Below are 57671 nucleotides of genomic sequence, written 5' to 3'. Positions count from 1 at the left end.
GGAAAACGTCTTTGCGGTAAGGGCTGCGCATAATCTCCTCAATATCAAAGGGCAAATGACGCGGTACGTCCGAAAGTGAATATTCCGTTTCGCCGCCAGAGGAGAGAATCCCCGCGCCATAGATACGCAATTGGCCGTTTTCGCGGATAAGCCCAAACTCCACCGTAAACCAATACACACGCCCCAGTACTTCAATCGCCAATTCGCTGTCCAAGTGCTTGAGCGCAATGCGGCTCACGGCTTGCAAAAAGTCCGTGTATGCGGTGTTGGTAAGCAAAGGCACGTGTCCGAATACGTCATGGAACATATCGGGTTCTTCCAGATAATCCAATTGGCTCATTTTGCGCAACCAGGTAGTAGCGGGGAACTGCTTGTTTAGCAACAGATTAAAGAAAATGTCATTGGGCACAATGCCAGGCACTACGGCCAACGACCAACCCGTAAAATCCGCTAAACGTTCTTTCACTTCGTCGAAATGCGGGATTCGGTCTGCCGTAAAGCCAATGCGTTTGAGTGATTCTTGGTACTCGGCAGAAGCGGCGGCGGGCAAACGTTTCATTTGTCTCTCAAACAAGATGCGCCAAACTTCAAAATCTTCGGGCGTGTAACCGTCGTACTGTTGTTGTAATAAATTCATGGGATTTTTGAAATAGTTAAATGATTGAATGTCAAAAAGAAAAGAGGCCAAATCCTTGCTCGGAAATGGCCTCTTTGGTAGTATCTTTAGTATCGTCGAATAAAAATCAAAACGCTACACGTACACCGTATCGCACTTTCCGAGCTTTTGGCCGCAAGTGTAATAATAGCAGTAATATGTAGTCTTGTTGTTTCTCATGTAAGCAAGATGATTGATTATTATCACAAAAGCAAATTTTTTATCATACAAAAATTAGTCTTCTTGTACGGATGCTTTGGCATTGTGTTGTAAAATATTGGTTTCCAATACAGATTCTATTGGTTTAAGCAAAAGCGCAATGAGGAGTTTGATCAAAATCACCCAATATACTGCCAACACGTTTTGGGTCATGTTCTCGATTACCCATTCGATGGCCTCCGACACAATGAAAAGCCCCACGGCAATAAATAACACAATGGTAGCAGCCCTGCGGCCTGCACGTGCTTTGGTCAGCGCGTCCACCGTTTCTTGTAGTTCTTTGTTTTTGAAGTTCAAATCTTGATTGATTTGTCGAATTTCTTCGGCTTGCTGTTGCAACGTTTCGTTAGCCTGATTCAGTTTTTTCTGCAACCTGTCCGAAATAGACGTTACTACGTCCAAATCGGCGGCGGCGGTATCATTGGCCACTGTTTCGGCATGATGTACTGTGGCTGGCACGAGCGGCGGCAAATCGTCGCCCATATTGAGTAGCTCTTTGGCCAAATCCCGAATATTTTGCGGAATAGATTCCGATGGCCTTGCCGTATTCGCTGTTACGCCATTTCGGGGAGGTGTCGTAGATTCTATTACATTCACTATGCTACCGTCTGCATCAACCGTAATTACTTCAAACGGAACTTTCAGAATAGCTTTATAATCCAAACCCGCTTCTTCCACATCCGTATCGCCATCTTCCACAAACCAGCTAATCATTACTGCTTTGTCTGTGTTTTGATACAATTTTTCCAGCTTACGCATGATTTCCAGTAAATACTTGGACGTGCTGGTATTAAAGTATTCCAAATGAAATTTTACATTCGTCTCTTCATTGGGAATAACTATGTAATTATCTATCCACACAAGAATAGGGGCAAAAAATTCGGAAGCATTTTCGGGAATAGATTTGCCCATAAATTCAAAGCGTTCGTTTTGAGCATCTAAAACGACGGCGGGTAGATACGTTTCCTTTTCTAATATAATGGCTTCCATTGGCTGTTAAATTTCCACGAAAGTAACCAAAACAACCAAAATATTAAATTGTATTTGTATATAAATTGTAAAAATTCTACAAAAATCAAATTTAATACAGAAATATTGTTTCGTTATATAAGATAAATACTATTAAAATTACATTAAAGCATACGATATGTTGTGTAAGCCAAGTAGATAAAATACAAAGCTAACGCACTACTTACGCTTGCAAAAAGAAAATATTGATTACGTTTACTTGGGGTTTTGATGGCCAAAAGAGCCGACGAAGCCGCCAAAAGCAGCATCAGAACGGAAAAAATAAGCCCAATTAAAAACCATGTAAATGAAGTATTCGCGGTAAGTAATAACATCAACTGCATTGTTTTAATTGGGCTAAATCTATTTGTAATGAATTAAAATCTAATGAGAAACCGTATCCGAATGTGCTTCCAGATTAAACAAATCGTTCAACACATCTATCAAAGTATCGGCTTCGCCGCGTTTGCAGGCCGCTTTAAGCTGAAGCACTGGCAGTTTAATGATTTTCTGCATCATGCCTTTGGTGATTTTGTCCATTAGCTTAACATCATCTTCCGAAAGTTGCTTCATATAACGAGCCATTTCCTCTTGGCGAATTTGCTCCAACGCGTTTTTGAGTTTGTTAATGGTCGGCGACACTTCCATTTCTTTTGTCCAGTCCGAAAACTCGGCCATTGCGTCATTGACAATGCTTTTTACTTTCGGAATCGCCGCCAAACGACGCTCCAAAGCCTCCGTTGCGCGGTTATTGATATGGTCGATGTTATAAACCAAAGCTCCCGCCACTTCTTCCACGTCGGCGGCTACGCTGCGCGGCATCGAAAGGTCAAGGAAATATTTGTAAGACAAGCTGTTAAGAGCTTTTACTTCTTCTTTGCTAATCAACGGTTCGTTGCGTGCCACAGAGCTAATAATCACGTCGGCGGCGGCAATTTCTTCCCACAACTGCTCGAAAGGCGCAACGCGCATTTCGCATTCGGCGGCCAACTCTTCGGCCTTAGATTGCGTGCGGTTGCAAATCGTTACGTTTTTGATGCGTGTATTGGCCAAATTGCGGCAAACGTCCGCACCAATTTCTCCGACACCTACCACCAAAACACGCGGTTGAGCAATATCTGCGGTAAGTTCTTCCACCAATTCCATCGCTGCATACGACACAGAGGCCGCGCCATCGCGGAAATTTGTTTCTTGTACTACTTTTTTGTTGGCAAAGAAAATCGTGTGTAACAAACGGTGCAAGAAAGGCCCAGCCAAGTCAGCATCCGCACACCATTGGTAGGCGTGTTTCACCTGATTGATGATTTGCATATCGCCCACCACTTGCGACTCCAACCCAATGGCCACTTCAAACAAGTGTTGGGCGGCTTGGCGGTGATCGGTGATGGACACGAAACAAGACGCTATTTCGCTGTAGCTCACGCCTTTGTGCGTGGCAAGCATCGTCAAGATTTCGTGTGTGTAGTCCTGTGGTGCGCTATAATATATCTCGGTGCGGTTACAAGTCGAAAGAATAAAAAGGTCTGTAACGTCGATAATATCTCGCAGCTGTTGCAAAAGCATTTTGCAATCATCCTCGTTGAGCGCAACACGCTCACGCAGTTCTACAGAAGCAGTTTTATAAGATAAAATAGTTGCTTTAAAATGGTAGTACATAGAAGAAACCTCCTAAGCGTATAAGTAAAAACAGTTCCTTTGTGTCTTAAAAATGGGGGAATAAAGCAAAAACACACTTCTTCCCGTATTAGTTTTGCAAAAGTATCGTTTAATTGCGTGTGGCTGTATGATAAAAATCAAAACCATAGTAATTTAGAAAGATTACAAATAAAATAGCTAATTACCGCGATTTTTCACTGAATTATCCTATATTTTTCCTTCGTAAAATGAATATTTATCAGAACCGTTCACGTTTTAAAATTGGTATTGTATTGCTGGCCGCCCTGATTGGTTCGGTGTCGGTGCTCTATACCAACCGTTTGGCCAAACAACTCTCTGAGCGTGAAAAAAAACTCATCGACCTGTACGCCAAAGCCTTTGAATCCATTAATAATTCAAACTTAACGGACGACGTAACATTTCTTACCCACGAAATTATCGCCGCCAACAACACCATTCCCGTCATTCTGACTGATGCGGAAGGCAATATTTCGGCTACGGCCAACATCGACATCCCAAAATTCAAAAACGATGCCAAGCGAAAAGAATGGTTTGACAACGAAATTGCCCTGATGAAAGGCCAACACGAACCCATAATCATCACTTACGAAGGCACGGTTACCAATTATATTTATTACGAAAACTCCATGCTGCTCAGGCAGTTGCGTTATTATCCGTACATACAACTCTCGGTCATTGGGATTTTGGGCTTAATCGCGTATTTGGCATTTAGCTATTCGCGCCGCGCCGAACAAAACCGCGTTTGGGTGGGGCTGGCCAAAGAAACAGCGCACCAGTTAGGCACGCCGATTTCGGCACTCATGGCATGGGTAGAATATTTGCGCACCGACCCGCGTTTTGATGGCGAAAACGACGAGATTCTCAACGAACTGGACAAAGACATTAAGCGACTGGAAACCGTAACGGCGCGTTTCTCTAATATTGGTTCGGTGCCAGCCTTTCAGGAAGCAGTGGTGTATGACCTTATTAATCAAAATGTTGAGTATCTGCGCAAACGCGTTTCCAGCAAAGTAAGCATCAATTTGGTAGCCGAAGGGCGCGTACAAGAATCTACTTCGATGATAAGCCCGCCGCTACTGGATTGGGTGGTGGAGAATATTTGTAAAAACGCCGTTGATGCCATGAACGGCACAGGCCGCATTGATATAGTGCTTACGCGCATTCCCGACGACAAAATCGCCATAGACATCAGCGACACGGGTAAAGGCTTACCCAAAAATATGCTTAAAAAGGTGTTTGAACCAGGTGTAACCAGCAAAAAACGCGGTTGGGGCTTGGGGCTTACACTGGCCAAACGCATTATAGAGGAGTATCACAAAGGCAAAATTTTCATCAAACATTCCGAAATAGGCAAAGGCACTACGTTTCGTATCATTCTAAAAGAATAGTGAATTGTAAAGATGTACATTTTTGGTGTATCTTGCGCCCCGTTTAGCTATTTAGCCCATATTTTGACTTTTTGGGCATTCCTTCATCAATCAAAAAAATGAAAACATATTTTCGTATTCTTTCTTTCGCTCAACCGATTGGTCGTTACGCATTGCCGTATTCCATTACATCGGTGTTGAGTATTTTTTTCGGTTTAGTTAATTTCTCGCTCCTTATTCCTGTGTTAGATGTGCTTTTCGGGAAAGTTTCGCCCGAAATGTTGGCCATCAAAAAACCAGAATTTGCGCTTACAATAGATTATGCCCAAAATTGGTTTAACTACAATTTGGCACAAAAAGTATTAGAGGGCGGCAGCGGCGTAGAAGGCAAAATGGCGGCGTTGCAGTTCGTTTGCATCATTCTGATTATATCGGTTTTACTTTCCAATGTGTTCAAATATTTGTCTATTCTCGTAATAGAGTCCCTTAGAACCAATACGTTACGCAATTTAAAACAAGTACTTTTCGATAAAGTTTCGGGCATGCACTTGGGCTTTTTCTCGAACGAACGCAAAGGCGACATCATGGCGCGTATGACTTCGGACGTGTCGGAAGTAGAATACTCGGTGGCTAACTCGCTGACTGTGATTTTCCGCGAACCGCTGACCATTATCGGCTATTTTGTGGTTTTGCTCAAAATTTCGGTAGAGCTAACACTGTTTACACTCATTGTTATTCCTATTTCGGGGTTAATTATTGGCTCTATTTCCAAACGCATGAAATCCGCCGCCAACGCAGGCCAAGAATCTTGGAGTAGAACCCTGACCATTCTGGACGAAACACTTGGCGGAATGCGTGTAATTAAAGCCTTTAACGGCCAACAATACATTCGCGACAAGTTTGCCAAAGAAAACCAAAACTTTGCGGAGTTGTCTTTCAAAACTGCCAAACGCCGCGAACAGGCTTCGCCGTTTTCAGAATTTAGCAGTATTTTAGTGATTTCGGGCATTTTATTGTATGGCGGCGGCTTGGTGATTTCGGGCGATGCCGACGCGCTCAAAGCCAGTGAATTTATGACGTATTTGGCGATTTTCTCGCAAGTGTTGCGCCCAGCCAAAGCACTATCAACGTCGTTGAGCAATATCCAAAAAGGTATCGTTTCGGGAGATAGAATTTTTAAACTCCTTGACACGCCCGTTGAGCTTCAGGACAAACCAAATGCACAAAAATTGCCTTCGTTTGAAAAAGCCATTGATTTTAAGGAGGTTAGCTTCGGTTATGGGGATAAAATCGTATTGTCGGATTTGAGTTTCACCCTCCAAAAAGGAAAAACCATTGCACTTGTCGGACCTTCGGGCGGCGGCAAGTCCACCATTGCCGATTTACTACCGCGTTTCTATGACCCTTTGTCGGGAAGTATTAGCATAGACGGCCACGACCTACGCGACTGCGACATTGAGTCCGTGCGTGCGCAAATGGGTATCGTAACGCAAGAATCTATTCTTTTTAACGATACCATTTTTAATAACATTGCTTTTTGTAAAACCGATGCCACGCCAGAAGAAGTAATTCAGGCCGCCAAAATCGCCAATGCGCATGATTTCATTATGCAAACCGAAAACGGCTATCAAACCGCCATCGGCGACAGAGGCATGAAACTTTCGGGTGGCCAACGCCAACGCCTTAACATTGCACGCGCCGTCCTGAAAAATCCGTCTATCTTGATTCTGGACGAGGCTACCAGTGCTTTGGATACCGAATCCGAAAAACTCGTACAAGAAGCCTTGTTCAATCTGATGAAAAACCGTACCTCATTGGTCATTGCGCACCGACTCAGTACGATTCAGCACGCCGACGAAATTTTGGTAATCCAACAAGGCCGCATCGTGGAACGTGGCACACACACCCAATTACTTGAAAATGAAGCGGGTTTGTACCGAAAACTCAATATGATGCAAAGCCTGTAATACTGGATTATTTTAGCCAAATACAAAAAAATAGGAACAATATTGCGTTTTGCACTGTTTTCGCAACAATGGATTGTTATTTTTGCAGAAACGTATCCGTGAAAACGGTATATTTTAAGCTAACTTTTTTGTTTTATCAAGATAATAACCAACAGCACGACAAACAATGGCTATTATAATAACAGACGAATGTATTAACTGCGGAGCTTGCGAACCCGAGTGCCCAAACACTGCTATCTATGAAGGTGGCGTAGAATGGACTTGGGGCGGCGGTACCAGCCTTACGAAAGTAGAAATTGAAGAAGGCGTTTTTGTGGATGGAAAAGAGAAACAAACGCCAGTTTCTGACGAGTTTTATTACATCGTACCCAATAAATGTACTGAATGTAAAGGCTTCCACGAAGAACCGCAATGCGCTGCGGTTTGCCCTGTGGATTGCTGCGTAGATGATCCAGACTACCGCGAAACAGACGAAGAACTGCTCGAAAAGAAAGCATGGTTGCACAACGAATAGTATGGACACCAACTAAAAAAAGCCTTGATAATCAAGGCTTTTTTTAGTTTATTCTGTGGCTTTCTTGGCGGCTTTTTTCTTGTACAAAGGCACGTTGCTGCACGCTTCCCCAAACATGAGGCTGGCCACATACGGCTTTAGTTGATAGGCCAGTTCCGTATAAGCAAACACGGGCACATCATATTTGTTGCAGCCTTTCACGATTACTTTGGCATCGGTCAGGGCGGTTTTGTCTATTCGGGCGATGGCCTCTTGGTACAAAGCCTGCTCCAGCGTTTGCAAGTCCCCGAATACCACGCGGTGCGCGTATGGCTCAAACTGCGTGGCCAACAACATATACGCCCACGTCGGGACGATGGCATCGGCACTGCACGTAATAGCAATGTTTTTACCTTCGTATTGTGCCCAGTCGTGTTGTTTGATAAAGTCTCTGAAATCTTTTTCGCGCAACAAAAGCCCCTGAAACAAATGCGGCGCAATGTCCCATAACACTCTTTCTCCAGCATGATAATAATCTTCCAAATTGATCGTAATTAGTCCGCTATTGGCAACGCGATTAACAATGTTATTTTCTTCTGTCATAAAAATTAAAGCAAAAAAGGATTAGACAAGCTCCTGTTAGGAAACAAATTATTACCTAAAATTGGTTCTATAAGTAAACCCGCCGCCTCGCCGCCAAAGTAGCATAATCCATCGAATTATCATACCTTTGCAGCCTGTTCGGAACAAAAACGATTATTTTTTAATCTCTAACAACTACATAATCAGTTTGATTTACCCTAAGAATTTTGAACAAAAAATCGGATTCGACCAAATCCGCCTCTTACTCAAAGCCGAATGTGCAGGCACGCTCGGCCATGCTTTTGTAGATAAAATCCGTTTTTCGGATAAATTTGATAACCTCCAAAAACTGCTGGCACAAACCAACGAGTTTAAAGACATCGTGTTGTACGAGGACAGTTTTCCCAACCAACATTTCAACGATGTAAGCACGCATTTGCGCAAAGCCGAAATAGAAGGCACTTGCCTCGACGAACAAGAATTTACCGACCTGAAACTCTCGTTAGGGACGATAATGGCTTGTTTGCGTTTTTTCAAGCAAAAAGAAGAAGACCGCTACACGCAATTGCGGGAGCTGACGCAACTGGTGGAGTTGGATAAAAAATTGCAAGAACGCATTGAATTTGTAATAGACGAACGCGGTAAAGTACGCGATACAGCATCTTCGGAGCTGCAACGAATCCGCCGCGCCATTATCTCAGAGCAAAGCACCTTGCGCCGCCGCCTCGATAACATTCTGAAAAGTGCTAAAAATCAAGGATTTATAGACGATGACGTAAACTTGACCGTGCGCAGTGGCCGCATGGTGATTCCCATCGCCGCCGAACACAAACGCAAAGTAAAGGGCTTCGTGCACGACGAGTCGGCCACAGGCCAAACCGTATATATTGAGCCTGCCGAGATTTTCGATGCTAATAATAACATTCGTGAATTAGAGTACGAAGAACGCCGCGAAGTGTTCCGAATCCTGCTACAACTCACTGATTTTGTGCGTCCTTACGTGCCCGCTTTGCGCAAGGCTTATACTTTTTTGGGATTAATTGATTTCATTAGAGCCAAAGCCCGTTTCGCACTCGAAATTGGCGGCAATATGCCCAATTTCACCAAAAGGCAACACATTAGCTGGCAAAATGCCAAACATCCGCTTTTGCTGCTGAGTCATCGCAAACAAGGCCGTAGTATTCAGCCGCTTAACATCGAGCTGGCACACGACAAACGTATTTTGGTGATTTCGGGGCCCAACGCTGGCGGTAAATCCGTTTGTCTCAAAACCGTTGGGTTGGTGCAATATATGATACAATGTGGCTTGCTGCCGCCCATGGATTTAGGCTCGGAAGCTGGTATTTTTGAAGAAATATTCATTGACATTGGCGATGAGCAATCGCTTGAAAATGACCTAAGTACTTACAGTTCGCACCTTACCAATATGCGCCAGTTCATAAAATTGGCGGGGCGTAGGTCGCTGTTTCTGATAGATGAGTTCGGCACAGGCACAGAACCCAATTTTGGCGGCGCAATTGCCCAAGCCATTTTGGAAGAGCTGAACAAAGTACGTGCCTTTGGTGTAGTAACGACGCACTACGGCAACCTGAAAGATTATGCCCAACTTACACAAGGCCTTATCAACGGCGCGATGCGTTTTGATGTGCAAAATCTTGAACCGCTGTATCAGTTGGAAATCGGTAAACCTGGTAGTTCGTTTGCGTTGGAAATTGCCGAAAAAATTGGTTTACCTAACATCGTAATTGAGCACGCTAAAAATAATGTAGGCGAAAAGCAAGTGAATTTGGATAAACTGCTACGCGAGTTGGAAATAGAACGCAAAGTATATGCCGACCGCAACTTGCAACTCCAAATCAAAGACCGCCAATTGTCCAAAGCCATTACCGACTACACGGAACTGAAAAATACGTTGGACAATCGCCGAAAAGCCGAACTTAACGACGCGCGTGCCAAAGCCCGTGCCTTAGTGCAGGAAGCCAACCAACGAATTGAAACAGCTATTCGCGAAATTCGGGAGAGCAACGCCGACAAAGAGCAAACCAAAGAGGTACGCAAAAGTATAGAAATTTTCAAAGAAAGTCTTGCACCTGAAATTCTCGCAAATGTTCCTGATTCGAAGAAAGATGCAAATAAAAATGAGCCAGTAATTAACCTTATTGGCGGCGCGATAGAAGAAGGCGACTATGTTCGCGTGCGCGATACGGGTACGGTGGCCGAAGTCTTGACTGTTCGGGGCAAAGAAGCTGAAATTAGAATGGGTGAATTAAAATCTTTGATTAAAATAAACCGACTCGAACGCATTAGCCGCAAAGACTACCGCAACAGCTTGGGCGCACCCGAAAGCCCGCAGTCACGGATGCAAGGCATTGACCTGAACGAAAAAATGATGGCCTTTAGCTTTAACCTTGACCTTCGGGGCAAACGCGGCGAAGAGGCTATCACGGAGGTAGATAATTTTATAGACAATGCCATTATGCTCGGTACGCCAGAGCTGCGCATTGTGCACGGAAAAGGGGACGGGATTTTGCGCAACCTGATTCGGACGCATTTGCGCCGTTACAAACAAGTGGCCACCATGCAAGACGAACACCCCGACAGAGGCGGTGCAGGCGTTACGCTCATTACGTTGCGCTAATGTATTTTTCTTGATTTAAACATGAACTTTACCCCAACTTACAGGCCGCCCGCTTGGCTTCGGCTCGGCGGCGGCCATTTACAAACCATATTGCCCGCACTTTACCGAAAAGTAGAAGGCATTGACTATCATCGCGAAAGACTTTGGTTGCCCGACGAAGATTTTTTGGATTTGGATTGGTTGCGCCACCCAGCGGCCACGTCGCCACGCCTTGCCATACTTTCGCATGGGCTGGAAGGCGACTCGCATCGTCCGTACCTGATGGGCATGGCCAAGCATTTGTACAATTGCGGTTATGATGTGTTGGCGTGGAATTTTAGGAGTTGTAGTGGGGAAATGAACCTGCAAAAACGTTTTTATCATAGCGGCGCAACAGAAGATTTACGTTTTTTGGTGAATTGGGTAAATGAAAAACAGCAATACCAACAAATTGATTTGGTGGGCTTTAGCTTAGGTGGAAACTTGACACTCAAATATTTAGGAGAAGAAACGCCGCCGCCAATTATCGGCAAATCGGTCGTGTTTTCAGTACCTACGGACTTGGGCGGCGCGTCGGAGCGTATTTCTACGGGATTCAGCAAAGTGTATTCGGATAGATTTATGCGAACGCTTACCCAAAAAATCCGTTTAAAAGCGGCTAAAGTTCCCGAAATCGACCTTGCGCCACTGGCTTTACTCAAAACGCTCAAAGATTTTGACGATGTTTATACTGCGCCTTTGCATGGTTTCGGGACGGCAGCTAATTATTACGCGAGTTGTTCGGCCAACAGATTTATTGCTGATATTCAGACTCCTACACTCATTGTCAATGCCCAAAACGACCCGTTTTTGTCGGCAGCCTGCTACCCAAAGCATCTGACCCAAAAACATGAATTTGTTACTTTGGAAACACCCGAACAGGGCGGACATTGTGGTTTTACGCAAACAGGCCTGCACGATGTTTATTGGTCGGAGTTACGCTGTGAGTCCTTTTTATTGGGGAAAAATTAAATTCACTTTCAGGCAAACAAACATTATTTATAAAAACAAAAAAGCCACCTTGTTACGGGTGGCTTTCCTTTTTAGTGGCTGGCTGGCTTGTCTGTTAGGCCTGCACGGTATAAGAAATTTTGATACATGGCCTCATAATCGGCATTTGTTTCGATTTTGAGGGCTTCTTGGTAGGCGTTAAGCGCATCAACGTACATGTGATTGTCTTCATAAAACGCCGCCAACATGATTTTGCTCAACGAAGATTTTGGGTCAATGTCAGCTTTTAGCGCAGTCAAATCTTTATTGATGGTCTCGGCTTTGGCCGTCGGGATAATCTGCAAACCGTGTTTGTCTGATTTATGGTCTTTGCTGTTATGGCCTTTTGCCGTTACGTGCCACAGACACATTTTAGCTTTTCCCACAGGTACTTTTGCAAAATCTATGGTAAGCGTCGTATCGGTTGTTTCTTTCTGGAACAAAACTTCTTCGCCCAGATTCGTTACCGAAACCACATAGGTTTTTACGTTAGGCACTTTATGCCAGTAAAATGTAGCATTCTGTGTAGCGTTTAGCTCCGTCATAGAAGGCACTAAGGCCTTTACTTCTACTTCTGGTGTCAAGACTTTTGCCTCACGGGTTACAGCCCCTGTTACGGCCATGTATTGCTGGTGGTTTTTCTTAACACTACTTTCTTTATCTTTAGAAACCTCCTGAATCACGTAATTGGCATAACGCTCGCTTACGCTTGAGCCGCTTGTTCCGACTTTTGCCGCCAATTCGCTTACAGCATAAGAACCCGCTGCGCGAAGCTCCAACGTTTTGCCTGATTTGTGCACCAAACCCACAAACGCGCTATTACCAACTTCTACAACATCATCTTTATAAAGTTTTTTCCCTGCCGAAATAGTGGCTTTGTCGGCAGTCGTGATGCTTCCACGCGAAGCCAACACTTTAAAAACTTCGTCTTGCGCCTGAGCTGCCACTACTGTCAAGCCCAAAAATAAGGTAGAGAATACTTTTTTCATGTTTATTGTTGTTAATTTTTTAAGACCAAATGAAAACTTATGTAGCATTTTTTATGCCAAAATCGCATAAAACTAACTTCTTTTTTGCGTATATGCTGAAACCGTAACAAAGGTAAACAAACTTTATAAAAAAATACATATTTAATACGCAAAGAATAATAAAAACATTTTTTTGAATTAAAAGTATGTTTTTTATACAAAATGCTATTACATTCGTTTTTGTATTGGCATAACCTCATAAAACTATGATTTTTTTTGAAAAAAGCGAAAGGCTAAACAACGTTCACTACGAAATACGTGGCCCAATTGCCGAAAAAGCTGCTGCTTTAGAAAAATTAGGGCATAAGATTATTAAACTCAATATCGGGAATCCTGCGCCCTTTGGCTTTGATGTACCTGACGAAATTATCCAAGATATTATATTAAATCTCCGTCAGGCGCAAGGCTATTCTGATTCTAAAGGTCTGTTTGCTGCTCGTAAAGCAGTTGTTCACTATGCGCAAACTAAACATATTCCAGATGTACAAGTAGATGATGTCTATATCGGCAATGGCGTAAGCGAACTTATTTTGCTTTGTATGCAAGCCCTGCTTAATGAGGGGGACGAAGTCTTGATTCCTGCGCCAGATTATCCGCTTTGGACAGCAGCCACCACACTTTCAAGCGGAAAAGCTGTGCATTACCTTTGTGATGAGGCGTCCAACTGGTACCCAGATTTGGCAGATTTGGAAAGTAAAATCACTTCACGCACGAAAGCATTGGTAATTATTAACCCCAATAACCCAACGGGAACGGTTTATCCCAAAGAAATTATAGAAAAAATGGTGGCTACTGCCGAAAAACACCACCTTATTATTTTCTCCGATGAGATTTACGACAAAATCCTGTACGATGGCGTAGCGCATCATTCGCCCGCCGCCTTCACCAAACAAACGCTTTGCGTTACGATGGGCGGTCTTTCCAAAAACTACCGTGCAGCAGGATTTCGGGCGGGTTGGCTCATCTTGAGCGGCACGAAATCAAGAGCGAGTTCTTTCATTGAAGGACTTACCTTGCTTTCGAGTATGCGTCTGTGTAGCAATGTGATAGCGCAATTAGGTATCCAAACAGCACTGGGCGGCTACCAAAGTATTGATGATTTGGTATTGCCGACAGGCCGCCTGACACGCCAACGCGATATTTGCCACAAACTTCTGACCAGCATAGACGGCGTGAGCTGCGTAAAAGCACAAGGCGCGTTTTATATGTTCCCAAAGATAGATTTAGAACGCTTTGATTTTAATTCGGATCAAGAATTTGTATTGGATCTTTTGGCCGAGCAGCACGTTTTCTTGGTGCATGGCTCAGGTTTTAATTATCCCCAAAACAACCATTTCCGTGTAGTGTTTTTGCCAACGGTAGAGGAAATTAATGTGGCCGTAGGCCGAATAAAAACATTCCTAAACGCACACCGTAGCTAATAACACAACGAAATTAGTGTTTAAGTTTACGAACAGCCTTTTTGAGTTTACAAACAACTTAGGTAAAATCTTATTTCACTTATACCTTTGTCTTATTGTTTAGAGAGAGGCAAAGCGAGTCTAACCAGCCGTTTTGTTAAACAATGGAGGTACAAAATTTTTCATGATTTTGTGGTTAGCTAAATTAAAACAACATGTGTGTCTAAAGATAAAAAGGTGCTTTATATTGTAAAGCACCTTTTTTGTTGTATAACATTGCTTAATATTTGATAATTGTCGGCATATTCGGGCATTTGGTCATAGCCGTCACCGCACATATTGGCCTGAAAGGAGAGCAGCCAATCCAACGACAGCTGCGCATAAAACGCCTGTAAATCAGGTAGGTAAGGGTAGGAGAGAAGAAATTTACAAACTCTTGCATTTATTATAAAATATTCATTTTCAATAATATATAATAAATTTTCTACGCTTTTCATCCACTCATGATTCAAACGATGTTCTACGTTTGGCACGACTGGCGGCCTACACTGCCCCACATACAAAAAATATACTTGTGCCACTTGCGTCTTCCCTAGCATTTCGGCGATGCGCCGCTCATGCGAACCTGTTACACAAATATCATCCACTACAATCAGATTTCGGCCTTTTACTTGCTCCTCGTCTATTTGCAAATCGGTTTGGCGCATCAGGTTTTTGCGCTGCTCCTCGTCCAGATTCCCGTAGTCTGACGCAAAAAGCCGTTGTCTCCTGATTTTTATTTTCTCAATTTTTATTGCTGGCAAATTATTGGTAATCAAAGCATAAATCGCGTCTGCAATCGCATTAGAGGCCGTCGGGACGTACTTATAAGCCGAGGCCGTAATGAGCCACTGGCCAGAAACTTGGGTTAATTTATCCCGTAACACTTCATACATTTGCGCAGCATAATGCGCCGCCGCCTGCCCAGAACCATATTTAAAACGACTATACAACGCCGAATCAAAAAGCCGCTCATCGGCACAAACAAACTGATTATCAATTGTTTGTATATCATTAAGAATAATTCTTTGCGCTTGCATGGGCGTTTTGGGCAATAAAAGTATGTGTATCAGACAAACTATTAATTACCTGAAAGTCAGGAAGATTTGGCAAGGATTCGGGTGCAAACAACAAAGCGTTCATGTTGCTGGCCAAAGCTCCCGCGTAATCAGCTACGGGATTGTCGCCGATGTGCAAGACTTGCGCCGCCGCACAACCAAAATGTTGGGTTATTTTCTCGAAAAAAGCGGGTTGCGGCTTGGCCATGTCGTGTTCGTCCGAAAAAAGCAGTAAATCAAACAAATCATTGATTTTCAGATTTTCAAAAAATGCTCGTAGCGTTTTTCCTTCTACAAAACCCGTATTGCTAAGCAATGTTATTTTGTAGTTTTTATCGCGCAAGGCTTGTAAAGTCGCTGGAAATGAGGGTTCTATCAGGGTTGGCGGGTCAGAAAGAAACGCTTCGTTGATGCGTGTGTATAGCCATTCAAAATCTATCGGCTTAACATAATGTAAACGCTGCGCCAAAGCATGCGTACGCACCAAAGAACTAAATTGGCGGCCAGTGGCATCGGTCTGCAAATCCAGTTGTTTGTCAGTTTCGAGCATAAGTTGTTCTAATTCAAGGCTTGGCGTTTGGCCGAGAGCTTGCGCCAAAGCCGCCACGCGTTGCGCACGGAATGCGCGATTAGGCATTATAATCGTTTGCCACAAATCAAAACTGATAATTTTTATTTCGTTTTCCATTTCTAAAGCGTCCTTTGGTGTAAATCAAGGGTTCTTATGTTATTTCCCTTCCAATTTAGTATTTAGCTTTGAAAATACCGCTTTTTTGTTTACATTCAAAAGTTTTATAATTTATATTATGTTAAGTAGAGTTTCACGATAGATAAAAACTACCCTTTCTTGGCGGCGTTCTGCCTCATTTTACTGCCAAATGAGGCAGAACGGTAAAATATGAGGTCGTATCCAATTCTTGGATTTTACACAAAAAAATAACCGACAAGAAATATTCCTGTCGGCTAAGTATCATAATATCAAACAATTACACTAAAATAAATTTATTTAAAACCTATGCTAAAGTAGCCAATACATCGTTCATGCTACGCACTGCGTCAGCAGATTTGTTGAACAATGCTTGTTCTTCGGCGTTGAGTTTGAAATCAATGATTTTTTCCCAACCATCTTTGCCGATAACCACAGGCACGCCCAAACAAATATCGTTTTGGCCGTACTCGCCGTCAAGCGACACGCAGCAAGGAAGAATTAGTTTTTGGTTCAACAAAATGCTTTCTACCAATTTGGCAACCGCTGCACCTGGTGCATACCAAGCAGATGTTCCAAGCAATTTTGTAAGCGTTGCACCACCTACCATAGTGTCGGCAGAGATTTTGGCAAGCGCATCAGCCGAAAGGAACTCAGACACAGGCAATGTGTTGTAAGTAGCCAAACGAGTAAGCGGAATCATGGTTGTATCACCGTGACCACCGATTACGTTTGCTTGCAACTCGTTTGCAGTGCAACCAAGTGCTTCAGACAAGAAATACTTGAAGCGTGAGCTGTCCAAAATACCACCCATACCGATTACGCGGTTTTTAGGCAAGCCAGACGATTTAAGAGCCAAATACGTCATGGTATCCATTGGGTTAGACACGATGATAAGAATAGTATTTGGAGAATATTTTAGAATGTTTTCTGTAACAGACTTAACGATACCAGCATTAATGCCGATAAGGTCTTCGCGTGTCATACCAGGTTTGCGTGGCAAGCCTGAAGTAACTACTACTACATCAGAATTGGCTGTAGCCGCATAATCATTAGTTACGCCTTTAAGTTTGCCATTGAAACCAGCAAGCGTAGCTGTTTGCATAATGTCCATTGCTTTGCCTTCTGCAAAACCTTCTTTGATGTCGAGCAATACAACTTCTTCTGCAATGTCGCGACGAACAATGTTGTCGGCAGCGGTAGCCCCTACTGCGCCAGCACCTACTACGGTAACTTTCATGTTTTTATAAAATTAGTTTTGACAAATATTTATTGGGGGATTCTGATACTTATCCTTTGGGTGTAAAATTATCAAAAGAATTTATCCATCAACCATGACAAAGGTCAGTTTTTCGCGAAATTCCGCAAAATAATTCAACGACCGTTAAAATATATCTATGTTTTAGTTTTTCCCATGAGTCTGGCCACCGCCAAAGGCGCAATCAGATGCTCTTCGCGCACTTTTTCTTGTAGCTTCAGAAAAGCCCCAATCAATGCCTCAGGGCGCGGCGGACAACCTTGCACATACACATCAACGGGCACGATTCTATCCACACCTTTTACGACGTGATAGCCGTGTTCCCAATACGGGCCGCCACAGTTGGCACAGCTCCCCATCGAAATCACGTAACGCGGCTCAGGCATTTGCTCGTAGAGTCGGCGCACGCGGTCAGCCATCTTGAACGTAACCGTCCCCGACACAATCATTACATCGGATTGGCGCGGTGAGGCTCTGGGAATCACGCCGAAGCGGTCGAGGTCGTAGCCCGAAGCGTAAGTTTGCATCATTTCGATAGCACAGCAAGCCAGCCCGAAGCCCATCGGCCACAAAGACGAGAGCCGCGCCCAGTTCATCAAATCATCTAAGCGCGTAACGACCAAGCCCAATTCGCCTGTTTTCTGTTGTTCGGTTAAAGTATTATTCATTTTGTCCAAAAATCAGCTTTTAATAAGCATTATTCCCGCAATAATACACACAATTCCCAACCATTGTTTGAGCGTAAAGGTTTCACCCAAAAATAACATTCCTAAAGCTACGCCCGCCAAAATCGTACCGCCCAACACAATCGGCAAGCCCACCGACACGGGTATTTCTTTCCCAAAAGCATAAAACGACACGATTTCGGCCAAGCCCACGCATACACCCGCCGCCACGGCGAAGCCTATGCCCTGCCCTGTTGCGTGTATGTCGCTTATTTTCTGGAATTTAAGGTAAGCCAACACCGCCGCCCCCAAACACGCCGCTACGGTTTGCAGAATCACGGCACCCACTACCTCGTGAATGCTGCCTGCGGAGGCCTTAATAAAAAAATTGTAGCCGCCCATCAAAACGGCTACAATCAGTAGTAAAGACAAATTATAAAAATTCATTTTTGAGATAAAAAGCTATTAATCAAAGAATTGCCAAATCAGACCAAAGTCCAACATACGGCGCGTGCCAGGGTAATAAGGTGCAGCAAAATAGCCTTTTCCGCCAATTCCTTGCGTAATGTTATTGAGTTTAAAAAATATCTGAACGCGTTTGATGCGCATATTCACAAACAAATCCGTCACCATATACGGCGAAACTAAGAAGTCATTTTGCAACCGAAACTGCTGTGTAGCAGGCATATACGCATCGGCATAATACGACGAACGCCAACGCATATCCAAGCCGACTTGCACAAGCAACGCACTTTTAAACATTGGACTTTCGTAGTAGTAACGAAGTTGTGCGTACTTGTCAGGCATACGGATTACGTCCGCACCCGACGTTTTGGTATAGCGGAACAAATGGTTCAAGTGCCATTTACCAAGCGTCAAATTAAGTTCCGTTCCCGCCGCCAACACCTTAATAGTCGTATCTTTTCCTACTTGATGGGCTTTGGCATCTGTACCGTAATAAATATAGTTTTTCAGGGTCGTAAACTCGGCCATTGGCTTGATAACCATTTTTTTACCTAATTTCAAATTGGCATTTCCCCAAAGGTGCGTAGCGTCTGTGTATTCAAAATTGGGATTTTCCCAAACAAAATGATTGCCATTGTAATAACGCTGTACCATCGTCGGCGCATAACGCATTTGCTCCGCGCCAGCCTCTACCAAATCCGTATGCAACAACACTTTAGCCCAATAATCGCGCGAAGGCTGCATTTCGGCATCCACACTCACAAAATAGGTGCTATCAGCAGGCAAATGATAACGCAATTGTCCACCTACAAAGTTCTCATTTTTAAGCGTTTGCGCTATCGGGAAAAGGCTATTCAGCGTAAAATCTTTGCGACGGAAATACACAGCATAATGCGCCGCGCCGCCCAACTTGCCTTTTATGCCGCCCCTTTGCTCCCAAAGCGTATAGATTTGTTGCTGAAAAGTAGCACTTGAATCATAAATCCCAGCCCCATAAATCTGTGAACTATCTACGGACGGGTCTGTGTAACGGTTGGTTTGGCGGCTTCTTTCAAACAAATAAAACAACTGCACAGCATCTTGATTATCAAGCGTATATTGCTGATAAATATGCCATTTGTTGCGCAAATCGCGGTTGTGCGCCGTAGCCGACAGATTGATTTGCTCGATTTTATAATCAAACAATTTGTCTTTGTCCAACTGCCCATCTACAAAATCTTCTTGGGCTGGTTTCACGCCGCCCGTTTCGTAAGTGTATTGGTTCAGGTGCGAATAATTGCCCAAGAAAACGTATTTGCCATTTTTGGAAACATAGCTCGCATACACAAGGCCTGCGTGTTGGCTGGCTTCTGGGTCGCGGTTTTTGGTTACGCCGATTTGTTTTTGGGACGTGATGCGGCGATAATCAAAACCAAAGTTAAAACGGGTCGTAAAATTGCGATTAAAACCCGCTTTCAGCATTTGGCGACCAAATCCACCTTGATAATAATGCGCATACGTGTAAGGCGAAAACGTATTGAAATAACGCGCCGCCCCCGCATCAAGTGCGTAAGGCGTAAAAACATCTACGCCGTAGTTGGTACCAATTTGTTTGGGCAAGGCAAAATATTGCGATTGAATAGCCGAACCCCAATTGCCTAAATTTTTGTTTGGGCGAAATGAATTTTGGTCGGAATACAAAAAATCATCAGTGTTATGAACGTCGCGCAACGTAGTGTCCAGCGTGTGCAACACTCGTTTATTTTCATAAATTTCTTTTTCGAGAAAATAGCGCACCGTTTGAGGTCCGTATTTTTGATGTGTAGTATCATCTACGATTTGGGCAAAACCCTGTTGGCAAGCCCAAAGACTAAAGCTAAGTATTAATAATTTCTTTTTCACGAGGGCAAATTTACAAAGCGAAGGCAATAATCATGCCTTCTTTTACCAGAATATATTTTTAAATTCTTGTAAATAAAGTTCCACACCAGCCACCGCCCAAACATTCGCATTGCGGTTGGTCAGGCCGCCAGCTTCTCCGAGGCTCACACCCGCCAAATCCCGCGAATAACGCGCAAAAATATTGAGCTTGGGGCGCAGATGATAGCGCAGACCCGCACAAAACCCCAAATCCACCAAATCAATGGCGTTATTGGAGTAATCGCGCTGTTTGATGTGCGTTACATAGATTGTATCGGGTGTTGTATAAACGGTTTTTCCGCTATAATCAAATACCGAAAAAGCTCTAAGCGAGAAAGTTAGGCCAGCATAGGCACTCCATTTTTTCTTTTTGTCCAGAAAAGTGCCCACCATAATCGGCAAATCCAAATAATAAATATTCTGAAAGCCTTTGATATTGGTGCTAATGGTGTCGCTGCCCATGCTTCCTAATTGCTTGGTGTTGTAATCAATGTTATAGCCTCTTCTATTCAACAGAAAATCAGCTTGCAAATAGGTTTTTTCGTCTTTGAAATAATAGCGCGAGGTAAGCCCGATTTGCGCAGAAGTGCGCCATTTCATGCTGTACGGCGAGTCGGCAATACGTGTACGCGATACGCCAGCCCCAGCCGACAAACCTAATTGTATTTTGCTACGCAACACAGGCGTGGCGGCAGGCGGCAAATTTACATATTGCGCCGTAGCAACTTGGGTGCTCAAAGCCGCCAATACTCCGAAAATGAGTACAATTTTTTTCATTTTTGATGATATGTTATAAAGTGTCCCCTTCCAAACGTCGCAATTTATTCATTATTTTCTTTTTGATTTTATTTTACATAATTTTAAAAATTTATATAACAAAAATTCTGTTTACAAATTCTCTTCAAATTCTATACCTTTGCCCCGATTTGCCGCGTATTTTTTGGATTTGTACGGGCATTTTTTACACACAAATCATTCATTACCGTGAATTACACTTTACTTATCCCGTTGGCTATCAGCTTATTTATTATCGAATTGCTGTATTTTCGGTTGGCCGACCGCTTCAACATCATCGATAAACCCAACCAACGCAGTTCGCACACACGCATTACGATTCGCGGCGGCGGTGTGGTTTTTTATATGGCGGCCATCGCCTACTTTTTTTATTTTGGCTTTCCCCTCCCCTATTTTTTTGTTGGCCTGACCATCGTAACGGTTATCAGCTTTTACGACGACATTAGCAGCGTATCGAGTGGCGTACGCAGTGCCTTACAACTTACAGCCATGCTCCTAATGGCTTATCAATTAGATGCTTATATGCAAAGTTGGTGGATTTTGGCTTGCTTTTTTGTGTTGGCCGTCGGAATCCTGAACGCTTACAACTTCATGGACGGCATCAATGGCATTACGGGGATTTACAGTCTAATAACATTGCTCTCGTTGGCTTATCTCAATACATTGGACACAATCACCTTCACAGATACGCAATTGCCTGTATGGGTTGCGGTGGGCGTTGCCGTGTTCAACTTTTTTAATTGCCGCCCCAAAGCCAAATGTTTTGCGGGAGACGTGGGCAGTGTTTCGGTGGCCTTTATCGTGATTTATTTGTTGGCTGGCCTTATTTTCCAAGCCAAAAACATTTATTATATTTTGCTGCTGGGTGTTTATGGTGTGGATAGCGTGCTTACGATTGTGCAACGCCTCATGCGCCGCGAAAACATTTTCCAGCCGCACCGCACGCATTTGTACCAAGTTTTGGCCAACGAAACCAAAATACCTCACGTAAACGTTTCGATTATTTACGGAATTATTCAGCTCATTATCAACGTTATAGTATTCCAAACAACGGATTTGAGCGGCGCGACACAAACAGGCATTGCCGCCGCTATTTTGCTTTCGTTGGCCGTGCTGTACTGGACACTCAAAAGCTATTTGTTGCGCCGTCACGCCGCCCAACAAGCACAAGCCTAATATCAAATTTTAGATAGATAAATACCTTGAAATCAATTGCATTACTGACCCCCGAACACTGGAGCACGTACCAACTCATCGACTCGGGCAATTTTGAGAAATTAGAACGCTTCGGCGACCATATTTTGGCACGTCCCGAACCGCAAGCCGCTTGGGACAAATCTCTCTCCGAAACGGATTGGGAAAATTTGGCGGGTGCAACCTTCCGCCGCGAAAAAGGCAGCCAAGAAAAAGGCGAATGGATTGTGCGCAAAGGCACGCCAGAACGTTGGTTTATGGACTATCGCAGCCCACAAATGCGCCTTAGCTTCAAAATCGCGCTTTCTTCGTTCAAACACGTGGGAATTTTCCCCGAACAGGCCGCCAATTGGGAGTATATTTTTACGCACACCCAAAAAATGCCTGTACAAACGCCTCGCGTGCTTAACTTGTTTGCTTATACGGGTGGCGCATCGTTGGCCGCCAAAGCGGCTGGGGCAGACGTGGCGCACGTGGATTCGGTGAAGCAAGTGGTAAGCTGGGCGCGTGAAAACATGGAGGCCAGCAAATTGGATAACATTCGCTGGGTGGTGGAAGATGCCCTCAAGTTTGTGAAGCGCGAAGTAAAACGTGGCTCTGTGTATCAGGGAATTATCCTTGACCCGCCCGCCTACGGACGTGGCCCCGATGGTGAAAAATGGGTTTTGGAAGAACACATTAACGAATTACTTAAACTCTGCTCGCAGCTTTTGGACAAACAAAATCACTTCTTTATCCTGAATCTGTATTCGTTGGGATTTTCTACGCTTATCGTCGAAAACCTAATTAATTGCTCGTTTGGGCAAGTGAAAAATCCCGAAGCTGGCGAGTTGTATTTGGAAGATAAACACAAAAAACGCTTGCCGCTGGGCACGTATTACCGTTTTCATTCATAAAACTGCGTAAGTAGCTCAATTACAGCAGGTGTATTTCCCCGAAAATGCCAGTCGTGGAGGCGGCGAATCGGAAACACACCTGCTACATTTCCCCCAAAAACAATTTCGGTTTCTTGTAAAACATCAGGTTTGGCGCAAATCTCTTGCACTTGCCAACCCAATCGCGCCGCATTGCGCAACAGCCAACTGCGCGTAATGCCTGCAATACAGCCCGTTTGCAAGGAAGGCGTAAAAAGTGTGTTATTTTTCACCCAAAACAAGTTAGCCGCCTGACATTCAGCCAAATGCCCTGCGGTATCGGTCAGGATAATCTCGTCGGCGGCGTAGCGCACGCGTTCCAAACCCGCCAAGATGTATGGCAAACTATTGCAAGTTTTGTAAGCCGACCACGCCGAAGCCTGCAAATGCACGCTTTGCGCGAGAATGGTCGTTTGCTTTTCCCCCACAAATGCTTCGTGCGGTTGCGCCTCCAAAAGCCAATCTGCTCCGTTTTGGGTAGGCGTATAAAGTCCGCCAGTTTTGCGCCAGACCTGCAAACGCACGCGTGCGGCCACGTTCGGGGCGTTGATTTGAGCAAGTTCTTGTATTTTTTTCAATAAAAAATCTGATGTAAAATACTCATCAACAGCAATTTGCAAGGCCATAAGCCCAGCCGTAAGCCTTTGCCAATGCGCCGCCCAATGGCGCGGAAAACCTGCGGCATCAGTGATGATTGTTTCAAAAACACCATCACCATAACAAAACGCACGGCTTTTGGAGGTTACATTAAATTGCTCAATATCAATCATTTGACCGTTATAATAACACTTCATAATTTTCTTTTTACTTCCAACACAAAAATACACAAGCCCATCTCAACAAAAAAACGACTCCCTTTGCAGAGAGCCGTTTTCTGAATTTTATTAAAAGCCTTGCGGCAATTATTTTTGCGATTTTTTCGCTTGGTCAGCATTGCGCATGGCTTGTTCGATGCGTTGCTGGAACGAAGATTTCGGCTTATTGGCGTTTTTCTCGCGTGTTTCGTCCAATTTGCGGCGGATAGCTCCTTCATCTACAAAGTTGCGGATAAGCATTTGTTGACCGATACTTACTACGTTGGAAACCAAGTAGTAGAAACTCAAACCAGCAGGCAACGAGTTAAGAATGAACATGAACACCACAGGCATAATGTACGACATGTATTGCATTGGGCCTGCCACCGTAGAAGTTTGGTTGTTGAACCACGTAAGCACCAACGTAGAAGCCGTCATCAAGATAGTGAACAAACTCACGTGCGAGCCGTAGCTTGGAATTTTGAAAGGTAAATCCAAAATAGAATCGTACACGGACAAATCACCTGCCCACAAGAAAGCCTGTTGGCGCAATTCGATAGAGTTCGGGAAGAAGTTGAACATCGCCAATAACACAGGCATTTGCAACAACAACGGAATACAACCACTAAACGGACTTACGCCCACTTGGCCGTACAGTTTCATTTGGTCTTGTTGGGCGGCGGCCATATCGTCGCCGTGTTTTTCTTTGATTTCGTCAAGTTCTGGCTTCAAAACCTTCATTTTGGCCATCGAAACATAAGACTTATAAGAAAGTGGGAACAATACCAATTTGATAAGCAATACCAAAATAACAATGATAATGCCGTAGTTGCTAATCGACTTTTCGAGCAAATGGAACACTGGAATTACGACGAAACGGTTAATCCAGTTGATAACAGGCAGACCTAATTCTACGTTTTTAGAAAAGTCTTCGATTTCTGTCGATTTCAGGATACTGTATTGGTTTGGCCCAAAATAGTATTTGAAATTGGCTTTGCCTGCGTTAAGGTCGGCAGCAGGAATGAAAAGTGTCGCCTCTGCGGTTTTGATGTAGTTGTTAGAAATCGCAGAAGTAATGTTCGTACGAACCTCGCCTTTCTCGAATGGTGCGCCTTCCGACACAAGAGCCATGTTAAAGAACTTTTGTTTGAAAGCAACCCATTTCACGGCAGTTACATCTTCTTTCTCCTCGCCGCTGGCTGTAGCTGACAAATGGTCGAAACCGTCGGCAGCTAAGTAATTGATTGTGGCGGCGTTGCGGCTTTGTTCTGGGTCTTTCTCAAAGTTTTTGAGGCGTTCTTGCCACACCAAACGCGCAGGTTGGTTAAGGCTGATGCCGTTTACTTTCAAGTCATAATCCAATGTAAAACCTTCTGCTCCAAGCGAGTACGTTTGTTCTACAAAACGACCTTGCGCCACTTCCAAGCGGAAAGCCGCCGCATTAGCCGACGTGTTTTGCGCTACGAAATACAGCTTTGACAAATCAATATTGCCTGCGGCTGTCGGAAGTTGTAAGTTGCAAGAGCTATTGTTTTTCTCGGTAAGCAAAAGCGGCTTTTGGTCGTAAGTCTTATAGTTTTTAAGCAAAACCGAAGTGATTTTACCGCCCAAAGTGCTCAGTGTAACACGAATATCTTTGTTTTCGAGCACTACTTTTTTTTCTTCACCGCGCAAAGCTGGTGTAAATTCGCCATAAGCTACTGAATATTTGGCTTTTAAGGCCGAGTCGCTAAGTGCTTGGTCGCTGGCAGGCAAAGCGGGAGCAGCTGCCCGAACTGCGGCCAAACTATCTGCCGAAATCTTATTCTTTACCTCTGGTAACTCCTCAGGTTTGGGAGCAATAAACTGGAAATAGACTAAAAGCATCAAGAAAATGAGCAATAGTCCAGTGAGTTGGTTCCTATCCATTCTTTTTTAGTGTATGTAATTAAATTAAAAGAAGGCCAACCAGTGGCCTTTTTGAGTTAAAAATTAAGTTTAAATTATTGATTATAAACAAATTATCTATGCTCAGCCAAATGCTTGGCTTTGTACGTTTCGAGCGCAACGCGCACAAACTTAACAAATAAAGGGTGTGGATTCAAAACTGTACTCTTAAGTTCGGGGTGATATTGTGCGCCCACAAACCAAACATGGTCTTTTAGTTCGATTATTTCTACTAAACCCGTATCAGGATTGATACCCGAAGCAATCATACCCGCCGCCTCGATTTGGTCGCGGTAATCGCTGTTAAATTCGTAGCGGTGGCGATGGCGTTCCGAAATTTCGGCTTTGCCGTAAGCCTGATATGCTTTAGAGCCTTTTTGCAACTCGCAACGGTACGCGCCCAAACGCATCGTGCCGCCTTTCATCGTTACATCTTTTTGGCTTTCCATAATAGAAATCACAGGATTTGGCGTGTCGGGGTTCATTTCCGTAGAAGCGGCATCTTTCAGCCCCAGTACGTTACGCGAAAATTCCACTACGGCACATTGCATTCCCAAACAAATTCCAAAGAACGGAACATTGTTTTCGCGTGCGTAGCGAACCGCGTTTATTTTGCCTTCGATACCTCTTTCCCCAAAACCTGGAGCAACCAAAATTCCATCTACTTTGGAAAGTGTCGAAACAGTTGTTTCCCACGAAACCAAATCTTCGGCCTTAATCCAATGCAAATTCACTTTGCACTCGTTGGCCGCGCCTGCGTGTATAAAGGCTTCAGCAATTGATTTATAAGCGTCGTGCAACTCCACGTATTTGCCCACCAACGCAATGTTTACCTCTTCGGTTGGATTTTTGAGACGACCCAAAAAGTCGCGCCAACTCTCGATATTGGTTTCTTGCTTGGGCGTAAGGCGCATTTTGGAAATAACACGCTCGTCCAATTTTTCTTTTTTCATGAGCAAAGGCACATCGTAAATAGTCTCTGCGTCAATGGATTCTATCACAGAATTGATATGCACATTGCAGAACAAAGCCAATTTGCGGCGAATCTCTTGCGGCAAATGATGCTCCGTGCGACAAACCAAAATATCAGGCTGAATCCCTGCTTCCAACAATGTTTTTACGGAATGTTGGGTTGGTTTGGTCTTTAGTTCGCCTGCGGATTTAAGGTACGGCACTAAAGTAAGGTGAATGACTAAGGCGTTATGTTCGCCCAGTTCCCAACGCGCCTGACGCACGGCCTCAATGAACGGCAAAGACTCAATATCGCCGACACAACCACCGATTTCGGTAATCACAATGTCGTATTGGCCTGTGTTGCCCAACAAAAAGAAGTTGCGTTTGATTTCGTCGGTGATGTGTGGAATGACCTGAACGGTTTTGCCCAAGTAATCGCCGCGACGCTCGCGCGTAATCACGTTGTTGTAAATGCGGCCTGTGGTGATGTTGTTGGCTTGTGAGGTAGCAATGTTAAGGAAACGCTCATAATGTCCTAAATCAAGGTCAGTTTCTGCGCCATCGTCCGTAACATAGCACTCTCCATGCTCATAAGGATTAAGTGTTCCTGGGTCAATGTTCAGATAAGGGTCAAATTTCTGAATGGTAACCGAAAGACCACGCGACTGAAGGAGTTTGGCCAAAGAAGCCGAAATAATCCCTTTTCCTAACGACGAAGTAACGCCGCCCGTAACGAAGATGTATTTTGTGATGGACATAGTTTGTTTCTTTACGGGGCGCAAAGTTATACATTTTATGCCACGAAACGGCAAAAAGGCGGCGAAAATTGATTTTTTTAGAGAAAATGGCGGAAGTGCAATGTAATCAATGGTTTTATATTATATAAGATACTAACTTGCAAATTATAAGCATAAAATACAATATATTATTTATATACAATAATTAAAATGAATAAATATGGATAATACTATTACAATTCTTGGACTTGTTAGCGGAATCACAGGAATTATAGGATTTTTCTTTCCTTCCGAGTGGAAAGAGAAAATTATCATTAAAATAGTGTTTACGCTAATAATCTTAACTCTTACATCATACATCGTTTTTCTTAATTCTAAAGTAGATAGAATTGAAAAAGTTTCAAAATCAGCCAACTTATTAATAGAAAAAAAGCAAACAGAGTTTACCTCTGAAGGTTTTATTCTTGCTGCTCTAAGTTTTTTAGAACAAAACAAAAAAGATTTTCCAGACTCATATGAGAGAGCAAAAAAGATTTTTGAAAAATATGACAATGATAAATATAGAGCGATTGAGAGTGTAAATATCTCCAATGAGATAGAAGGCTTAATAAAAGGCATAGGAATCCTATCTACAGTTGAAAATAAGTAAAACCATATAATACGCCCCCCATCATCAACAAAACATAACTAACTTTATATCCAAACTATGGCTTATTCTGATTTTACTTTGTCTGATTTAGAGGAAAAATTTAGCATAACCAATGAGCGAAAGGAATTATATTTTCCCGTAACGCCCATCAAACCCACTCAATGGCTGCAAAAAGAATTGACAGACAGCAAAGAAATGCCTATCAAAAGCGAAAAGGCACGAAGTGAATGGATTGTTGTGCCAATCCTTAAAGAGTTACGCAATCTCAATAATAAATTTTTCACTATCTATTCTGGCGATAATCTTATAGGGGACAAAGAAAAAGGATTACAGGGCGAATGTGATTTCATTTTGAGCAAAGACACCAAGTCCTACGACATCAGCGTACCCATTTTTCATGTGGTAGAAGCCAAGCGCAACGATTTAGAAGAAGGCGTTAGGCAATGTTCTGCGCAATTAGTTGGAGCAAAAAAGTACAATGACAAAAAAGGAATACGCTTAAACAAACTTTTTGGCTGTACGACCACAGGCGACGTGTGGCAATTCATTGAGTTTACAGACAATAAATTATACATCGACAACAATAAATACTATTTAAGTGAAATAGACAGTTTATTGTTGTCGATGTATCATAGACTATTACAAAAATTCCCTCTCCTAAACGCAAAAGCCGCAACCCATACGAGTCGCGGCTTTTTTGTGGTATATTTTTTAATCTATGCCCTTCCTCCACTCAGGAACTCATACAGTTTGGGAACGCTCTTTCTCAGAACCACACCCACTACCAAGCAAATAGCAATACAAACAAATGCGACCATAAAATATTGTATTAATACATAGATTCCATAAGTCGGCATTATTTTAATACTTATTTTGCGTAATACCGTTAGCAAAGGTTCATGCATGGCATATACAAAAAAAGCATACGCACTAAGCTGAGATAATACATTAAAAATACGTTCTTTCAATACAAAAACTAACGATAATTTTATTGCCAATACTGCGCCAATAATAATATTTATTTTATGGATAATCTGTCTATATTGAGGGCAAAACAATTCTATACAAATAGTGATAGCATAAAGCAATAAAATGTCAAAATATTGGATACTATCTATTTTATCCGTAGTCAAATTATATTTATGAATATAATAACCCAATACAAAAAACAACATAGATTCGGCTGAATATAAGTACAAATTATAATCTACTATCCAAAAAAATATAGCAAGAAAAAGGAATGCTATCGGGAATTTATCTATTATTTTCTTAAAAATAATTGCAGAGAAATTAAGCAAAATTAAATCTCTTAAAAACCAAAATTGATAAACCAACGGATATGGCGAACGTACCGTAAATCGGCCTACAACAGCATCTATATAATCTAATATATCAAAATTAGTAATATTGTTTTGTGGATTTGCAAAAAATGCTTTTGTGAAAGTCAAATGCTGGCCTAATGCAAATAAAAGAATCGCTAAACTTGTCCAAACAAGATACGGAACTGCAATTGTTTTAGTCTTTTTAGTTAAAATTTGAAAAAAAGTATTTTCTTTCAAATACAACAAATAGCCTGATATTAAAAAAAATAAAGGAACAGCAATACGCGCAATTATATCAGAAACCAAATATTTTATATGGCTAACATACGGCGGAATATCCAATACAACAGTCCCCGTGCCTAAGTTTATAAAAAAGATATTATTGTGGATAAAAATAACAAATACTATCAATAAAAATCTTAATGAAGTTATTCTTTGGGATAAAATTTGGTTCATGGTAATATTCTTTTCAAAGCATCAAAAAGGGTAACGTATTTGCTACATTACCCTTTAATATTTTTATTGTTTTATTCTGGTTTTGTCGGTCTCAAACAAGTTGGTATCTGCTTGCGCCGAGTCTGGGAACACCGTAATCATGGGCACGGTCGCCATTAGCTTTTCTTTCTTCTTTTTGTGCATGCGCTCAATAAGCAAAACCTTATTTTTTCGCACCATATTGTCTATAATTGGCGCGGAGGCGGTATCTTCCATATCAAACAGCGCAAATTGCTCTGGCGTAACGCCTAACATCGAATTTTTGGTACGTTTGGGCTGCTGCACTGGCGAAATAAAAATTTGCTCGGCTTGCTCGCCTTCTGCCGCCGACGAGTCGAAGGCATACAAACTCGAATCTTTACCGATAATCATAAAAGATTTGGTCTCCACCGGCCCACTAAGGTAAAACGCACTCTGATACGCAGGGCAAATGTACTGGGTGCGATTGCACGCCATATTATACACGGCCACCACTGCCAGCAGCAACAATACGAATATAGTATTTGTGTTAATACGCATAGTTTGGAGTGAGCTTTTTAGCTGAATACACTTTTATCTTTTTAAAAAAAACTACATCAGATTTGTATCAAAAACAATGCCGCAGAAGTTATCCACACAAAAACAAAGGCGATGTTTATAAAAACAACATACTGTATAGTAACACGTTAAGGCCTTTACAACCTTTTAGATATTTGATTAATACACCTGTTTACACTTAAATTGTTAGCAAGATACGCATTTTATATCCAAATTATCAAATTCTTAATGTAAGTTTAAGGGGAATGTTTTCTGCAAAGCTGACAATTATCGTTTACTTTTATCCTTAAATTTTAATTAAGTCGTATGAGTTTCAAAATTCAGTCCTTTACATTCAACGGTTTTCAGGAAAACACCTACGTGGTTTTTGATAGCGAAAGCCTCGAAACGGCCATTATTGACCCAGGTTGTTACAACGCGCACGAGCAAGCCGCCTTAGAAAAATTCATTGCTCAAAATTCTCTTACAGTCAAATATTTACTCAATACGCATTGTCACATAGACCATGTGTTGGGCAATACTTTTGTCAAAAATCAGTACAATGTTCCACTCATGATTCATCGTTTGGAGCAAGTGATTTTGGATAATTCTTACGCTTCGGCCACCATGTACGGATTTATGAACTATGAACGTTGCGAAGCTGATATTTATTTGGAAGAAGGCCAGCAAATTTTATTGGGAAATAACGCTTTAGATATTCTCTTTGTGCCAGGTCATGCACCTGGTCACGTTGCTTTTTATAACACAGCCGAAAGATTTTGTATTAGTGGCGATGTATTGTTTCGGGAAAGCGTAGGCCGCACCGACTTCCCCTACTGCAACCATAACGACCTGATAGATAGCATCAAAACAAAAATGTTTGCGCTGCCCGACGACACACGTGTGTACGCAGGACATGGCCCAAGCACCACCATCGCGCACGAAAAACGCTATAATCCGTTCGTATAGGCAATTTTTTATTTTGAACTAAACGAAAAAAGTAAGAACTTTGTAGTTAGCTTTTGTGTTTTCTGAACATGAAGCTTTTTGTAAAAACGCTTTTGATTTCACATTTATAATATTAACCTTTTGCCGCGCCAACCATGAGACAGCTCAAAATAAGCAAGCAAATTACCAACCGCGAAAGCCAGTCACTTGACAAATATTTACAAGAAATTGGCAAGGTGGATTTGCTCTCACCCGATGAAGAAGTAGATTTGGCAAAACGTATCCGCGACGGAGACCAATATGCACTCGAAAAACTCACCAAAGCCAACTTACGCTTTGTGGTTTCGGTAGCAAAACAATATCAGAATCAGGGTTTATCACTCGGCGACCTTATCAACGAAGGTAACTTAGGGCTTATCAAAGCAGCTCAACGTTTCGACGAAACGCGCGGTTTTAAGTTCATTTCTTATGCCGTTTGGTGGATTCGTCAATCTATTTTGCAAGCTTTGGCCGAACAGTCGCGTATCGTACGCCTTCCGCTCAACCGCGTGGGTTCTTTGAACAAAATTTCTAAGACCTTCTCGGAGCTTGAACAAAAATATGAACGCGAGCCATCGCCAGACGAGTTGGCCGAAGTATTGGAAGTAAGTACTTCCGAAATCGTGGACACGCTCAAAATCTCTGGCCGTCACGTTTCGATGGATGCACCATTCGTACAAGGCGAAGAAAATAGTTTGTTGGACGTGTTGGAGAATGACAGCGAAGTAACGCCAGACTCCGAACTAATGAACGATTCTTTGCGCCGCGAAGTGCAACGCGCCCTTTCGACGCTTACCATGCGCGAAGCCGAAGTAATCACTTACTATTTCGGTCTGAATGGCGAACATGCCATGACGCTGGAAGAAATCGGCGAGAAATTCAATCTTACGCGTGAGCGTGTGCGCCAAATCAAAGAAAAAGCGATTCGCCGCCTACGCCATACGAGCCGCAGCAAAGCATTGAAACCTTATTTAGGTTAAAAGTAAAACAAATTGCCCTACAAAGAGGTTGCTACAAAAGTGGCAGCCTCTTTTTTTGTCTTTCTCTTTCTAAAAATAGCCTATGTTATATTCTTTCATTTTAGCAACATTCTTTTCTTTTCAAACGACCGCTGCACCACACGAACCGACGGGGACTATCGAAATAAACATCCAAAATCTACGCAACGAAAAAGGCCAATTGCTTATCTCTGTGTATCGCCAAGCCGATGGATTCCCGAACAATCCCGCCAAAACCTATATAACAAAATCAATTTCAGTTAGTACTTTAAAATCGCCTGTACGTTTCGAATCCCTACCTTACGGCACGTATGCCATTAGCTTTTTGCACGACGAAAACGGCAATCATCGTATGGATTATAACTTGCTGGGCATGCCTCAAGAAGGTTATGCCGTTTCTGGTCAATCTATGAGTTTGTTTAGCCTTCCGCGTTACGAAAAAGCAAAGTTTGAACTCAATGTTTCGCACCAAAAGCTCCTGATTTCCATGTACTATTTGCGCTAAAAGTTAGTATTTTTTATTTTACATAACTATAATATTTATAAAACAAGCGAATAAAGCGCAAATAAAGACATCGTTTGCATAACAATCAAATAGAGTGTTGTATATTTGCATTAATTTCAGATATTCCGAAATTTTCAACCCAAAATTTATCTCATTTATCCAATGAAAAACATAGTAGTAATTGGTTCGGGTACGATGGGCAATGGTATTGCTCACGTATTTGCACAACACGGTTTTAGCGTTAACTTAGTAGATATTTCGCAAGATTCGCTAAATAAGGCACTGGCAACTATTAGCAAAAACTTAGATCGCCAAGTTAGTAAAGGATTGCCAGAGGAAGTTAAATTAGCAACCTTAGCCAATATCAAAACCTTTACTAATATTAGCGATGCAGTAAGCGATGCTGACTTAGTAGTAGAGGCTGCAACAGAGAACATCGACACTAAACTAAAAATATTCGCAAATCTTTGCGAAATATCTCCTGCTAAAACAATTCTAGCAAGCAACACATCTTCTATTTCTATTACTAAAATAGGTTCTGTTACTAAACGTGCCGATAAAGTAATTGGGATGCACTTCATGAACCCAGTGCCTGTAATGAAATTAGTAGAGATTATTCGCGGCTACGCTACATCCGACGAAACTACTAATGCTATAATGGAACTTTCTAAGCAATTAGAAAAAGTGCCAACAGAAGTAAATGACTACCCTGGCTTTATTTCAAACCGCATTTTGCTTCCAATGATTAACGAAGCGATTTATGCTCTTTATGAAGGTGTGGCGGGCGTAGAAGAAATTGATACTGTAATGAAACTGGGCATGGCGCACCCAATGGGGCCTTTGCAATTAGCAGACTTTATAGGTTTGGATGTGTGCCTTTCTATCTTGAATGTATTGCATGATGGTTTTGGTAATCCTAAATATGCCCCTTGCCCGCTTTTAGTAAATATGGTAACTGCTGGCTACAAAGGCGTTAAGTCTGGTGAAGGTTTTTACCAATGGGGGCACGGCAGCAAAGAACTAATTGTAGCAAATCGTTTTAGCAAAAAACAACCATTCGCTACAGTTTAATTATTTTAGCAATATACTATTTATAAAAAGGCCGATATACAGATTTAGTATATCGGCCTTTTTATGCTAATTCAATTATTTTAGCAAACTAAACTACTACATTATTTTCTCTAAGTGCGTCATTTAGAGAAGTTTTCAAATCTGTGCTTGCTTTGCGTTTGCCAATAATAAGGCAGCAAGGCACATGAAACTCTCCTGCTGGAAACTTTTTAGCATAACTACCAGGGATAACCACTGAGCGTTCGGGAACATATCCTTTATACTCTACAGGTTCACTTCCAGTCACATCTATAATCTTAGAAGAGCCAGTAATCACGACATTAGCACCCAAAACGGCTTCCTTCCCTACCCTTGCACCCTCAACTACGATACAACGCGAGCCTACAAAAGCACCATCTTCAATAATTACGGGGGCAGCTTGCACAGGTTCTAACACCCCTCCTATCCCTACACCGCCGCTCAAATGCACATTTTCGCCGATTTGAGCACAACTTCCGACAGTCGCCCAAGTATCGACCATCGTCCCGGCACCAACATACGCCCCAATATTGACATAAGAAGGCATTAAAATTACACCTTTACTAATAAAAGCACCATAACGCGCCGTTGCTGGCGGCACAACGCGCACGCCCAATGCCTCATAATCAGATTTGAGCGCCATTTTATCATAATATTCAAACGGTGGCGTTTCGATAGTTTGCATTTTTCTAATAGGGAAATACAAAATTACGGCTTTTTTGACCCAGTCATTGACTTGCCAATCTGTTGCGGTAGGTTCGGCCACACGCACACGCCCTTTGTCCAAATCCTCTATTACCTGCTCTATGGCCTGAATAGTAGTAGAATCATTTAATAAATTACGGTCGAGCCATGCGGCTTCTACTATTTCTTTCGTTGTCATGCGCTTGATTTTGCGTTTAATTTAACATAAGGCAAATATAAAAGTTACATCTGTCATGTTTAGAGAATTTACAAGAAAGTATAAATAAAACAACCATTACCTTTGAATTAATGAAACGTCGCATAGTATTAGCTTCATTGCTAAAACCCGTGAACGATACGAGAATGTACGAAAAGTTCGCCGTACCGATCGCACAAACCAACCAATATGATGTTCATGTAATCGGATTTGAGGCCAAACAAGCCCAAGCCGCTGAAAATATCACCTTTCATACGCTATTTTCAGGCAAAAGATTAAGTATAAAGCGTTTAGGCATTGGCTTAAAATATTTCAATTTACTACTTAAACTAAAACCTGAAGTAATAATAGTTAGTTCTCCTGATTTACTGCTGTTTACCTCTGTACACAAAATAATATTTGGAACGAAAATATTATATGACGTGCAAGAAAACTACTTCGCTAACATTGTCTATACGCCTGTGTACCCTGCTTGGGTACGCAAACCCTTAGGACATTTTGTCAGATTCTACGAAACGATACTTTCGCGCACGTTTGACCACTTCATTTTGGCCGAACAATGCTACGAACAAGAGCTTTCGTTTATTAGCGACCGCTACACTATTATAGAAAACAAGTTTCTGCCTCCAATACCCGACTGGACACCGCCGCCGCCACGTATTCCTACTAAAGGCAACATCAAACTACTTTATTCGGGTACAATTGCAGAGCATTATGGTATTTGGGAGGCAATCGAGATCGCGAAATCCTTTTACGAGTACGATAAAAGCACTAAACTCACGATTATTGGCTATTGTGCTAAAGAAAGTCTTTGGCAGGAACTGAAAAAAGAGATTAGTAAACATTCATTCATTATACTAAAAGGCGGAAACCAATTAGTCCCCCATCAAGAGATTTTAGCAGAAATAAAAACGCACAATATCGGTTTACTAACTTATCAGGATATTAGCACACACAACAACCGCGTCCCTACTAAATACTATGAGTATTTAGCAAACAACCTATCGGTACTAATTACCCAAAATAAAATATTACTAAAATTGGCAAAAAACAATAAACTACAAATTTTAGCAACATACAATACTAATATAAACTTAGTAAGCAACATGGGATTTGCTAATTCATATTATGACGCCAAAAAACTAACTAACCTCCTACTACAGACCACTAACTAAATACAATTCTGCTAATATATTTCGGCAATCCTTATTTATACAATACTCAGCAGTACTACTACGCTGTTATGGTGTCTGATATACTAAAAGCCTCCCCCACTCTTCTATTAAATAACAGGCATAAAAAAAGCCTGTACTCATAGCGAGTACAGGCAAAAATGATGTAAGAAATCTAAGATTTTGTTTAATTCTTATTTCGCGCAAAAACAGCTTTTACCTTGCCGAATAGGACTGCATAATAATCGGTTTCAAACAGTGCTGAGTCGTTGCGGGCTTGGCGTAAGAACATAAATCCGAACATCAGCAAAACTACATTGGCCGTCCACATTCCGTAAGAAACTTCTACGAGTCCCTCCTTCGCCCATTTCTCGCCAGTAATCGAAATCACATAGAAGAAGATAAAGAATACTATCGAGATCAAGACAGGAACACCAAAACCACCTTTTTTAATAATCGCTCCAAGCGGCGCACCGATTAAGAAGAAAGCCAAACAAGCAAAGGCTTGCGTATATTTTCTAAATACTTCGATGGTAAACACATTTATATCTCTTTCGTTGGAAGCGATGCGCTCCGAATAACTTTGCGACAATGCCCTTACGTTTCGTGCCTGCCCTGCTGCCAACGATAAAATCTCGTGTTTCTGCGGCTCTGCGTAATGTTTTTGTTTTTCAATCCACTTCGTCAAATCAATGTTATTCGCTTTTTTCGCCGTATCTGCCCTAAACGTATAAGCATAATAACTAGGTAAATTGGTGCGCATTCCGTTGGTTGTATAGTCTTTTTCTCTGTTGAGCGAGTCAATATCAGAATGTAACTCATTGATATTACGCATCCATTTGTTAGAAGAAAACAAGTTAATGTCGGTTCGGCTGAAGTTAAAACTACTCATATTAAACACTAACTTACTCTTTCCGAACTTGTTACGAACAAATTCCTGCGGCTTGGCTTTGTCATTGATAAACTCCGAGTAATTCTCTCCGTGAAAAAGCTCCAGAACCAAATAGCGGTCATCGTAAATCGTGTACATTTTGCCCGAATCCGCTAAAATCACTTTTGTATTACCTCGTCCGTCGGTATGGTCATAAATCATTACGTCTTGAATGGATTTCCCGTCAGGCATTTTCTTGTTTACTTTGATCGTATAATTCGGCAAACCGTAATAAAAAGTACCTTCTTTGATGTTAAAGGTTGTTTTGGCGTGCGTAATGTCGTAAAGCAAACTATAAGCTCTCAAATTGGCGCGTGGTACGATGAAGTTGTTAAAAAAGAACGCCCCTATTGACAAAAATATCGCGACAATAAACATGGGACGCATCACACGTAATAACGAAATCCCAGAACCTTTGATGGCCGTTAGTTCGTGATGCTCGCCCAGATTGCCAAAAGTCATCAGCGACGACAACAACACGGCCAGCGGCAAGGCAATCGGGATCGTATTGAGGCTAAAATAAAAAAGCAGCTCGGCAAAAACGGAAAAACCTAAGTTTTTACCGACCAAATCTTCAAAGTATTTGAGCATTGTTTGGGTGAGCAAAATAAAAACCACCACCACAAACGTCAGTACAAAAGGCGCGAAAAAGGCCTTTAGTACAAGTTTATCAAGTTTCTTTATCACTATTATAATAGGTTGTATTTTTAATAAAGGCAAAAGTAAGAAAGGTTCTGTCCAAAATAACAGAACGCTCATTTTTTTGCCGCAGGTTTACATAATAATCTTTATTAGAACAAAAAAATAGGGCTACTTCGTATTAACCTCCGACCGTTTCGCGGAGCGTTTCTACTAAGTCGTCCCATAATTCATGCAAATCATGCTCGTTGGTATTCTTGGAATAGTCCGTAATGGACAAATACACGGCCCTTGTTATATCGCTGGTTTCCAGCTTAAATTCTATAAAATCGGGGTCTTCTTGGTCTATTTCGTGCGTCGGCAAAAACTCAAAACGAGCCAGTTTGTTACTTTTCTGTAATACTAACCGCGCCAAATGATCCGACTTTTCCCATACAAAATTATAAATCTGCTCCGCATTAATATCCGCCCTTTCCGCAAACCACGCCTGCAAACCCTCCGCCGTGCTTATGTACGGGAACAATATTTTGGGAGATGATTTAAACTCATACTCTTTTATAAACTTCATTTTTTCCATCATCTTAATTTTTTTTGCGCTTTAAGTAATTGGATTAGAGTTCTAAGCCCACAATTTAAAACTTTTTTTTCTAAAACGCTTGCACATTCAAAATTATTTTACGTGTTTTGCACCACAATTCGGCGAGGTAGCTCAGATGGTTAGAGCGTAGGATTCATAACCCTAAGGTCGGCAGTTCGATTCTGCTCCTCGCTACAAGCAAAAGCATTCAGTTACATGAATGCTTTTTTTATTTCTATACAACCCATTTTTGTACTTTAGAATGCTAAAAAAATGGATTTTAAAGGTTTTTTTGCAAAAAACAATAAGCCTTCTCCCCCAATCGCACCAACTCAATTATTTGTTACAACGCCATGTAACGCATTCGCTCCCTATTTCGGAGGCACAATTTGCCCAAAAAGCACTTGACGCCGCCGAGCAAGTAGCCTTGTTTGAACGATTTTCGGGTAAAAAAGCCGCGCAAAGCCTTTGGTATGAAATAGGTTCGGGCAGTGATTTGAGTATGGCTTTATGTTTTGGAATAAAACACGACATCAGACTCACGGCAACGGATTTGTATCCCATCGCCAAAATTTCATTGATTAACAATAACTTAGCTCGTTTATGGACTTCACAGCCCATTACCAATCTGCCAGAGCTAACCCAATTTAATATACAATACGCCGCACCAACAGACGCACAACAAACGGATTTTGAGGCAAATACATTTGATTGTATCACCAACACTTCCGTACTCGAACACATACCCGCCGCCGCACTTCCTGCTATTTTTAAGGAAGGTTATAGGGTTTTAAAACCCAACGGCCTGATGATTTGTGTAATTGATATGCAAGACCATTACAGTTACACGGACAGCAGTATTACCTATGGCCACTTTCTTCGCTACAATAATTTTGTGTATAACGATTTGATTAACAGTGATATACACTATCAAAACCGACTCCGATACTCCCAATACAAAACCCTTTGGAAAGCCGCAGGTTTCCGCACAATTTACGAAGACCTCGCCTACCCAGATGCCCAAACACTCGCCATGTTGGAAACCTTGCCATTGGCCGAACCATTCAAAAACTTTTCACGTGAAGACAAATTTGCAAAAACGGCATGGGTAGTTCTACAAAAACAGTAATCTATTTTACATAATTTAAAAGTTTATAAAACATATCTTTTTTAGGAAAAACGACAAACAAAACACGCCGAAATTTGGCTGTTTGCGGCTTAGGCCGTATTATTGCTGTTCGGTTTGGATAACACACCTTTACGTTATATCTTACTGATAGTCAATAAATACACAAAACAAATCAGAACATGGATACAGGAATGTTACATTTACACACGACGGTTGTAATCGTGTTTTTACTCTCTTTGGCCTTCAAAACAGTACTTTTATTAGCCAATAACACTACCCTACTCGATACGGTACGCGCCAAAACCAAGGTCTTAGAAATGATTTTGGGAACACTTATTTTGGTAACGGGCGGTTATTTGTTGTTCAAAGGCGGGCATCCAGCCACTTGGCTCATGGTAAAAGTCGCGATTGTGTTAGTAATGATTCCGATGGCTATCGTTGGCCTGAAAAAAGGAAATAAGGCTTTGGCGGTAATTTCGTTGCTTGGCTTTGTGTATGTATATGGTGTGGCCGAAACGCGCAGCCTTACGTTCAAGAAACAAGACACGGCAGCAAGTCCAGTAGCCGAAATCTACACAGCGCAATGCGTGCGTTGTCATGGCGAAAGCGGCGACGCTGGCCAGTTTGGAGCTAAAAACTTGAAAGAATCGACGCTTAGCCGCGAAGAAACTGCCCAAATCATTCTGAATGGAAAAGGCGCGATGCCTGGCTTTAATGGCGCGATTAGCCCAGAAAAAGCAAACGAGTTGGCGGACTATATCGCAACATTGAAAAAATAAAAAACTGCATTAAAATACTGAAAAACAGTTGTTTATACAAAGCCTTGTAACCTAATCCGTTGCAAGGCTTTTTTGTTTTCGGTATCTTTATATAATCATTTTTATTGCTATGGACAACATCAGATTCGTATTAGAAAGAATGGCTAATTCTAATTTAAGTGAGGACGATTGGCAGTTTTTCGCAGCAAAACTTACCAAACAATCATTTAACCGTAAAAGTACCGTTTTGGCGGCAGGTCAAACAGAGTCCCATCTCTCCTTTATAGAAAAAGGAATTGTTCGATTTTATCTCGGAGACGAAGAAAAGCAAACGACTTTTGGATTTGCATTTGAAAACTACTTTGTAAGTGCCTACGATTCTTTTTTATTACAACAACCTTGTAATTATTATATAGAAACACTATCTGACACTATTTTATGGCGGCTCACCCACCAAGATTTAGCCCAAATCTATGAGCATACAAGCATCGGCAATACAATTGGCCGTTTAGCGAGCGAAGACCTATTTTTAAAAAAGTCGAAACGTGAATTGTCTTTACTCATGGATAGTCCTGAAACTCGCTATCTGAAACTATTTACAGAACAACCTCACCTACTCAAACAAATTCCGCTCAAATACATTGCCTCTTACATAGGTATCACCCCTCAGGCACTAAGTCGCATCCGAAGGCGTATTTGTTAACTTGGGTTCATTGTTAATCATCCCGAACTAGGCGAATTTTGCATCATAATTTCAATAACACTATTAGATATATGAAACCATTATTCGTACTTTTAACAGCATTTAGCATTAGCATAACTGTTAATAAAATTTTATTTGGGCAATATAACCTACAATTATCTGGCAGAATTGCCATGTGTTGTATGCTGATATTTACCGCTATCAGTCATTTTGCATTCACCAAAGGCATGAGCCTGATGTTTCCTTCGTTTGTTCCTTTCAAAACTGAAATAGTGTATTTGACAGGTATTGCCGAAATGATACTAGGTTTAGGGCTATTGTATCCGCCAAAAGCAGAATACACAGGCTGGGTTATTGTTATATTTTTCATACTCATACTTCCTTCCAATATTTACGCTTCTATCAAGCATATCAATATTGAAAAAGGCACCTTTGACGGCAATGGACTCACTTATCTGTGGTTTAGAATACCCTTGCAGTTATTGTTTATCGTATGGACGTATTTATCGGCTATCAAATAACCAAGCAATGAATCCGACTCTTTTCTATAGTAAAATAGTATCGGATTCATTGCTTTATTTTAGAGTTGTAATTGAAAAAAATGTGTAGGTTTGCAACCATTTTTTATACAATTACAGCACCTTATTCCGATGGAAAATAAGCATTCTTGGATTATTGCCAACGAATTACAAATCACAGAACGCCAAGTAAATGAGACACTTGCGTTATTAGACGGAGGCGCAACCGTGCCTTTTATCGCACGCTATCGTAAGGAAGTAACGGGCAGCCTCGACGAAGTGGCCATCGCTGCCATTCGCGACCGCGCCGAACAGTTGCGCGAGTTGGACAAACGCCGTGAGTCTATCCTCAAATCTATCAGCGAACAGGGCAAACTCACCGACGAATTAGAAGCTAAAATCAATGCCGCCGAAACGCTTTCGGTGCTCGAAGATATTTATTTGCCCTACAAACCAAAACGCCGCACGCGTGCCACCATTGCCCGCGAAAAAGGCTTGGAGCCATTGGCTATCAGAATTTTAGAACAAGGAAATTTTGATTTGGAAAGCGAAGCAGCCGCCTACATCAGCGACGAAAAGCAAGTAAAAGACATAGAAGAAGCCTTAGCAGGCGCACGCGACATCATTGCCGAAACCATCAACGAATCGCCAGAAGCCCGTACAGAAATGCGTGAGCTTTTTGCCGAAAAAGGCGTATTTCAGTGCAAAGTGGTGGCAGGCAAAGAAGAAGAAGGTCAGAAATACAAAGACTATTTTGAATGGAACGAACCCGTTAAAAATGCGCCTTCGCACCGCATCTTGGCCATGCGTCGCGGCGAAAACGAGATGATTTTGATGCTCGATACCAATCCGCCTGAAGAAGACGCTATTTCGCTTCTGGAACAACGTTTTGTAAAAGGACACAACGCAGCAGCCCAACAAGTGCAAATGGCCGTAAAAGACGGTTACAAACGTTTGCTTCGCCCTTCGATGGAGACGGAAATACGTTTGGCCTCTAAAAAACGCGCCGACGAGGAAGCAATTAAGGTTTTTGCTGAAAATTTACGCCAATTGCTGCTTGCTGCGCCATTGGGACAAAAAAACGTGTTGGCCATCGACCCAGGCTACCGCACAGGTTGCAAAGTGGTTTGTTTGGACAGACAAGGCAAACTCCTGCACAACGACGTGATTTATTTGCTCGAAAGTCGCCAAACCGAACGCGCAGAAACAACGGTTCGTTATTTGTGTGAAAAATTCGAGATAGAAGCCATCGCCATCGGCAACGGAACGGCCAGCCGCGAGACAGAAAGTTTTGCAAGAGGCTTAAAACTCCCTAATATTCAGATAGTTGTGGTAAATGAAAGCGGAGCTTCGATTTACTCAGCTTCGGACGTGGCGCGTGAGGAGTTCCCTGACTACGACGTAACGGTTCGCGGCTCTGTTTCGATTGGTCGCCGTTTGTTAGACCCGTTGGCGGAGTTGGTGAAAATTGACCCGAAATCCATTGGCGTAGGCCAATACCAACACGACGTTGACCAAACCGCCCTCAAAAACAGTTTGGACGATGTAGTAATGAGTTGCGTGAATGCCGTTGGCGTGGAAGTAAACACGGCCAGCAAGCAAATTTTGACGTATATTTCAGGTTTAGGCCCTCAATTAGCGCAAAATATCGTGGAGTTCCGTAACCAAAACGGGCCATTCCGCAGCCGCGCACAACTCAAAAAAGTGCCGCGTTTGGGAGAAAAAGCCTTCGAACAAGCCGCAGGTTTCTTGCGTATTCGCGAAGCAGAAAACCCACTTGATGCCAGTGCCGTTCACCCCGAAAGTTATGTGATTGTAGAAAAAATGGCTTCGGATTTGGGCTGCAAAGTCGCTGATTTGATGCGAGATGCGCAACTGCGCAAGCAAATTGACCTTAAAAAATATGTTTCGGAAAAAGTTGGCTTGCCAACCCTCAACGACATCGTAAACGAGTTGGCCAAACCAGGACGCGACCCGCGCGAGCAATTCGAAGCGTTTAGCTTTACGGAAGGCGTAGAAAAAGTGTCGGATTTGCGTATCGGAATGCAGTTGCCAGGCATTGTTACGAATATCACCAACTTTGGCGTGTTCGTGGACATCGGCGTACACCAAGACGGTTTGGTACACATCAGCAACCTTTCTAATCGCTACGTGAGCAACCCCAACGAAGTGGTAAAAGTACACCAAAAAGTAAACGTAACCGTGATAGAAGTAGATGAGGCACGCAAACGCATTGCCCTTTCTATGAAAACCGAAAATACCGCCCCACAAGGCAAAAAAGAGAAACAAAGCAGCAGCCAACCTGCTGACAATGAGGACATGGCAAGCAAGTTGGCCAAACTCAAAAATATGTTTAAATAAAACTAAAACAGCCGCCAAAAGGTTAATTGTTCAAACCAAACACGCCTTTTGGCGGCTTTGCTTAACCTATCCAAAGCACAAAAGCAACACGATTTAGTATTCATTTTTAACTATTCAAAACCAATGCTTCAAGGGAAAAAAATCATTTTGGGCATTAGCGGTAGCATTGCGGCGTATAAATCTGCGTTTTTGACTCGCCTACTCATCAAGGCGGGAGCAGATGTACAAATTATCCTCACGCAAGCGGCGGCCGAATTTGTAACGCCACTCACCTTAGCCACACTTTCCAAAAGACCAGTTTTACAGCAATACGTTCGCGATTCTACGGGCGTTTGGAACAATCACGTAGAACTTGGGCTTTGGGCAGATGCCATGATTATGGCTCCTGCTTCGGCCAATACGCTGGCCAAATCTGCGAATGGCCTTTGTGATAACTTACTGGCAGCTACCTACTTATCGGCGCGTTGTCCTGTATTTTTCGCGCCTGCTATGGATTTGGATATGTACGTGCACCCCGCCACGCGCCGCAATTTGGAAACCTTGCGCAGTTTTGGGAATTACATCATAGAAGCCGAATTTGGAGAGCTTGCCAGCGGACTTTCTGGGCAAGGACGTATGGCCGAGCCTGAAAACATCATCGCCTACATGGAAGCCTATTTTGCCAAAAAAGAAGGCAAGCCTTTGGCAGGAAAAAATGTGCTGGTAACCGCAGGTCCAACGCACGAACCCATTGACCCAGTGCGTTTTATCGGAAATCATTCGAGCGGAAAAATGGGGTTTGCTATCGCCGATGCACTTGCCCGACAAGGCGCAAACGTAACCGTTGTGGCAGGGCCAACCTCTCACAAACCGCATCAGTTGAGCGTAAAAGTAAAGCACGTAACTACCGCCGCACAGATGTACGAAGCTGCCAAAGAATCATTTGGCAGCAGCGATATTGCGATTTTTGCGGCAGCCGTAGCCGATTACACGCCTTCGGAAGTGGCCAATCAGAAAATTAAGAAATCGGAAAATGATATGTTTGTGAACCTCAAGAAAACCACAGACATCGCCTCCGAATTGGGCAAGCTCAAAACCGCCAATCAAATAACCATTGGCTTTGCCCTCGAAACCGAAAACGAACAAACCAACGCCCAATCTAAGTTGGAACGCAAGAACTTGGATTTTGTGGTACTTAACTCTCTGAATGATGAAGGAGCTGGTTTTCAGCACGATACAAACAAAATAACGGTTTTGCATCGTAGCGGAGAAGTACAAGCCTTTCCTCTCAAAAGTAAAGAAACCGTAGCCGAAGACATTGTTCAATTGCTATTGCAACGGCTGGGGTTGTAAAATAAAAATTGTTATTGTGAATACGCTAAAGTAGATACGCACAGCATGCGTATCTACAATTTCATTAATCACCTATTTTTCGGCTTGATAATACAGCACCGAACAGTTTTCGGGACGTAATACTTGTGCCGCTACGCGTTTAATATCGTCGGTGCTAACGGCCTGAATATCTGCCGCTTCGCGGTTGATTTGGTCTGGGTTGCCGAGCAGCGCGAAAAACGCCAAACTCATGGCACGATTCAGCAATTCCACTTCCCCAAATACCAACGAAGATTCGGCCTGATTCTTTACTTTCGTCAGTTCTTGTGCCTCCAGCGGCTGCGCCAAAAATTCCGCTACAACGCTATCTATTTGTTTTTCAGCTTCTTCTAAAGAAATTCCGTTGGCGACTTTGCCATCTATCAGTAACAAACCCGCATCAATCGAACCCATCACATAGGCATTTACGGACGTGAATACTTTTAGTTCTTTGACCAGTTTTTGGTACAAACGCGAAGATTTGCCGCGCCCCAAAATATCGCTCAACAAGTCTGTGGCATGATAGTCGGCATCCGTGCGCGCGCAAGCATGATAGGCTTTATAAATGGCACTGGTAGGCACTTTGGCCGAAACCGTAAGGCTGCGTTTTTGGGTTTGTACGGGTTCTTGTGGCAAATTGCGGTGATATGGTGCCCCCGCAGGAATCGGCGCAAACCATTTTTCGGACAATTCGCGGGCTTTTTCTACCGTAACATCACCAGCCACCACCATTACGGCATTGTTTGGCAAATAATATTTATAGAAAAATGCCTTCACATCTTCCATCGTGGCGTTTTCGATATGGCTAATTTCCTTGCCAATCGTTGCCCAATTGTAGGGGTGCGTGGTATAGGCCAAGGGGCGCAACTTTAACCAAACATCGCCATAAGGCTGATTTAAGTAACGTTGGTTAAATTCTTCAATTACTACTTTGCGCTGAACTTCAAGTACTTGTGGGTCAAACGAAAGACTTAACATTCTGTCTGACTCCAACCAAAAAGCCGTTTCCAGATTCGCAGACGGAACGGTAATGTAGTAGTTCGTGATGTCAGGCGACGTAAAAGCATTGTTTTCGCCTCCTACCCTTTGCAAAGGCTCATCGTAAGAAGGCACGTTTTGCGAACCGCCAAACATGAGGTGTTCGAACAAATGCGCAAAACCTGTTTTGTTGGGGTCTTCATCGCGAGAACCCACATTGTACAAAATATTAAGGACGGCTGTCGGGGTGCTATGGTCGGAATGAACATACACACGCAACCCATTATCAAGCGTAAAAGACTGAAAATCTATCATTTATATTCTTTTCTTAAATAAATATCAATTACTGGATAAAAAGCAAATATACAATTCCACAGGAATTTTAAACCTATTTTCCTAAAAACAAAAAAGTCAGCCAACAATCTACTGTTATTGGCTGACAGAACTATAACATAAAAAAACAAAAACAATAAAACAATGAAACACTCTTTCTATCTACTCCTATAACGCAGGCCTATTGCAAATAGTTTGTGCGAACAAACAAAAAGTATAACACAATAAAAATAATTATGTTAAGCAAGTATTTTAATTATAAAACAAAAAAACATAATTCAATGTTTTATATAATTTTCACAACAAAACATTGAACTCAAAATTTGCGTATTTAGATTTCTTTCCGCAGTCTGGCCACAGGAATATTCATCTGTTCGCGGTATTTGGCCACCGTCCGACGCGCAATTTCATAGCCTTTTTGGTTGAGCAACTCTTCCAGCTTTTCATCCGACAAAGGTTTTTGTTTGTTCTCACTGTCAATAAATTCCTTCAAAATCTGCTTCACTTCGCGGCTACTCACGTCCTCGCCCGATTCGGTGGCGATACCTTCCGAGAAAAAGAATTTGAGCGGAAACACGCCAAAATCCGTTTGCACGTATTTACTATTGGCCACACGCGAAACCGTCGAGATGTCCATCCCGATGCGGTCGGCTACGTCTTTGAGAATCATGGGGCGAAGTTTGGCTTCGTCGCCTTCCAGAAAAAAGTCGCGCTGCAAGCCAACTATCGCGTGCATGGTGTGCAACAATGTTTGTTGGCGTTGGCGAATGGCATCAATGAACCAACGCGCCGCGTCTAATTTTTGCTTTACAAAAGTTACGGTTTCGCGAATTGCTTTGTTTTTCTTGGTGCTTTTGTCGTAGGCTTCGAGCATTTCGGTGTATTGGCGGCTTACGCGCAATTGCGGTTCGTTGCGGCCATCTAACGAAATTTCCAACTCGCCGTCATTTTCTGTTACGATAAAATCAGGAATAATCACCTGCGATTTGGCATCTGCCCCACTCGATTCGCCAGGTTTGGGATTCAGGTGCGTAATCATTTTGATGGCTTCCTTCAGTTCGGCGGCATCGTCTATGTCGAGGCGGCGTTGGATTTTATCGTAATGCTTTTTGGTAAATTCATCAAAACAATCTTCTACAATCCTGATAGCCAGCGAAGCCACCTCGTAATTGTCGGTGCGGCGGTCGAGTTGCAGCAACAAGCATTCTTGCAGGTTGCGGGCGGCGATGCCTGCGGGGTCGAACTGCTGAATCATGGCCAGCATATCGTCCACCTCTTCGTCCGAGACATTGATATTTTGTTTGAAAGCCAAATCATCGGCAATCGACGTGAGCGGACGGCGAATGTAACCGTCGGCATCAATGCTTCCGATGAGTTGCTCGCCTATTTTTTGTTGCGTTTCCGTCAGAGGCAAATAGCTCATTTGCACCATGAGCGCGTCGGCCAACGACGAACCCGCCCCAATCGGACGTTCTCTATCGTCTTCACTGTCAGCATTATAGCCGTCGCCTTGCATTTTATAACCTGGAATATCATCACCCAAATAGTCGTCCAGATTCAGTTCTCCCGTTTCGCTGGCCGGGCCGTCATCGTCGTTGCGTTCGGGGCGCGAGTCGTCGCCATAATCATCGTCATCATTATTGTTGCTCTCGTCCGAATCGCTATCATTGTCATACTCATCGTCGTCTTTATCGCGGTCGGGCAACTCGTCCAAGCCTTCTTCTAAGGCTGGATTGATTTCCATTTCTTCCTGAATACGAGAGCTAAGTTCGGCAGTAGTAACTTGCAATAGCTTGATAAACTGTATTTGTTGCGGTGACAGTTTTTGATTCAGCGACAGGTTCAGACCAAGTTTTTGCATGATGTAAACAAATAATTAGTGAGTGTTAAAATAAATTAAATTATGTTAAATTGGCGAGTGTACCCTGATATTGAGCCACTTCTACGCCAAAACGTTGCAGAAAATCTACGCCTTCGTCGATGGCCAAGCCTTTGTACTGCGCATAAGATTGTAAATAAATTACTTTGCTGATTTTCATACTAAACACAATACGCGCACACGCAATACAAGGCGAAAGCGTAACGTAAAGCGTGCATCCTTCAATACTCGTGCCATTTTGCACAGCATACAGAATGGCATTTTCTTCGGCGTGTAGTGCCAACGAGCAACTCCCTTTTGAGTCGCGCGGGCAACCTTCTTCTGGCCACTGCTCATCGCAATTGTGCGTTCCTGCGGGCGGTCCGTTGTAGCCAATAGACACAATGCGCGTATCTTTCACCAGCACTGCCCCTACTTGTCGTTTCACGCAATGCGAGCGTTTGGACAAATTAACGGCCAATTCCATAAAAATATCATCGTAAGCGGGTCGCTTCTGCATAAGGCGTTTTTGATTGTTTGTGGGTTTAAAGATACAAAACTTGCCTAATATGCAATAGAACGCTGCAATACGGAATCTATTATAACATTGTTTTTGGTAAATTTTTATTACTTACCTAAACAAACTTAATGGCCTAATAGTTTGGGTTACAAGTAACTAAATATAACGTATCAATGTTTGCGTATGGAAAGTTTCTTATAATAACACTATAATCATTAGCTTTTTCAAAGAAATAGCCTTTATTTGCTCAATGAAGCAATCACAAACACTAAACTCTTTTTGAACAAAGTTTTTATACCTACTACAAACCAAATACGAATATGAGACGCGTGTTTATTTTATTCTTGCTGCTATCTGCCTCCGCCATTTCTCGCGCCCAAGACAGCAAATTAATCGAAATTGAAAAAACAGACATCACGGCCAATAAGCATTTCAAAAGCGATAAAGCCTCTTTTTTTGGCTTCAAGTTGGGTATGGGCATCAAAACCGCCGAAAAACATTGGGGAACATTGCCGCAATTCATCGCCAAATATGATAATTTGACCCACGACGGAACACTTCGCTATTATCTTTATGACAAAAACGAAGCAGGCGAACAAAAAAACTGCGTGGCTTATTTGATTTGGAACAAAGGCGATACGGCCTTGGCTCAGATTAGTTTCTTCCCCGATGCAGAACCTTATTTGCAAGGAAACACCAAAAAACTATTGACTTTTGAAGCCATCGACGTATATTCGGACTTGTATAAGCATTTTTTGGGAAAAGCAACCAAAACCGCCATTACACTCGACGTGCCAGACATTCATTTGCGCCACAAAACCTTTTATTTCCACAAACACGGAATAGAAATTTGTGAGCAGCACGACGAAAAAGACCACCGCGTAGTATTTGCGATTGTTCCCGTAAAAGAAACGCCTTAATCCTTTTGTAAAAACAAATTTGAATGGAGCCAGTTTTTGGAAATAGAATAGACCTTGCTTCCTTGCGTGAAGCCGCCGAGCAACTACGCGCCGAAATCGGCAAAGTTGTAGTGGGTCAGAGCGAAATGATAGAATTGATTTTGGCGGCCATGCTCGCCGACGGACACGTACTCATCGAAGGCGTGCCCGGTGTGGCCAAAACACTTACCGCCAAGCTCACCGCTGCAGGCATTTCGGCACAATACGCACGTATTCAATTTACGCCCGACCTGATGCCTTCCGACGTAATCGGGACGCAGATTTTCAATAGCAAAACGGCAGATTTTGAGTTTAGACAAGGTCCTATTTTTGCTAACATCGTCCTCATCGACGAGATAAATCGCGCTCCCGCAAAAACGCAATCCGCTCTTTTTGAGGCAATGGAAGAACGCCAAGTAACCGTAGATGGCACAACTTATATGTTAGAACCGCCTTTTATGGTGCTGGCCACCCAAAACCCCATTGAGCAAGAAGGAACTTACCGCCTACCCGAAGCCCAACTCGACCGTTTTTTGTTCAAAATTTCGGTAGAATATCCTTCGCTTGCGGAAGAAACCCAGATTTTGGTACAGGCCAACGCCCGCAAAGGCAACACGCCTTTATCCGAAATAAAACCCGTTTTGAGCAAAGAAGCGTTAGTGCAGTTTCGGCAAAAAGCGGCAGAAATCCACATCGAACAGCCTCTTATTCAGTACATTGCCCAAATTACAAGCCAAACGCGCCAACACCCAGCCCTTTATTTGGGAGCTTCGCCACGTGCCTCGCTGGCCATTCTCAACGCCAGCAAAGCCATTGCCGCGCTGCGTGGCCGCGACTTTGTAACGCCCGACGATATTCGGTTTGTGGTTACGCCTGTGTTGCGCCATCGGCTTGCCCTCACGCCCGAACGCGAAATGGACGGCACAACGATTGGCGGCGTAATCAAGCAAATTCTGGACGGAATAGAAGTACCTCGCTAACAGCATTTTATATAAAAAACAAAAAAGGAGAAAGCCGACACATACGGTTTTCTCCTTTTTTATTGCACTCATAAATCATAATGTCTTTTTATTTCAATAAAGCCACCAACGCTTCATTTTCTTGGATAAGGGCATAATCTACGGCCTTCTTGCCGAATCGGTCACGGATTTTGGTATCGGCTTTGTGCGCAAGTAATGTTTTTGCAATGGATTCATGGCCGAAAGTAGCCGCAAAAAACAAAGCCGTTGCGCCGTTATAATTAAGCAAATTCGGGTTTGCGCCATGCGCCAACAACAATTCCACCATTGGCGTATAACCTTTGAAGCTCGCGCCCATCAGTGCCGAATTGCCTGTTGCGTCCTGAAGTTCAATATTCGCTTTCTGTTCCAACAAGATTTTGGCTACATCAAAAGCATTGTTATAAACTGCCAAAATCAGCAAACTATGGCCAGCTTTATTAAGTGTATCAATATTTTGTTTGGAGCTAACATACTGACTGACAACGGATACATCATTGGTTCGAGCAGCGTCAAACACATTGGTTTGCGCAAAAATGAACTGGAAAGAAAGCAGTTCAATAATGATTAACAAAAGATATTTTTTCATTGTTATGATGATTTAGTAACTAAAAATCGGCGGGAGAAACCGTAGCAACTCCCCCGCCGAGTGAATTATGTTTTATTGTTTTTGTGCGTTTTGCAAAGCTGCTTCCACTTCCTCGCGCGTAAGTTTGAGTTCTTTGGCCAAGCGTTTGCCGTAATCGCTATCGGCCATGTAGAAATAACCCGTCATTATCTTCTGAATCTCGCGGTTTTGTACCTGACCCAAATCCGCTACCAAGTTTTTGATAAGGTTGGCTTTGTTGGTTTCGTCGAGGCTTCTATAAAATTCGCCTGCTTGCTTAAAGTTATTTGGCTTAGAAATACGCGCCTGCGTAATGGCCACATCGCCGTAACGCGCCGAAGAATGTTTGTAGGCCGCATTGTCTGGGCGATTGTCGTTGCGTGATGGTTGGTAATTGGTATCCGAGCTTTTGCCTTTGTTGCTCAACGCGCCATCTTGGTTGTTGCTGTTGATGGCCACTTTTGGCGCATTCACTGGCAACTGTTGGAAATTCGCGCCGATGCGGTAGCGTTGTGTATCAAAGTACGAGAACAAACGGCCTTGCAACAATTTATCTTCCGAAGCCTCTACACCTGGGATTAGAGTACCTGGCGAAAATGCCGATTGTTCCACCGAATCAAAGTAGTTGTCTGGCACTTTGTTGAGCGTCATTGTGCCTACCAACATGGATTTGGCTACGCTTTCGTTCCAAGTTTTGGTTGCATCCAATGGATTAAAATCCAGTTTTTCAAATTCGGAAGCCTTCAGAACTTGTACATACAAATCCCATTGCGGGAAATTTCCTTTTTTGATATTGGTGTACAAATCAACGGTTGCGTGCTGAAAATCTTGGCTTTGCACTTTCGCCGCTTCGGCCATTGTTAGGTTACGTTCGCCTTGTTTGCTTTTCCAAGTGTATTTCACATAAACGACTTCATTTTTTTCATTAATCCACTTAAACGCATGGACACTTGAGCCGTTCATTTCGCGATACGAGGCAGGAATCCCGTAGTCCGAGTACACGCGAGTAAGCATGTGCGTTGCTTCTGGTTGATGAGAGAAAAAGTCAAACACACGCGCTGGGTCTTGCTTGTTCAGAATCGGCGAAGGTTTGAAAGCGTGCACCATGTCAGGGAATTTGATAGCATCGCGGATAAAAAACACAGGCAAGTTGTTGCCTACAATGTCGTAGTTTCCTTCTTCGGTATAAAATTTGGTAGCAAAACCACGCGGGTCGCGCAAGGTTTCAGGCGAGCCGTTTCCGTGTACAACCGTTGAAAAACGCACAAACACAGGTGTTTTTTTACCTGCTTGGCTCAAAAATTTGGCTTTGGTGTAGGCCGACATATCCGCAGCCGCCACAAACTCGCCGAAAGCACCCGCGCCGCGAGCGTGCACGACACGTTCGGGAATGCGTTCGCGGTCGAAAGAAGCCAATTTTTCAATCAAGTGAATGTCTTCCAACAATACGGGACCATCTTGGCCAACGGTTACCGAATTTTGGTTGTCGCCGACAGGTGCGCCCGTGTTCGTAGTCAAAGGTTTTTGTTGTGCGAAGGCTAACGAACTGGTTAGCAAAAGCATCGCACCAAAGATATAATGCTTATTCATGGTATTTTATCTGTTGATTAAACTTATTGAGACAAAAGTATAATCTTTATAATTATTGATAAAACTAAAATTTTCTATATTTGTAATAGATTTCATCAATACAGACACATGAACATTCAGCAATTAGAATATATTCTGGCCGTACATCAACTCAAAAACTTTAGCCGAGCGGCGGCGCATTGCAACGTAACGCAAGCCACGCTCAGTTTTATGATAAAAAAGTTAGAAGATGAGTTAGGGCTTATCATTTTTGACCGAAAACACAACCCCATTTTAACAACAGACGCGGGTTTGGAAATACTGGCCGAAGCACAAAAAGTGCTCGTACACACGCAGTTGCTGCAAGACAAAGCCAAAAATATGCGGGGCGAACTGTCGGGACAAATTCGTGTGGGCATTATTCCGACCATTGCCAATGCGCTATTGCCCAAAATCATTCGGCCAATCATTGAGAAATATCCGAGCCTTTCGATAGAAATCATCGAAACCACTACTGCACACATTGTCAAGCAGTTGCGCGATGGGCAACTCGATGCGGGGATTTTGGCGACACCGTTGGGGCTGGAAGATATAGAAGAAAATATTTTGTATTATGAAGCCCTGATGGTTTACGGCAATTTTGAGGAAGACAAAAAATACATTATCCCCGACGAAATCCGTAATCACAAAATTTGGCTTATGGAAGAAGGCCATTGCCTGCGCGAGCAATTTATCAAGCTGTGTTCGCTGAAAAAGAAATGCGATGTTCCCGAAAACTTCAAATTCGAGGCCAATTCTTTTGAAACACTGCTCAACATGGTGGACGAGTTTGGCGGCCTTACGATGATACCCGAACTGTATTTTCAGACGCTACCCAACGAGAAAAAGCGAAAAGTGCGGCATTTTGTTGCGCCAATTCCCGTGCGCGAAGTGAGTTTGATTTACTTTCGGCCTTTTGCCAAACAGCGTATTATTCAGATGCTTACCGCCGAGATTGCGGGCATTGTTAGTCAAAATTTAGCTTCCAACGACTACCCAAAACACGAACTGGTGATTGCCAAAATCTAAAAACAAAAACCCGTATCATTGACGCAACGATACGGGAGTTTTGCATATAATTTGTTGATTATTAACCTATTTGATCAAAGAAAGAACCGCCTTTTTTCGTTTCGGGCACTTCTTCTTTGGGTTCTGGAGCTACATATACGGCGGCTGGCGGCTCTGGCACGGCCACAGGTTCGGGCGTAGCCACCGCAATCACTGGCGTAGGCGCAACGATAGGCGTTTCTACTACTTCGATGGGCTTTTCGACATCTTGTAGCTGGGCTTTAAATGCTTCTCTTTCGGGTTGGGAAACGTAATGAGTGGGCTGGGCTTTTTGGCGCGAACGCTCGGCTTTGTCCAATAAATCGTTAGCCAAATTCCGCAATTCCGCAATAAAATTATCGCGCGTATTTTCGATGCCTCTGCATTCGCGTTCTATTTCTTTGGCCTGCTTTTCAGCATCTTCTATAATGGATTTGGCTTGCCATTTGGCATCTTTAAGCAAAGATTCGGCCTTGATTTGGGCTTCGCGAATATTGAGGGCAGCCGTTTTGTTGGCTTGTTCCACCAAATTTGCGCCTGTTTCTTCGGCAGTTTTGAGGGTTTTGAACAAAGAACTTTCTACCTCACGGAGCTTTTGTACCTCACGGTCGGCAGTTTCCAGACGGATTTTTAACTCTTTGTTTTCGTCCATGACGCGTTCCCACGCCTGCGACAACGAAGTAAGATAGGCCTGCACCTCGTCTTTATCGTAGCCTCCAAAGGACTTCTTTTCAAAGGTTTTCTGTCTGATTTCTAAGGGAGTTATTTTCATGGCAGCAAGTTGCAATAAGGAAGAAATGGAGTATAAATGTACTCAATTAAAACGCAAATATACCCATTTCTGCATAGAGTGTTTTAGTATTTTACAAAACCTTAATTCAAAAATGCTTCGGCAATAGCCAAATCTTCAGGAGTCGTGATTTTAATGTTTTCGTAATTGCCTTCTACGAGCCGAATCGTTGCACCGTAGGCTTCTGCCACAGAGGCATCATCCGTAAAAAAAGCCGTTTCTTCTACATCATACGCAGCCGCAATCAAGGGCAACGCAAAAGTTTGGGGTGTCTGAACTAACCTAAACAGCTGCCTATCAACCGCTTGAGACGCGCCATCAGGCAATATTTGCCGAATAGAATCTTTCAGGGCGACACTGGCCACGGCATTGCCGTAAATTTGTGCTTGCTCAAAACATTGCTCAATTACCTGCCCCGACACCAAAGGCCGCACGCCATCGTGTATGGCCACCAATGCTTCCGAACTGCTGTTTTCAATGGTTTTCAGGCCATTGCGCACCGACTGAAAGCGCGAATTTCCGCCCTCAACCACTTGCACAGGCAACGAAAAATTATATTGCGCACATAATTCATTCCATGTCTGGAAATGCGCCGCAGGCAACACCAAACGAATCTTTTGGGGTAAAACATGTTGCGCAAAACGGTGCAGCGTGTGCATGAGCACAGGCAATTGACGCACAGCAATAAATTGTTTGGGCGTTTGGCTTTGCATACGGCTGCCGCTTCCGCCCGCCACAATAACAGCGTATCGGTTATTCATCAAAAATCTTTTAAGAAACTTTATTGCTCCACAAATTGCCAGCCAACGAACTAAAACCGCCTACCAAACCCCCTACCAGCGTCGTAATCAGCAAAATAAGCCATTGGTTGGGGCTACCCGTTATCATTTCAGCTATCTTTTTGGATAAAATACTGTGTGTGAGAATGTCGATGGCCAACGAATAGCCAAACCAAAGCAAGGCAATCGCCAAAAATCCCTGCCCAAAGGCGATGAAAGGGCTATTTTTGAACGAAAAACCAGCTAAAAAAGCCACAGGAGCCATTACCCACCAATAAGGCAGCAGCCATTGCAAGACAGCCGAAACAACAAGAATTGTAATAAATGATTTCATGGGAAAAAGGTGTATGAGATGTATGGATTATTTTATTTAAAATTCAATTTGATTGAAAAAATATTGGAATACAATGCCTCCGACTCGTTGCCCAAATCCGTGAGTGCATAGTCTAAGGCCAATTGTTTGTAGCGAATGCCTACGCCAAAATTGGGCATAAACGTTACTTTCTTTGTTCCGTCAAACTGCTTGATTTTCTGAATGTTGCCCGCCCCAATTCGCACAAAAGCCATTTTGTTGTAATTCAGTTCCAGCCCTGCGCGTGGGTCAATGGACACCAACTTAGACGAAACTGGCGCATTGCGCTGCCCGTCGAAAGTCATTTCCATATCAAGCGCGGCCAACATTCCCCATTTTTTGTAAATTTTCTGCTCGCGGCCTACGCCCAAAATCCATTTGGGAAGCGTAATTTCGATAGAAGATTCAGGTATTTTATTACCCGTTTGGGTATAAACGGCGGCAAGTTCAGCAGTGTTATAAGACCACGCGTTAAAAGTGCTGGTTACGTCGCGTGCCATCAGGCCAAGCAACCAATTGCGGCGACGATATTGCGCCCCAGCGTCCAGCCCAAAACCCCAAGCATTGGCAAAAGTTCCCGCGTTTCTATAAACAATTTTGAAATTTGCACCGATACTTAAATCCTTGACAAACACATTTTTACGCGCATACGACACCAACACGGCATTGTCCGAAGACGAAAAACTCCGCACACGCGAATAGTCTATCTGGTCGCCAATAATCAGATAACGCGTGTCGGCAATATCGTCCACGCTCAGGCGTATGCCCGACACGGCCAATGTACTAAGGCTGTCGAGTTGGGTCGCAAAACCAATATAATCGTAGTTGGCAATGCCCGCAAAATATTCGGCGTGCATCAGTGAAGCCTCATAACGCGTGCTAATGTTGGTAAGCCCCGCAGGATTCCAATAACCCGCCGTAACGTCGTCGGTAATAGCCGCCTGCGCCGAGGCCATGCCCTGCCCTCGTGCCCCTACGCCTATCGAAAGAAATTCGTTGCTGTATTTGGGTGCCGAAACTTGGGCTTGTGCCAATGTGGCTGCGCCTAATACCAACAAGGCCGTGATTTGTCTAAATTTTTTCATATTCCAGAAACTCACAACAATAATACAACAGTGTACGCGCTATTGCAAATACACGCGGCTGGCCTTACCCAAAATTTAAAAAAATATACTTCAAATGTAAGATAAACGATATAGTTTTTTGGTGTTAATTTGCGGATATTTTGGATATTTATTTCTTCAAATCGTATGCTACACTACAAACATTTATTCTCACTAATCACTTTGTTGGGGCTAATGAACTGCTCTTGGGCACAATCAGTCCCTAAGTTTTCTTATGGGCCGCGTGTGGGCGTAAATTATGCCAACATGACCATCGAAGACGTACAATCGCAAATCAATTCGCGTAAATACAGCGCAGGCGATGCTGTTTTGGGCTTTCACGCGGGTATTTTTACGCGTTTTCGCTCTCAACAATACGCCATTGCACCCGAAATCTTGTTTTCGACGACAGGCGGCAACATCAAAGTAACAGACGCAAGCACAGGCCAAGCACTCGGCGATGTGCAACAAGTGCGTTTTACGCGTTTGGACGTACCTGTCATGCTCAACTGGTTTCCGTTCGGCAAAATAGCCCGTTTGCAAGCTGGTATCGTGGGCAGCTATAATATTTCTTCCAAAGTAAACGACGAAACCATTCCCGATGCAAAATCCTTTGCCTTTGGCTATCAGGCAGGTATCGGCGTGGACATCAGCAAAATTTTTGTGGATTTGCGCTACGAAGGCAGCCTAACACAGTTCCAAAATGACTATTTC

At 42.9% G+C, this 57671-nt stretch carries 54 protein-coding genes and 1 tRNA gene (2 of these 55 cut by a window edge); 25 read left to right on the top strand and 30 right to left on the bottom strand.

Features of this window, described 5'->3' with window-relative positions; genetic code table 11:
- The 4 genes from phhA to hemA form a co-directional block, all read right to left on the bottom strand.
- Positions 1-637, bottom strand: the 5' portion of a protein-coding gene (gene phhA, locus BM090_RS13475; protein ID WP_091514133.1) for a phenylalanine 4-monooxygenase. Its footprint begins 116 nt before the window's first position; 637 of the gene's 753 nt are visible here — the first part of the coding sequence; the start codon lies at positions 635-637; its stop codon lies off the left edge, out of view.
- A gap of 252 nt (positions 638-889) precedes the next feature.
- A complete protein-coding gene (locus tag BM090_RS13470; RefSeq protein WP_091514097.1) occupies positions 890-1864 on the bottom strand; it encodes a DUF1987 domain-containing protein in 975 nt (324 codons plus the stop codon).
- 143 nt (positions 1865-2007) lie between these two features.
- Positions 2008-2217, bottom strand: coding sequence for a hypothetical protein (locus BM090_RS13465; protein WP_143083976.1), 210 nt, complete (start codon positions 2215-2217; stop codon positions 2008-2010).
- A 49-nt stretch (positions 2218-2266) separates the two neighbouring features.
- On the bottom strand, positions 2267-3538 hold the full coding sequence (gene hemA, locus BM090_RS13460; RefSeq protein ID WP_091514091.1) for a glutamyl-tRNA reductase: 1272 nt from the start codon (positions 3536-3538) through the stop codon (positions 2267-2269).
- A 227-nt stretch (positions 3539-3765) separates the two neighbouring features.
- Here hemA and BM090_RS13455 point away from each other — a divergent pair, with 227 nt between their 5' ends.
- The 3 genes from BM090_RS13455 to BM090_RS13445 all read left to right on the top strand — a co-directional run bounded on the left by BM090_RS13455 (position 3766) and on the right by BM090_RS13445 (position 7407).
- A complete protein-coding gene (locus tag BM090_RS13455) occupies positions 3766-4947 on the top strand; it encodes a sensor histidine kinase (protein ID WP_091514087.1) in 1182 nt (393 codons plus the stop codon).
- Between the two features lie 98 nt (positions 4948-5045).
- Positions 5046-6893, top strand: a complete 1848-nt coding sequence (locus BM090_RS13450; protein ID WP_091514084.1) for an ABC transporter ATP-binding protein — start codon at positions 5046-5048, stop codon at positions 6891-6893.
- 166 nt (positions 6894-7059) lie between these two features.
- Positions 7060-7407, top strand: coding sequence for a 4Fe-4S binding protein (locus tag BM090_RS13445; protein WP_091514082.1), 348 nt, complete (start codon positions 7060-7062; stop codon positions 7405-7407).
- Positions 7408-7455: 48 nt separating this feature from the next.
- Here the strand turns inward: BM090_RS13445 and BM090_RS13440 are convergent, their stop codons facing one another.
- Entirely contained in the window at positions 7456-7989 is a 534-nt protein-coding gene (locus BM090_RS13440) for a DUF2480 family protein (RefSeq protein WP_091514079.1), read from the bottom strand.
- Positions 7990-8176: 187 nt separating this feature from the next.
- On the opposite strand from BM090_RS13440, the gene BM090_RS13435 reads away from it, so the two are divergent.
- Positions 8177-10606, top strand: coding sequence for an endonuclease MutS2 (locus tag BM090_RS13435; RefSeq protein WP_091514075.1), 2430 nt, complete (start codon positions 8177-8179; stop codon positions 10604-10606).
- A 21-nt stretch (positions 10607-10627) separates the two neighbouring features.
- Positions 10628-11596, top strand: a complete 969-nt coding sequence (locus tag BM090_RS13430; protein ID WP_091514072.1) for a YheT family hydrolase — start codon at positions 10628-10630, stop codon at positions 11594-11596.
- Between the two features lie 71 nt (positions 11597-11667).
- Here the strand turns inward: BM090_RS13430 and BM090_RS13425 are convergent, their stop codons facing one another.
- Positions 11668-12603 carry a hypothetical protein gene (locus BM090_RS13425; RefSeq protein ID WP_091514065.1) on the bottom strand — a complete coding sequence of 312 codons (936 nt, stop codon included), beginning with the start codon at positions 12601-12603 and terminating at the stop codon, positions 11668-11670.
- Positions 12604-12848: 245 nt separating this feature from the next.
- Between BM090_RS13425 and BM090_RS13420 the strand changes: the two genes are divergently transcribed.
- The gene (locus BM090_RS13420) at positions 12849-14063 is read left to right on the top strand and encodes a pyridoxal phosphate-dependent aminotransferase (protein ID WP_177199936.1); all 1215 of its coding nucleotides are present in this window, start codon (positions 12849-12851) and stop codon (positions 14061-14063) included.
- A gap of 221 nt (positions 14064-14284) precedes the next feature.
- Here the strand turns inward: BM090_RS13420 and BM090_RS13415 are convergent, their stop codons facing one another.
- From BM090_RS13415 to BM090_RS13385, 7 genes are all read right to left on the bottom strand, one after another.
- Positions 14285-15121, bottom strand: coding sequence for a phosphoribosyltransferase family protein (locus BM090_RS13415; RefSeq protein ID WP_091514062.1), 837 nt, complete (start codon positions 15119-15121; stop codon positions 14285-14287).
- Positions 15096-15827, bottom strand: coding sequence for an HAD family hydrolase (locus BM090_RS13410; RefSeq protein ID WP_091514058.1), 732 nt, complete (start codon positions 15825-15827; stop codon positions 15096-15098). Before BM090_RS13410 ends, BM090_RS13415 begins: the two co-directional genes overlap by 26 nt.
- A gap of 325 nt (positions 15828-16152) precedes the next feature.
- Positions 16153-17085 carry a malate dehydrogenase gene (gene mdh / locus BM090_RS13405; RefSeq protein WP_091514055.1) on the bottom strand — a complete coding sequence of 311 codons (933 nt, stop codon included), beginning with the start codon at positions 17083-17085 and terminating at the stop codon, positions 16153-16155.
- A gap of 155 nt (positions 17086-17240) precedes the next feature.
- Positions 17241-17771: an NADH-quinone oxidoreductase subunit B gene (locus tag BM090_RS13400; protein ID WP_091514051.1), complete on the bottom strand. Its 531-nt coding sequence runs from the start codon at positions 17769-17771 to the stop codon at positions 17241-17243.
- Positions 17772-17783: 12 nt separating this feature from the next.
- Positions 17784-18215, bottom strand: coding sequence for an EamA family transporter (locus tag BM090_RS13395; RefSeq protein ID WP_091514048.1), 432 nt, complete (start codon positions 18213-18215; stop codon positions 17784-17786).
- Between the two features lie 18 nt (positions 18216-18233).
- Positions 18234-20114: a putative porin gene (locus BM090_RS13390; RefSeq protein ID WP_177199935.1), complete on the bottom strand. Its 1881-nt coding sequence runs from the start codon at positions 20112-20114 to the stop codon at positions 18234-18236.
- A gap of 42 nt (positions 20115-20156) precedes the next feature.
- A complete protein-coding gene (locus tag BM090_RS13385) occupies positions 20157-20909 on the bottom strand; it encodes an outer membrane beta-barrel protein (RefSeq protein ID WP_091514041.1) in 753 nt (250 codons plus the stop codon).
- Positions 20910-21116: 207 nt separating this feature from the next.
- Between BM090_RS13385 and BM090_RS13380 the strand changes: the two genes are divergently transcribed.
- Positions 21117-22103 carry an MraY family glycosyltransferase gene (locus BM090_RS13380; protein WP_091514038.1) on the top strand — a complete coding sequence of 329 codons (987 nt, stop codon included), beginning with the start codon at positions 21117-21119 and terminating at the stop codon, positions 22101-22103.
- A 35-nt stretch (positions 22104-22138) separates the two neighbouring features.
- Entirely contained in the window at positions 22139-23017 is an 879-nt protein-coding gene (locus BM090_RS13375; RefSeq protein ID WP_091514316.1) for an RsmD family RNA methyltransferase, read from the top strand.
- Here BM090_RS13375 and BM090_RS13370 read toward each other — a convergent pair.
- From BM090_RS13370 to BM090_RS13360, 3 genes are all read right to left on the bottom strand, one after another.
- Positions 23008-23829 carry an aminotransferase class IV gene (locus BM090_RS13370; RefSeq protein WP_091514034.1) on the bottom strand — a complete coding sequence of 274 codons (822 nt, stop codon included), beginning with the start codon at positions 23827-23829 and terminating at the stop codon, positions 23008-23010. The two genes, BM090_RS13375 and BM090_RS13370, sit on opposite strands and share 10 nt — an antisense overlap.
- Before the next feature lie 108 nt (positions 23830-23937).
- Complete coding sequence (gene yidC, locus BM090_RS13365; protein WP_091514031.1) at positions 23938-25737, bottom strand: membrane protein insertase YidC; 1800 nt, start codon at positions 25735-25737, stop codon at positions 23938-23940.
- 92 nt (positions 25738-25829) lie between these two features.
- Positions 25830-27467 (bottom strand): CTP synthase, encoded by a 1638-nt coding sequence (locus BM090_RS13360; RefSeq protein WP_091514027.1) that lies wholly within the window; start codon positions 27465-27467, stop codon positions 25830-25832.
- Between the two features lie 199 nt (positions 27468-27666).
- Between BM090_RS13360 and BM090_RS13355 the strand changes: the two genes are divergently transcribed.
- On the top strand, positions 27667-28095 hold the full coding sequence (locus BM090_RS13355; RefSeq protein WP_091514024.1) for a hypothetical protein: 429 nt from the start codon (positions 27667-27669) through the stop codon (positions 28093-28095).
- A 716-nt stretch (positions 28096-28811) separates the two neighbouring features.
- Here BM090_RS13355 and BM090_RS13350 read toward each other — a convergent pair.
- Positions 28812-29873, bottom strand: a complete 1062-nt coding sequence (locus BM090_RS13350) for an acyltransferase family protein (protein ID WP_091514020.1) — start codon at positions 29871-29873, stop codon at positions 28812-28814.
- 63 nt (positions 29874-29936) lie between these two features.
- The gene (locus BM090_RS13345) at positions 29937-30431 is read right to left on the bottom strand and encodes a hypothetical protein (RefSeq protein ID WP_091514017.1); all 495 of its coding nucleotides are present in this window, start codon (positions 30429-30431) and stop codon (positions 29937-29939) included.
- Positions 30432-30755: 324 nt separating this feature from the next.
- Here BM090_RS13345 and BM090_RS13340 point away from each other — a divergent pair, with 324 nt between their 5' ends.
- From BM090_RS13340 to BM090_RS13325, 4 genes are all read left to right on the top strand, one after another.
- Positions 30756-31397 carry an MBL fold metallo-hydrolase gene (locus BM090_RS13340; protein WP_091514013.1) on the top strand — a complete coding sequence of 214 codons (642 nt, stop codon included), beginning with the start codon at positions 30756-30758 and terminating at the stop codon, positions 31395-31397.
- 134 nt (positions 31398-31531) lie between these two features.
- Complete coding sequence (locus BM090_RS13335) at positions 31532-32395, top strand: sigma-70 family RNA polymerase sigma factor (RefSeq protein ID WP_091514010.1); 864 nt, start codon at positions 31532-31534, stop codon at positions 32393-32395.
- Between the two features lie 82 nt (positions 32396-32477).
- A complete protein-coding gene (locus tag BM090_RS13330; RefSeq protein ID WP_091514006.1) occupies positions 32478-32918 on the top strand; it encodes a DUF2141 domain-containing protein in 441 nt (146 codons plus the stop codon).
- Positions 32919-33080: 162 nt separating this feature from the next.
- The gene (locus tag BM090_RS13325) at positions 33081-33989 is read left to right on the top strand and encodes a 3-hydroxybutyryl-CoA dehydrogenase (protein WP_091514002.1); all 909 of its coding nucleotides are present in this window, start codon (positions 33081-33083) and stop codon (positions 33987-33989) included.
- Positions 33990-34077: 88 nt separating this feature from the next.
- Here BM090_RS13325 and BM090_RS13320 read toward each other — a convergent pair whose 3' ends face one another.
- On the bottom strand, positions 34078-34890 hold the full coding sequence (locus tag BM090_RS13320) for a 2,3,4,5-tetrahydropyridine-2,6-dicarboxylate N-succinyltransferase (protein ID WP_091513999.1): 813 nt from the start codon (positions 34888-34890) through the stop codon (positions 34078-34080).
- Positions 34891-35000: 110 nt separating this feature from the next.
- On the opposite strand from BM090_RS13320, the gene BM090_RS13315 reads away from it, so the two are divergent.
- Complete coding sequence (locus BM090_RS13315) at positions 35001-36083, top strand: glycosyltransferase family protein (protein ID WP_143083975.1); 1083 nt, start codon at positions 35001-35003, stop codon at positions 36081-36083.
- Between the two features lie 184 nt (positions 36084-36267).
- Here BM090_RS13315 and BM090_RS13310 read toward each other — a convergent pair whose 3' ends face one another.
- On the bottom strand, positions 36268-37698 hold the full coding sequence (locus BM090_RS13310; protein ID WP_245756729.1) for an LptF/LptG family permease: 1431 nt from the start codon (positions 37696-37698) through the stop codon (positions 36268-36270).
- Positions 37699-37831: 133 nt separating this feature from the next.
- A complete protein-coding gene (locus BM090_RS13305) occupies positions 37832-38218 on the bottom strand; it encodes an START-like domain-containing protein (RefSeq protein WP_245756728.1) in 387 nt (128 codons plus the stop codon).
- A gap of 130 nt (positions 38219-38348) precedes the next feature.
- On the opposite strand from BM090_RS13305, the gene BM090_RS13300 reads away from it, so the two are divergent.
- The 7 genes from BM090_RS13300 (at position 38349) to coaBC (ending at position 45028) form a co-directional block, all read left to right on the top strand.
- Positions 38349-38422 (top strand) — tRNA-Met (locus BM090_RS13300).
- A 97-nt stretch (positions 38423-38519) separates the two neighbouring features.
- The gene (locus BM090_RS13295) at positions 38520-39356 is read left to right on the top strand and encodes a class I SAM-dependent methyltransferase (protein WP_177199933.1); all 837 of its coding nucleotides are present in this window, start codon (positions 38520-38522) and stop codon (positions 39354-39356) included.
- Between the two features lie 191 nt (positions 39357-39547).
- A complete protein-coding gene (locus BM090_RS13290; RefSeq protein WP_177199932.1) occupies positions 39548-40135 on the top strand; it encodes a c-type cytochrome in 588 nt (195 codons plus the stop codon).
- 139 nt (positions 40136-40274) lie between these two features.
- Entirely contained in the window at positions 40275-40817 is a 543-nt protein-coding gene (locus BM090_RS13285; protein WP_245756727.1) for a Crp/Fnr family transcriptional regulator, read from the top strand.
- Between the two features lie 71 nt (positions 40818-40888).
- On the top strand, positions 40889-41338 hold the full coding sequence (locus BM090_RS13280; protein ID WP_091513984.1) for a DoxX family protein: 450 nt from the start codon (positions 40889-40891) through the stop codon (positions 41336-41338).
- 129 nt (positions 41339-41467) lie between these two features.
- Positions 41468-43696 carry a Tex family protein gene (locus tag BM090_RS13275; protein ID WP_091513980.1) on the top strand — a complete coding sequence of 743 codons (2229 nt, stop codon included), beginning with the start codon at positions 41468-41470 and terminating at the stop codon, positions 43694-43696.
- Between the two features lie 123 nt (positions 43697-43819).
- On the top strand, positions 43820-45028 hold the full coding sequence (gene coaBC, locus BM090_RS13270; protein WP_091514305.1) for a bifunctional phosphopantothenoylcysteine decarboxylase/phosphopantothenate--cysteine ligase CoaBC: 1209 nt from the start codon (positions 43820-43822) through the stop codon (positions 45026-45028).
- A 72-nt stretch (positions 45029-45100) separates the two neighbouring features.
- Here the strand turns inward: coaBC and BM090_RS13265 are convergent, their stop codons facing one another.
- The 3 genes from BM090_RS13265 to BM090_RS13255 all read right to left on the bottom strand — a co-directional run bounded on the left by BM090_RS13265 (position 45101) and on the right by BM090_RS13255 (position 48735).
- Positions 45101-46339, bottom strand: coding sequence for a M16 family metallopeptidase (locus BM090_RS13265; RefSeq protein WP_091513976.1), 1239 nt, complete (start codon positions 46337-46339; stop codon positions 45101-45103).
- A 349-nt stretch (positions 46340-46688) separates the two neighbouring features.
- A complete protein-coding gene (gene rpoN, locus BM090_RS13260) occupies positions 46689-48218 on the bottom strand; it encodes an RNA polymerase factor sigma-54 (protein WP_091513973.1) in 1530 nt (509 codons plus the stop codon).
- 40 nt (positions 48219-48258) lie between these two features.
- Positions 48259-48735 (bottom strand): deoxycytidylate deaminase, encoded by a 477-nt coding sequence (locus BM090_RS13255; RefSeq protein WP_091513969.1) that lies wholly within the window; start codon positions 48733-48735, stop codon positions 48259-48261.
- A 320-nt stretch (positions 48736-49055) separates the two neighbouring features.
- On the opposite strand from BM090_RS13255, the gene BM090_RS13250 reads away from it, so the two are divergent.
- A complete protein-coding gene (locus BM090_RS13250) occupies positions 49056-49655 on the top strand; it encodes a hypothetical protein (protein ID WP_091513966.1) in 600 nt (199 codons plus the stop codon).
- A 23-nt stretch (positions 49656-49678) separates the two neighbouring features.
- Entirely contained in the window at positions 49679-50653 is a 975-nt protein-coding gene (locus BM090_RS13245; RefSeq protein ID WP_091513962.1) for an AAA family ATPase, read from the top strand.
- Between the two features lie 88 nt (positions 50654-50741).
- Here the strand turns inward: BM090_RS13245 and BM090_RS13240 are convergent, their stop codons facing one another.
- Both BM090_RS13240 and BM090_RS13235 read right to left on the bottom strand, forming a co-directional pair.
- A complete protein-coding gene (locus BM090_RS13240) occupies positions 50742-51260 on the bottom strand; it encodes an ankyrin repeat domain-containing protein (protein ID WP_091513959.1) in 519 nt (172 codons plus the stop codon).
- Between the two features lie 72 nt (positions 51261-51332).
- A complete protein-coding gene (locus BM090_RS13235; RefSeq protein WP_091513956.1) occupies positions 51333-52868 on the bottom strand; it encodes a catalase in 1536 nt (511 codons plus the stop codon).
- Positions 52869-52976: 108 nt separating this feature from the next.
- On the opposite strand from BM090_RS13235, the gene BM090_RS13230 reads away from it, so the two are divergent.
- Positions 52977-53915 carry a LysR substrate-binding domain-containing protein gene (locus tag BM090_RS13230; RefSeq protein ID WP_091513953.1) on the top strand — a complete coding sequence of 313 codons (939 nt, stop codon included), beginning with the start codon at positions 52977-52979 and terminating at the stop codon, positions 53913-53915.
- A gap of 61 nt (positions 53916-53976) precedes the next feature.
- Here BM090_RS13230 and BM090_RS13225 read toward each other — a convergent pair whose 3' ends face one another.
- The 4 genes from BM090_RS13225 to BM090_RS13210 form a co-directional block, all read right to left on the bottom strand.
- Entirely contained in the window at positions 53977-54705 is a 729-nt protein-coding gene (locus tag BM090_RS13225) for a DivIVA domain-containing protein (RefSeq protein ID WP_091513950.1), read from the bottom strand.
- Positions 54706-54806: 101 nt separating this feature from the next.
- The gene (locus BM090_RS13220; protein WP_091513948.1) at positions 54807-55484 is read right to left on the bottom strand and encodes a 2-C-methyl-D-erythritol 4-phosphate cytidylyltransferase; all 678 of its coding nucleotides are present in this window, start codon (positions 55482-55484) and stop codon (positions 54807-54809) included.
- Positions 55485-55494: 10 nt separating this feature from the next.
- Positions 55495-55836 (bottom strand): hypothetical protein, encoded by a 342-nt coding sequence (locus tag BM090_RS13215; RefSeq protein WP_091513945.1) that lies wholly within the window; start codon positions 55834-55836, stop codon positions 55495-55497.
- 32 nt (positions 55837-55868) lie between these two features.
- Positions 55869-56939 (bottom strand): putative type IX sorting system protein PorV2, encoded by a 1071-nt coding sequence (locus BM090_RS13210; protein ID WP_091513942.1) that lies wholly within the window; start codon positions 56937-56939, stop codon positions 55869-55871.
- 165 nt (positions 56940-57104) lie between these two features.
- Between BM090_RS13210 and BM090_RS13205 the strand changes: the two genes are divergently transcribed.
- Positions 57105-57671, top strand: the 5' portion of a protein-coding gene (locus BM090_RS13205) for a porin family protein (RefSeq protein ID WP_091513939.1). 72 nt of this gene lie beyond the right edge of the window; only the first 567 of its 639 coding nucleotides appear in the window; the start codon lies at positions 57105-57107; its stop codon lies off the right edge, out of view.

This window comes from Flexibacter flexilis DSM 6793, from assembly GCF_900112255.1.
Lineage (GTDB): Bacteria > Bacteroidota > Bacteroidia > Cytophagales > Flexibacteraceae > Flexibacter > Flexibacter flexilis.
Note: the sequence above shows the minus strand (reverse complement) of the source record. Positions and strands in the feature narration are given on the sequence as shown.

Bases quoted from the DNA above. Each gene is read 5' to 3' on its own strand.
- BM090_RS13250 (WP_091513966.1), top strand. From the start codon at position 49,056: ATGAGACGCGTGTTTATTTTATTCTTGCTGCTATCTGCCTCCGCCATT.
- BM090_RS13395 (WP_091514048.1), bottom strand. From the start codon at position 18,215: ATGAATTTTTATAATTTGTCTTTACTACTGATTGTAGCCGTTTTGATG.
- BM090_RS13225 (WP_091513950.1), bottom strand. From the start codon at position 54,705: ATGAAAATAACTCCCTTAGAAATCAGACAGAAAACCTTTGAAAAGAAG.
- BM090_RS13255 (WP_091513969.1), bottom strand. From the start codon at position 48,735: ATGCAGAAGCGACCCGCTTACGATGATATTTTTATGGAATTGGCCGTT.
- BM090_RS13385 (WP_091514041.1), bottom strand. From the start codon at position 20,909: ATGAAAAAAATTGTACTCATTTTCGGAGTATTGGCGGCTTTGAGCACC.
- BM090_RS13245 (WP_091513962.1), top strand. From the start codon at position 49,679: ATGGAGCCAGTTTTTGGAAATAGAATAGACCTTGCTTCCTTGCGTGAA.
- BM090_RS13425 (WP_091514065.1), bottom strand. From the start codon at position 12,603: ATGAAAAAAGTATTCTCTACCTTATTTTTGGGCTTGACAGTAGTGGCA.
- BM090_RS13335 (WP_091514010.1), top strand. From the start codon at position 31,532: ATGAGACAGCTCAAAATAAGCAAGCAAATTACCAACCGCGAAAGCCAG.
- BM090_RS13275 (WP_091513980.1), top strand. From the start codon at position 41,468: ATGGAAAATAAGCATTCTTGGATTATTGCCAACGAATTACAAATCACA.
- BM090_RS13445 (WP_091514082.1), top strand. From the start codon at position 7,060: ATGGCTATTATAATAACAGACGAATGTATTAACTGCGGAGCTTGCGAA.
- BM090_RS13340 (WP_091514013.1), top strand. From the start codon at position 30,756: ATGAGTTTCAAAATTCAGTCCTTTACATTCAACGGTTTTCAGGAAAAC.
- BM090_RS13290 (WP_177199932.1), top strand. From the start codon at position 39,548: ATGTTACATTTACACACGACGGTTGTAATCGTGTTTTTACTCTCTTTG.
- BM090_RS13360 (WP_091514027.1), bottom strand. From the start codon at position 27,467: ATGTCCATCACAAAATACATCTTCGTTACGGGCGGCGTTACTTCGTCG.
- BM090_RS13220 (WP_091513948.1), bottom strand. From the start codon at position 55,484: ATGAATAACCGATACGCTGTTATTGTGGCGGGCGGAAGCGGCAGCCGT.
- BM090_RS13265 (WP_091513976.1), bottom strand. From the start codon at position 46,339: ATGATAGATTTTCAGTCTTTTACGCTTGATAATGGGTTGCGTGTGTAT.
- BM090_RS13325 (WP_091514002.1), top strand. From the start codon at position 33,081: ATGAAAAACATAGTAGTAATTGGTTCGGGTACGATGGGCAATGGTATT.
- BM090_RS13230 (WP_091513953.1), top strand. From the start codon at position 52,977: ATGAACATTCAGCAATTAGAATATATTCTGGCCGTACATCAACTCAAA.
- rpoN (WP_091513973.1), bottom strand. From the start codon at position 48,218: ATGCAAAAACTTGGTCTGAACCTGTCGCTGAATCAAAAACTGTCACCG.
- BM090_RS13455 (WP_091514087.1), top strand. From the start codon at position 3,766: ATGAATATTTATCAGAACCGTTCACGTTTTAAAATTGGTATTGTATTG.
- BM090_RS13315 (WP_143083975.1), top strand. From the start codon at position 35,001: ATGAAACGTCGCATAGTATTAGCTTCATTGCTAAAACCCGTGAACGAT.
- BM090_RS13210 (WP_091513942.1), bottom strand. From the start codon at position 56,939: ATGAAAAAATTTAGACAAATCACGGCCTTGTTGGTATTAGGCGCAGCC.
- BM090_RS13240 (WP_091513959.1), bottom strand. From the start codon at position 51,260: ATGAAAAAATATCTTTTGTTAATCATTATTGAACTGCTTTCTTTCCAG.
- hemA (WP_091514091.1), bottom strand. From the start codon at position 3,538: ATGTACTACCATTTTAAAGCAACTATTTTATCTTATAAAACTGCTTCT.
- mdh (WP_091514055.1), bottom strand. From the start codon at position 17,085: ATGAAAGTTACCGTAGTAGGTGCTGGCGCAGTAGGGGCTACCGCTGCC.
- BM090_RS13305 (WP_245756728.1), bottom strand. From the start codon at position 38,218: ATGAAGTTTATAAAAGAGTATGAGTTTAAATCATCTCCCAAAATATTG.
- BM090_RS13470 (WP_091514097.1), bottom strand. From the start codon at position 1,864: ATGGAAGCCATTATATTAGAAAAGGAAACGTATCTACCCGCCGTCGTT.
- BM090_RS13285 (WP_245756727.1), top strand. From the start codon at position 40,275: ATGGCTAATTCTAATTTAAGTGAGGACGATTGGCAGTTTTTCGCAGCA.
- BM090_RS13320 (WP_091513999.1), bottom strand. From the start codon at position 34,890: ATGACAACGAAAGAAATAGTAGAAGCCGCATGGCTCGACCGTAATTTA.
- BM090_RS13410 (WP_091514058.1), bottom strand. From the start codon at position 15,827: ATGGAAAACGAAATAAAAATTATCAGTTTTGATTTGTGGCAAACGATT.
- BM090_RS13370 (WP_091514034.1), bottom strand. From the start codon at position 23,829: ATGAAGTGTTATTATAACGGTCAAATGATTGATATTGAGCAATTTAAT.
- yidC (WP_091514031.1), bottom strand. From the start codon at position 25,737: ATGGATAGGAACCAACTCACTGGACTATTGCTCATTTTCTTGATGCTT.
- BM090_RS13450 (WP_091514084.1), top strand. From the start codon at position 5,046: ATGAAAACATATTTTCGTATTCTTTCTTTCGCTCAACCGATTGGTCGT.
- BM090_RS13235 (WP_091513956.1), bottom strand. From the start codon at position 52,868: ATGAATAAGCATTATATCTTTGGTGCGATGCTTTTGCTAACCAGTTCG.
- BM090_RS13465 (WP_143083976.1), bottom strand. From the start codon at position 2,217: ATGTTATTACTTACCGCGAATACTTCATTTACATGGTTTTTAATTGGG.
- BM090_RS13215 (WP_091513945.1), bottom strand. From the start codon at position 55,836: ATGAAATCATTTATTACAATTCTTGTTGTTTCGGCTGTCTTGCAATGG.
- BM090_RS13440 (WP_091514079.1), bottom strand. From the start codon at position 7,989: ATGACAGAAGAAAATAACATTGTTAATCGCGTTGCCAATAGCGGACTA.
- coaBC (WP_091514305.1), top strand. From the start codon at position 43,820: ATGCTTCAAGGGAAAAAAATCATTTTGGGCATTAGCGGTAGCATTGCG.
- BM090_RS13415 (WP_091514062.1), bottom strand. From the start codon at position 15,121: ATGCAAGCGCAAAGAATTATTCTTAATGATATACAAACAATTGATAAT.
- BM090_RS13400 (WP_091514051.1), bottom strand. From the start codon at position 17,771: ATGAATAATACTTTAACCGAACAACAGAAAACAGGCGAATTGGGCTTG.
- BM090_RS13430 (WP_091514072.1), top strand. From the start codon at position 10,628: ATGAACTTTACCCCAACTTACAGGCCGCCCGCTTGGCTTCGGCTCGGC.
- BM090_RS13350 (WP_091514020.1), bottom strand. From the start codon at position 29,873: ATGAACCAAATTTTATCCCAAAGAATAACTTCATTAAGATTTTTATTG.
- BM090_RS13355 (WP_091514024.1), top strand. From the start codon at position 27,667: ATGGATAATACTATTACAATTCTTGGACTTGTTAGCGGAATCACAGGA.
- BM090_RS13420 (WP_177199936.1), top strand. From the start codon at position 12,849: ATGATTTTTTTTGAAAAAAGCGAAAGGCTAAACAACGTTCACTACGAA.
- BM090_RS13345 (WP_091514017.1), bottom strand. From the start codon at position 30,431: ATGCGTATTAACACAAATACTATATTCGTATTGTTGCTGCTGGCAGTG.
- BM090_RS13330 (WP_091514006.1), top strand. From the start codon at position 32,478: ATGTTATATTCTTTCATTTTAGCAACATTCTTTTCTTTTCAAACGACC.
- BM090_RS13280 (WP_091513984.1), top strand. From the start codon at position 40,889: ATGAAACCATTATTCGTACTTTTAACAGCATTTAGCATTAGCATAACT.